This is a genomic window from Microtetraspora niveoalba (genome assembly GCF_001570405.1).
In the GTDB taxonomy this organism is placed as follows: Bacteria; Actinomycetota; Actinomycetes; order Streptosporangiales; family Streptosporangiaceae; genus Microtetraspora; species Microtetraspora niveoalba.
This window is the reverse complement of the sequence record NZ_BBYM01000017.1, coordinates 1-57,553: the sequence shown is the minus strand read 5'-3', so window position 1 is coordinate 57,553 and position 57,553 is coordinate 1. Positions and strand designations below refer to the sequence as shown.

50 protein-coding genes (1 of these 50 cut by a window edge) are annotated in these 57,553 nt (G+C 72.6%); 18 read left to right on the top strand and 32 right to left on the bottom strand.

What is annotated here, in order from left to right:
• The 18 genes from pyk to AWQ70_RS16750 all read right to left on the bottom strand — a co-directional run.
• Positions 1–1,270 carry the 5' portion of a pyruvate kinase gene (gene pyk / locus AWQ70_RS16840; protein WP_067177014.1) on the bottom strand. It extends 161 nt beyond the left edge of the window, so 1,270 of the gene's 1,431 nt are visible here — the first part of the coding sequence; the start codon lies at positions 1,268–1,270; its stop codon lies off the left edge, out of view.
• Positions 1,271–1,466: 196 nt separating this feature from the next.
• Positions 1,467–3,335 carry a S8 family peptidase gene (locus tag AWQ70_RS16835; RefSeq protein ID WP_245646998.1) on the bottom strand — a complete coding sequence of 623 codons (1,869 nt, stop codon included), beginning with the start codon at positions 3,333–3,335 and terminating at the stop codon, positions 1,467–1,469.
• A 197-nt stretch (positions 3,336–3,532) separates the two neighbouring features.
• Positions 3,533–4,999 carry a glutamate synthase subunit beta gene (locus AWQ70_RS16825; RefSeq protein ID WP_067177008.1) on the bottom strand — a complete coding sequence of 489 codons (1,467 nt, stop codon included), beginning with the start codon at positions 4,997–4,999 and terminating at the stop codon, positions 3,533–3,535.
• A gap of 69 nt (positions 5,000–5,068) precedes the next feature.
• On the bottom strand, positions 5,069–9,595 hold the full coding sequence (gene gltB / locus AWQ70_RS16820; protein WP_084517222.1) for a glutamate synthase large subunit: 4,527 nt from the start codon (positions 9,593–9,595) through the stop codon (positions 5,069–5,071).
• Positions 9,596–10,064: 469 nt separating this feature from the next.
• Entirely contained in the window at positions 10,065–10,982 is a 918-nt protein-coding gene (locus AWQ70_RS16815; protein WP_067177003.1) for a hypothetical protein, read from the bottom strand.
• Positions 10,979–11,698 carry a VIT1/CCC1 transporter family protein gene (locus AWQ70_RS16810; protein WP_067177001.1) on the bottom strand — a complete coding sequence of 240 codons (720 nt, stop codon included), beginning with the start codon at positions 11,696–11,698 and terminating at the stop codon, positions 10,979–10,981. The genes AWQ70_RS16815 and AWQ70_RS16810 overlap by 4 nt, the downstream gene beginning before the upstream one ends.
• Positions 11,695–12,687: a prolipoprotein diacylglyceryl transferase gene (gene lgt, locus AWQ70_RS16805; RefSeq protein ID WP_067176999.1), complete on the bottom strand. Its 993-nt coding sequence runs from the start codon at positions 12,685–12,687 to the stop codon at positions 11,695–11,697. Before lgt ends, AWQ70_RS16810 begins: the two co-directional genes overlap by 4 nt.
• A gap of 83 nt (positions 12,688–12,770) precedes the next feature.
• Positions 12,771–13,523 (bottom strand): DsbA family protein, encoded by a 753-nt coding sequence (locus AWQ70_RS16800; RefSeq protein ID WP_067176998.1) that lies wholly within the window; start codon positions 13,521–13,523, stop codon positions 12,771–12,773.
• Between the two features lie 10 nt (positions 13,524–13,533).
• A complete protein-coding gene (locus AWQ70_RS16795; RefSeq protein WP_245646997.1) occupies positions 13,534–14,037 on the bottom strand; it encodes a MauE/DoxX family redox-associated membrane protein in 504 nt (167 codons plus the stop codon).
• 256 nt (positions 14,038–14,293) lie between these two features.
• Positions 14,294–15,088: a tryptophan synthase subunit alpha gene (trpA, locus tag AWQ70_RS16790; protein ID WP_067176995.1), complete on the bottom strand. Its 795-nt coding sequence runs from the start codon at positions 15,086–15,088 to the stop codon at positions 14,294–14,296.
• A gap of 125 nt (positions 15,089–15,213) precedes the next feature.
• Positions 15,214–16,404 (bottom strand): tryptophan synthase subunit beta, encoded by a 1,191-nt coding sequence (trpB, locus tag AWQ70_RS16785; protein ID WP_218004569.1) that lies wholly within the window; start codon positions 16,402–16,404, stop codon positions 15,214–15,216.
• A gap of 50 nt (positions 16,405–16,454) precedes the next feature.
• Entirely contained in the window at positions 16,455–17,267 is an 813-nt protein-coding gene (gene trpC / locus AWQ70_RS16780; RefSeq protein WP_067176993.1) for an indole-3-glycerol phosphate synthase TrpC, read from the bottom strand.
• 168 nt (positions 17,268–17,435) lie between these two features.
• Complete coding sequence (locus AWQ70_RS16775) at positions 17,436–17,867, bottom strand: DUF2752 domain-containing protein (protein WP_067176990.1); 432 nt, start codon at positions 17,865–17,867, stop codon at positions 17,436–17,438.
• A gap of 5 nt (positions 17,868–17,872) precedes the next feature.
• Entirely contained in the window at positions 17,873–18,280 is a 408-nt protein-coding gene (locus AWQ70_RS16770; RefSeq protein ID WP_218004554.1) for a CD225/dispanin family protein, read from the bottom strand.
• A 142-nt stretch (positions 18,281–18,422) separates the two neighbouring features.
• The gene (locus tag AWQ70_RS16765; protein ID WP_067176988.1) at positions 18,423–19,100 is read right to left on the bottom strand and encodes a Trp biosynthesis-associated membrane protein; all 678 of its coding nucleotides are present in this window, start codon (positions 19,098–19,100) and stop codon (positions 18,423–18,425) included.
• Positions 19,097–19,507: a phosphoribosyl-AMP cyclohydrolase gene (gene hisI, locus AWQ70_RS16760; protein ID WP_067176986.1), complete on the bottom strand. Its 411-nt coding sequence runs from the start codon at positions 19,505–19,507 to the stop codon at positions 19,097–19,099. The genes AWQ70_RS16765 and hisI overlap by 4 nt, the downstream gene beginning before the upstream one ends.
• Before the next feature lie 30 nt (positions 19,508–19,537).
• Positions 19,538–20,386, bottom strand: a complete 849-nt coding sequence (locus AWQ70_RS16755; protein WP_084517218.1) for a cache domain-containing protein — start codon at positions 20,384–20,386, stop codon at positions 19,538–19,540.
• 4 nt (positions 20,387–20,390) lie between these two features.
• Complete coding sequence (locus AWQ70_RS16750; protein WP_218004553.1) at positions 20,391–21,110, bottom strand: FadR/GntR family transcriptional regulator; 720 nt, start codon at positions 21,108–21,110, stop codon at positions 20,391–20,393.
• Between the two features lie 163 nt (positions 21,111–21,273).
• Between AWQ70_RS16750 and AWQ70_RS16745 the strand changes: the two genes are divergently transcribed.
• The 4 genes from AWQ70_RS16745 to AWQ70_RS16730 all read left to right on the top strand — a co-directional run bounded on the left by AWQ70_RS16745 (position 21,274) and on the right by AWQ70_RS16730 (position 25,611).
• Positions 21,274–22,341 carry an ABC transporter ATP-binding protein gene (locus tag AWQ70_RS16745; protein WP_157530112.1) on the top strand — a complete coding sequence of 356 codons (1,068 nt, stop codon included), beginning with the start codon at positions 21,274–21,276 and terminating at the stop codon, positions 22,339–22,341.
• 247 nt (positions 22,342–22,588) lie between these two features.
• A complete protein-coding gene (locus tag AWQ70_RS16740; protein WP_084517216.1) occupies positions 22,589–23,821 on the top strand; it encodes an ABC transporter substrate-binding protein in 1,233 nt (410 codons plus the stop codon).
• Between the two features lie 70 nt (positions 23,822–23,891).
• A complete protein-coding gene (locus AWQ70_RS16735) occupies positions 23,892–24,758 on the top strand; it encodes an ABC transporter permease (protein WP_067176977.1) in 867 nt (288 codons plus the stop codon).
• A 52-nt stretch (positions 24,759–24,810) separates the two neighbouring features.
• Positions 24,811–25,611 (top strand): ABC transporter permease, encoded by an 801-nt coding sequence (locus AWQ70_RS16730; RefSeq protein WP_067176973.1) that lies wholly within the window; start codon positions 24,811–24,813, stop codon positions 25,609–25,611.
• Positions 25,612–25,628: 17 nt separating this feature from the next.
• Here AWQ70_RS16730 and AWQ70_RS16725 read toward each other — a convergent pair whose 3' ends face one another.
• Together AWQ70_RS16725 and AWQ70_RS16720 are read right to left on the bottom strand one after the other, a co-directional pair.
• Complete coding sequence (locus tag AWQ70_RS16725; protein WP_373282343.1) at positions 25,629–27,443, bottom strand: ABC transporter ATP-binding protein; 1,815 nt, start codon at positions 27,441–27,443, stop codon at positions 25,629–25,631.
• A 5-nt stretch (positions 27,444–27,448) separates the two neighbouring features.
• Positions 27,449–29,227 (bottom strand): ABC transporter ATP-binding protein, encoded by a 1,779-nt coding sequence (locus AWQ70_RS16720; protein WP_067176967.1) that lies wholly within the window; start codon positions 29,225–29,227, stop codon positions 27,449–27,451.
• 272 nt (positions 29,228–29,499) lie between these two features.
• On the opposite strand from AWQ70_RS16720, the gene AWQ70_RS16715 reads away from it, so the two are divergent.
• From AWQ70_RS16715 to AWQ70_RS16705, 5 genes are all read left to right on the top strand, one after another.
• Positions 29,500–30,150 (top strand): TIGR03085 family metal-binding protein, encoded by a 651-nt coding sequence (locus AWQ70_RS16715; RefSeq protein WP_067176963.1) that lies wholly within the window; start codon positions 29,500–29,502, stop codon positions 30,148–30,150.
• Between the two features lie 204 nt (positions 30,151–30,354).
• The gene (locus AWQ70_RS39890; protein ID WP_169808685.1) at positions 30,355–30,513 is read left to right on the top strand and encodes a hypothetical protein; all 159 of its coding nucleotides are present in this window, start codon (positions 30,355–30,357) and stop codon (positions 30,511–30,513) included.
• 103 nt (positions 30,514–30,616) lie between these two features.
• Complete coding sequence (locus AWQ70_RS39885) at positions 30,617–30,778, top strand: hypothetical protein (protein WP_169808687.1); 162 nt, start codon at positions 30,617–30,619, stop codon at positions 30,776–30,778.
• A 139-nt stretch (positions 30,779–30,917) separates the two neighbouring features.
• Positions 30,918–31,925, top strand: a complete 1,008-nt coding sequence (locus AWQ70_RS16710) for a LacI family DNA-binding transcriptional regulator (RefSeq protein ID WP_067176959.1) — start codon at positions 30,918–30,920, stop codon at positions 31,923–31,925.
• Positions 31,926–31,955: 30 nt separating this feature from the next.
• Positions 31,956–32,804 (top strand): SDR family oxidoreductase, encoded by an 849-nt coding sequence (locus tag AWQ70_RS16705; RefSeq protein ID WP_067176956.1) that lies wholly within the window; start codon positions 31,956–31,958, stop codon positions 32,802–32,804.
• A gap of 30 nt (positions 32,805–32,834) precedes the next feature.
• Here AWQ70_RS16705 and hisF read toward each other — a convergent pair whose 3' ends face one another.
• From hisF to hisD, 8 genes are all read right to left on the bottom strand, one after another.
• The gene (gene hisF, locus AWQ70_RS16700) at positions 32,835–33,605 is read right to left on the bottom strand and encodes an imidazole glycerol phosphate synthase subunit HisF (RefSeq protein ID WP_067176953.1); all 771 of its coding nucleotides are present in this window, start codon (positions 33,603–33,605) and stop codon (positions 32,835–32,837) included.
• The gene (locus AWQ70_RS16695; protein ID WP_067176951.1) at positions 33,602–34,018 is read right to left on the bottom strand and encodes a RidA family protein; all 417 of its coding nucleotides are present in this window, start codon (positions 34,016–34,018) and stop codon (positions 33,602–33,604) included. The genes hisF and AWQ70_RS16695 overlap by 4 nt, the downstream gene beginning before the upstream one ends.
• Positions 34,015–34,740 carry a bifunctional 1-(5-phosphoribosyl)-5-((5-phosphoribosylamino)methylideneamino)imidazole-4-carboxamide isomerase/phosphoribosylanthranilate isomerase PriA gene (priA, locus tag AWQ70_RS16690; protein WP_067176947.1) on the bottom strand — a complete coding sequence of 242 codons (726 nt, stop codon included), beginning with the start codon at positions 34,738–34,740 and terminating at the stop codon, positions 34,015–34,017. The genes AWQ70_RS16695 and priA overlap by 4 nt, the downstream gene beginning before the upstream one ends.
• Positions 34,741–34,878: 138 nt before the next feature.
• Positions 34,879–35,517 (bottom strand): imidazole glycerol phosphate synthase subunit HisH, encoded by a 639-nt coding sequence (hisH, locus tag AWQ70_RS16685; protein WP_067177486.1) that lies wholly within the window; start codon positions 35,515–35,517, stop codon positions 34,879–34,881.
• Positions 35,508–35,660, bottom strand: a complete 153-nt coding sequence (locus AWQ70_RS39880; protein WP_169808686.1) for a CG2302 family histidine operon protein — start codon at positions 35,658–35,660, stop codon at positions 35,508–35,510. The genes hisH and AWQ70_RS39880 overlap by 10 nt, the downstream gene beginning before the upstream one ends.
• Positions 35,657–36,274 (bottom strand): imidazoleglycerol-phosphate dehydratase HisB, encoded by a 618-nt coding sequence (gene hisB / locus AWQ70_RS16680; RefSeq protein ID WP_067176944.1) that lies wholly within the window; start codon positions 36,272–36,274, stop codon positions 35,657–35,659. Before hisB ends, AWQ70_RS39880 begins: the two co-directional genes overlap by 4 nt.
• The gene (locus tag AWQ70_RS16675; protein ID WP_067177488.1) at positions 36,271–37,347 is read right to left on the bottom strand and encodes a histidinol-phosphate transaminase; all 1,077 of its coding nucleotides are present in this window, start codon (positions 37,345–37,347) and stop codon (positions 36,271–36,273) included. The genes hisB and AWQ70_RS16675 overlap by 4 nt, the downstream gene beginning before the upstream one ends.
• 17 nt (positions 37,348–37,364) lie before the next feature.
• On the bottom strand, positions 37,365–38,672 hold the full coding sequence (gene hisD / locus AWQ70_RS16670) for a histidinol dehydrogenase (protein ID WP_067177484.1): 1,308 nt from the start codon (positions 38,670–38,672) through the stop codon (positions 37,365–37,367).
• A gap of 143 nt (positions 38,673–38,815) precedes the next feature.
• On the opposite strand from hisD, the gene AWQ70_RS16665 reads away from it, so the two are divergent.
• From AWQ70_RS16665 to AWQ70_RS16645, 5 genes are all read left to right on the top strand, one after another.
• Complete coding sequence (locus tag AWQ70_RS16665; RefSeq protein ID WP_245646996.1) at positions 38,816–39,589, top strand: DeoR/GlpR family DNA-binding transcription regulator; 774 nt, start codon at positions 38,816–38,818, stop codon at positions 39,587–39,589.
• A 70-nt stretch (positions 39,590–39,659) separates the two neighbouring features.
• Complete coding sequence (locus AWQ70_RS16660; RefSeq protein ID WP_067176938.1) at positions 39,660–41,153, top strand: amino acid permease; 1,494 nt, start codon at positions 39,660–39,662, stop codon at positions 41,151–41,153.
• Positions 41,150–42,604, top strand: a complete 1,455-nt coding sequence (locus tag AWQ70_RS16655; RefSeq protein WP_067176934.1) for an FGGY family carbohydrate kinase — start codon at positions 41,150–41,152, stop codon at positions 42,602–42,604. The genes AWQ70_RS16660 and AWQ70_RS16655 overlap by 4 nt, the downstream gene beginning before the upstream one ends.
• Entirely contained in the window at positions 42,601–44,064 is a 1,464-nt protein-coding gene (locus AWQ70_RS16650; protein ID WP_245646995.1) for an NAD(P)/FAD-dependent oxidoreductase, read from the top strand. Before AWQ70_RS16655 ends, AWQ70_RS16650 begins: the two co-directional genes overlap by 4 nt.
• Positions 44,061–45,329, top strand: coding sequence for an NAD(P)/FAD-dependent oxidoreductase (locus AWQ70_RS16645; protein WP_067176930.1), 1,269 nt, complete (start codon positions 44,061–44,063; stop codon positions 45,327–45,329). Before AWQ70_RS16650 ends, AWQ70_RS16645 begins: the two co-directional genes overlap by 4 nt.
• Before the next feature lie 203 nt (positions 45,330–45,532).
• Here AWQ70_RS16645 and AWQ70_RS16640 read toward each other — a convergent pair whose 3' ends face one another.
• A complete protein-coding gene (locus AWQ70_RS16640; protein WP_218004552.1) occupies positions 45,533–47,038 on the bottom strand; it encodes an MFS transporter in 1,506 nt (501 codons plus the stop codon).
• A gap of 109 nt (positions 47,039–47,147) precedes the next feature.
• Here AWQ70_RS16640 and ybaK point away from each other — a divergent pair, with 109 nt between their 5' ends.
• Together ybaK and AWQ70_RS16630 are read left to right on the top strand one after the other, a co-directional pair.
• Entirely contained in the window at positions 47,148–47,648 is a 501-nt protein-coding gene (gene ybaK, locus AWQ70_RS16635) for a Cys-tRNA(Pro) deacylase (RefSeq protein WP_067176927.1), read from the top strand.
• 92 nt (positions 47,649–47,740) lie between these two features.
• The gene (locus AWQ70_RS16630) at positions 47,741–49,132 is read left to right on the top strand and encodes an amidase (protein WP_067176924.1); all 1,392 of its coding nucleotides are present in this window, start codon (positions 47,741–47,743) and stop codon (positions 49,130–49,132) included.
• Positions 49,133–49,136: 4 nt separating this feature from the next.
• Here AWQ70_RS16630 and AWQ70_RS16625 read toward each other — a convergent pair whose 3' ends face one another.
• The gene (locus AWQ70_RS16625) at positions 49,137–49,652 is read right to left on the bottom strand and encodes a hypothetical protein (RefSeq protein ID WP_157530111.1); all 516 of its coding nucleotides are present in this window, start codon (positions 49,650–49,652) and stop codon (positions 49,137–49,139) included.
• A 53-nt stretch (positions 49,653–49,705) separates the two neighbouring features.
• Here AWQ70_RS16625 and murA point away from each other — a divergent pair, with 53 nt between their 5' ends.
• Both murA and AWQ70_RS16615 read left to right on the top strand, forming a co-directional pair.
• On the top strand, positions 49,706–51,010 hold the full coding sequence (gene murA, locus AWQ70_RS16620) for a UDP-N-acetylglucosamine 1-carboxyvinyltransferase (RefSeq protein ID WP_067176918.1): 1,305 nt from the start codon (positions 49,706–49,708) through the stop codon (positions 51,008–51,010).
• A gap of 97 nt (positions 51,011–51,107) precedes the next feature.
• Positions 51,108–53,441 carry a transglycosylase domain-containing protein gene (locus AWQ70_RS16615; protein ID WP_067176914.1) on the top strand — a complete coding sequence of 778 codons (2,334 nt, stop codon included), beginning with the start codon at positions 51,108–51,110 and terminating at the stop codon, positions 53,439–53,441.
• 67 nt (positions 53,442–53,508) lie between these two features.
• On the opposite strand, the gene dnaE is transcribed toward AWQ70_RS16615, so the two are convergent.
• Positions 53,509–57,030: a DNA polymerase III subunit alpha gene (gene dnaE / locus AWQ70_RS16610; protein ID WP_067176911.1), complete on the bottom strand. Its 3,522-nt coding sequence runs from the start codon at positions 57,028–57,030 to the stop codon at positions 53,509–53,511.
• A gap of 135 nt (positions 57,031–57,165) precedes the next feature.
• Positions 57,166–57,553: chorismate mutase (locus AWQ70_RS16605; protein ID WP_373282334.1), on the bottom strand; the 388-nt coding region annotated here is incomplete at its 5' end.

Sequence of the window (57,553 nt, the reverse complement as noted above, 5' to 3'; positions counted from 1 at the left end):
CGGTGTGGTGCACGAAGGGCACCTCGAAGGTCTCGACGCCCCAGGTCACCGCGAGCTGGCCGCGGACCTGCGGGTTGGAGGTGAAGGCGAGCAGCGGGATCGGCGAGCGGTAGCGCGCCAGCCGCCGCGCGGTCTCGCCCGACATGGTGAACGCGACCAGGGCCTTGGCGCCGACGATCGCGCCGACCTCGGCCGCGGCGCGCGCGATGGCGCCGCCCGTGGTCTCGGGCAGCCGCTCCAGGGTGTGCGTGGCGTGCAGGGTGGCGCTCTCGGCGGCCGTCGCGATGCGGGCCATCGTGGAGACCGACTCGACGGGATAGCTGCCGACCGACGTCTCGCCGGACAGCATGACCGCGTCGGCCCCGTCCATGACGGCGTACGCGACGTCGGACGCCTCGGCGCGGGTCGGCCGGGGGGCGCTCATCATGGAGTCGAGCATCTGGGTGGCGACGATGACCGGGTGAGCCTTGTCGCGGCACAGCTCGATGATGCGGCGCTGGACGATCGGCACCTGCTCGAGCGGCAGCTCGACGCCGAGGTCGCCGCGGGCGACCATGATGCCGTCGAACGCGTCGACGATCTCCTCCAGGCAGGCGACGGCCTGCGGCTTCTCGATCTTGGCGAGCAGCGGGAGGTGGACGCCCTCCTCCTCCATGATCCCGCGCACGATGTCGGCGTCGAGGGGCGAGCGCACGAAGGACAGCGCGATCATGTCGAAGCCGGTGCGCAGCGCCCAGCGCAGGTCGGTCTCGTCCTTCTCGGTGAGGGCCGGCGCGCTGACCGCGACGCCGGGCAGGTTGAGGCCCTTGTTGTCGGAGATCATGCCGCCGATGACGACGCGGGTGACCACGCGGGGGCCGTCGACGGCGGTCACCTCCAGGTGGAGGCGCCCGTCGTCCACCAGGACGGTGTCGCCCGGCCGCACGTCGCCGGGCAGCCCGGCGTACGTGGTGGAGACGATGTCGCGGTCGCCGGGAACATCCTCGGTGGTGATCGTGAACACGTCTCCGAAGCCGAGCCGCACCGGACCGGACGCGAACCGGCCGACCCGGATCTTGGGTCCCTGGAGGTCGGCGAGCACGCCTACGGCACGTCCGACCTCCTCGGCGGCGGCCCTGACGCGGTCGAACACCTCCTTGTGCAGCTCGTGGCTGCCGTGCGAGAGGTTGAATCTGGCCACGTCCATGCCGGCGGCGATCAGCTCGCGCAACCGCTCGGGCGACGACGTCGCGGGGCCAAGGGTACAGACGATCTTTGCTCGACGACTCACGGTCCTAGCCTAATTGGTACAGACCACTTGATAGTGACGGCGCATGGAGCTGTGGCCAAATTGTCAATGACGTTCGCGCGCTCACCGGGTGTCCCCTACCCCGCCGTACGGGGTCGTCGCGGGGCCGGTCGCCCGCCGTCACGGCGTCGCGCCTGCACAGGCTACCCAATCCCCGGGACCGCCACGGGGGATTCGGTCAGCGCGTGAACGTCGCGGCGCGGGCCGCGCTGACCACGCCGTGGCCGTAGAAGCCGTTGTGCGCCGGGTCCCCCTCGCAGGTCTGCACGTTGTTCTCGCCGTACTTGTACGCCCGGGGCTCCGGGCACGACCGGGGCACGGCGGTGGCGTACAGGATGCGTTCGACCTCGGCGGGGTCCATCCGCAGGCCGTTCTTCCCCGGCGTGCCGAAGCGGCCGACGATGATCGCGGCGACGCCGGCGGCGTGCGGCGAGGCCATGGAGGTGCCCTCCAGGTACTGGTAGTAGGAGCAGGAGCCGTTCCGGCACTCCCGGATCACGGACGGGTCCTGGGGCACACCGCGCTCGTCGATGAGGCCCTTGCGGCGCAGCGGGCGGGTGGGCGCCGCGCCGAGGATCTCCCTGCGCACGCCCTTGAGCCGCGTGTCCTTGGCGAACAGGTCGCCGCCGGGCGCGGCGAGGTCGGTCTGCTCGATGCCGTAGTCGGAGTAGGGCGCCTTGCGATCGGTGGGGCCGACCGCGGAGACCGAGATGACGCCCTCCAGCTCCGCCGGGACGTTGAGGCAGGTGTTGTCGACCTTGCGCTCGTGCTCGGCGCCCAGGGGGTAGTCGGGGCTCGCGGTGTCGGTCACCGGGTGGCCGAGGTCGGTGCCGCTGTTGCCGATGGCGGTGATCAGGGTCACGCCGTGCCCGCGCGCGTAGCCGACCGCGCGGCGCATCCCCTCGATGATGCCGCGCTGTTCGAGCCGCTGCGCGGGCGTGTCCTGGGGGTTGTTCGTGCAGTTGAACGTCCAGGGGTCCACGTAGAAGCTCATGTTGACGACCGCGACGCCGATGTCGGCGGCGTACGTCAGGGCGTCCATCGTGGGCTTGAGGAAGAAGAAGCCGGAGTCGCTGCCGGCGCGGATGTTGACCAGCGACACCTCGGGCGCGACACCGGCGATGCCGATGCCGTTGAGCGGGGAGCCGATCGTGCTGGCGACGTGCGTGCCGTGGCCGTCGTCGTCCACGTCCACGGGGTCCTTGCAGTTCTTGTACTCGCAGGGGCCGTCGAACGTCTTGCCGTTCGGGTCCTTGGGCCGGTCGGTGACGAAGTTGCGGCTCAGTTCGCGGTTGAAGTTGGGCGCGACGTCGGGATGCTTGCCGTCGATGCCGGTGTCGATGACGCCGACGAGCACGCGGGCGCCGCGCGCCGACGGGTCCGCGTACGTGCCGGTGGCGGTGGCGCCGATCATCTTCATGTCCCACTGGCGTCCCGAGAGCGGGTCCGCCGGCGGCGCCGCCCCCGAGGCCGGAGGGGAGGCCGCGGGCGACCCCGTGACGGGGGGCGTCCCCGTGGAGACCGGCGGCGTGGGCGTCCCTGGGGAGACCGGCGGCGTGGGCGTCCCTGGGGAGACCGGCGGCGTGGGCGTCCCTGGGGAGACCGGCGGCGTGGGCGTCCCTGGGGAAGCCGGCGGCGTGGCCGTCCCCGCGGAAGGGGGCGGCGTGGGCACGCGCGCCGCCTCGCCGATCATGCGGTCGGGGGTGACGCCGACGACCGCGGGCGTGCCGCCCAGCTTCTCGGGCGCGGAGAGCTCGGCCACGAGGTAGCCGAGCCGCGGCTCCTCTCCGGTGACGACGCCGCCGCTGTCCGCGACCGCGCGGGCCGCCGCGTCCCTGCCGCCCTCGGTGTAGAAGACGAGGTACTCCCCCGTCGCCCCCGAGGGACGCGGGGTGGCCGCGGGCGTCCTCGCCGCGGGTGTCCTCGTCGCGGGCCGCGCGTCGCCGGAGTCCCGGCCCGCCGCCGGACCGCCCTGCCCCGCGGAGCACGCCGTACCGGCCACGGCCAGCGCGAGGGCCGCCGCGGCGACACGTCCCCGTACGTTCAACGACCCCTCCTCGTTTCGGCCCGCCCGCCCCGGGAGGAGCCTGACAGCGCGAGCACGCCACCGACCACACAGGGGTTATTCCCGTTTTGTCGGGTTTTCGCCTCGGCGGGCCAGAGCGGCTCCGGCCCACAACGATAAACGTGCTCACGCGACCGGCGGTCGCGTGAGCACGTCTGTGTGTATCGCGCCTACGGACGTCAGACCAGCGGCCGCGCCGTCGGCGGGACGGCGACCGGCAGGGCCGTGCGGCCGGAGAGGTACTCGTCGACGGCGGCGGCGGCCGAGCGGCCCTCCGCGATCGCCCACACGATCAGCGACTGACCGCGCCCCATGTCACCGGCGGCGAAGACGCCCTCCACCGCCGTCGCGTACGAGGAGTCGCGGGCCACGTTGCCCCGGGCGTCGAAGAAGTCGCGCGAGGCGAGCGCCGCCAGGTCGGTGAGCAGCGGCCCCTTCTCCGGCCCGACGAAGCCCATCGCCAGCGTGACCAGCTCGGCGGGGATCTCCCGCTCGCTGCCCGGGATCGGCCGGAAGCCGGAGGCCGGCCCCTCGACGTCGACCAGGCGCAGCGCCCGGACGTTGCCGTCCTCGTCCGAGAGGAACTCGGTGGTGGAGGCGGCGTAGACCCGGGCCCCGCCGCCCGCCTCCAGCTCCTCGTGCGCGCTCTCCATCTTGAACAGCATCGGGTACGTCGGCCACGGCTGGGAGCCGGGACGGGACGCCGGCGGCCTGGGCATGATCTCGAGCTGGGTGACCGAGGCGGCCCCCTGCCGGATCGCGGTGCCGATGCAGTCCGCGCCGGTGTCGCCGCCGCCGATCACGACCACGTGCCTGCCCTCCGCCGAGATCGGCGACGCGGCGAGGTCGCGGTTCGCGGGCGGCAGGTACTCCATGGCCTGGTGGACGCCGCCCAGCTCGCGGCCGGGCACGGACAGGTCGCGCCAGGCGGTGGCCCCGCCCGCGAGCACCACGGCGTCGAACTCCTCGCGGAGCCGCGCCGCCGTGACGTCCATGCCGACGTTCACGCCGGTGCGGAACTCGGTGCCCTCGGCCTCCATCTGCGCCAGGCGGCGGTCGAGGTGGTGCTTCTCCATCTTGAACTCGGGGATGCCGTACCGGAGCAGGCCGCCGGCCTTGTCCGCCCGCTCGAACACGACGACGTCGTGCCCGGCGCGGGTGAGCTGCTGGGCGGCGGCCAGCCCCGCCGGGCCGGAGCCGACCACGGCCACGCGCTTGCCGGTCTTCGTCTCCGGCGGCCGCGGCGTGACCCAGCCCTCGGCGAAGGCGCGGTCGATGATCTCGACCTCGACCCGCTTGATCGAGACCGGGTCGGAGTTGATGCCGAGGACGCAGGCCGACTCGCAGGGGGCCGGGCACAGCCGTCCGGTGAACTCCGGGAAGTTGTTCGTCGCGTGCAGCCGCTCGACCGCCTCGCGCCAGTCGTCCCGGTACACGAGGTCGTTCCACTCGGGGATGAGGTTCCCGAGCGGGCAGCCGTTGTGGCAGAACGGGATGCCGCAGTCCATGCAGCGGGCGGCCTGCTTGGCCAGGGCGGGCCGGGGGAAGTCCTCGTAGACCTCCCGCCAGTCGCGGATGCGCACGTCGACCGGGCGGCGCGCCGGCAGCTCGCGGTCGTGGGTCAGGAAACCCTTCGGGTCAGCCATCGGTGTACCCCCCTTATCGGTGTGCGTGGGTCGAGCGGTGAACGGCGAAGCGGACGTCGGTCATCGGCGTCACCCGTGCGCCGCGGCCATGACGGCCTCGTCGATGTCGCGGCCTTCGAGCCTGGCGGCCTCCGCCGCCTGGAGCACCCGCTTGTAGTCGGTCGGCATGACCTTGCCGAACCGCGCGAGCGCGGCGTCCCAGTCGGCGAGCAGCGCCTTGGCGACGGTGGAGCCGGTCTCGGCCAGGTGCCGCTCCACGATCTCCCGGAGGAACTCGGCGTCCTCGTCCGTCAGCGGCTCGATCTCGACCATCTCGCGGTTGACCCGCTCGGCGTTCAGGTCGAGCGCGTACGCGATGCCGCCGGACATGCCGGCCGCGAAGTTGCGGCCGGTCGGCCCGAGGACGACGGCCCGGCCGCCGGTCATGTACTCGCAGCCGTGGTCGCCGACGCCCTCGACGACGGCGGTCGCGCCCGAGTTGCGCACGCAGAACCGCTCGCCGACGACGCCCCGGACGAACACCTCGCCCGAGGTGGCCCCGTACAGGCCGACGTTGCCGGCGACGACCTGGGTCTCGGCCGCGAACGGCGCGTCCGCGTGCGGGCGGACGACGAGCCGGCCGCCGGACAGGCCCTTGCCGAGGTAGTCGTTGGCGTCGCCGTGCAGCCGCAGCGTGACGCCGCGCGGGACGAACGCGCCGAACGAGTTGCCGGCCGAGCCGGTGAAGGTCACGTCGATGGTGCCGTCGGGCAGCCCGGCGCCGCCGTACCGCCTGGTCACCTCGTGGCCGAGCATCGTGCCGACCGTGCGGTTGACGTTGCGGATGGGCAGTTCCAGCGTGACCCGGTCGCCGTACTCCAGCGCGCCCTCGGCGAGCTGGATGAGCGTGTTGTCCAGGGCGCGGTCGAGGCCGTGGTCCTGCTCGGCGAGCCGGCGCAGCGGGGTGCCCTCGGGCAGCTCCGGCCGGTGCAGGACCGGCGACAGGTCCAGCCCCTCGGCCTTCCAGTGGTCGACGGCCCGGGTGACGTCCAGCATCTCGGCGTGGCCGACCGCCTCGTCGAGCGTGCGGAAGCCGAGCTGGGCCAGGTACTCGCGGACCTCCTGCGCGATGAACTCGAAGAAGTTCACCACGAACTCGGGCTTGCCGCCGAACCGCTTGCGCAGTTCCGGATTCTGCGTGGCCACGCCGACCGGGCAGGTGTCCAGGTGGCAGACCCGCATCATGACGCAGCCGGAGACGACGAGCGGCGCGGTGGCGAAGCCGAACTCCTCGGCTCCGAGCAGCGCCGCCACGACCACGTCGCGGCCGGTCTTGAGCTGCCCGTCCGCCTGGACGACGATCCGGTCGCGCAGACCGTTGAGCAGCAGCGTCTGCTGGGTCTCGGCCAGGCCGAGCTCCCACGGCGTGCCGGCGTGCTTGAGCGACGTCAGCGGCGATGCGCCGGTGCCGCCGTCGTGGCCGGAGATCAGCACCACGTCGGCGTGCGCCTTGGACACACCCGCGGCGACGGTGCCGACGCCGACCTCGGACACCAGCTTCACGTGCACGCGGGCCCGCGGGTTGGCGTTCTTGAGGTCGTGGATGAGCTGGGCCAGGTCCTCGATCGAGTAGATGTCGTGGTGCGGCGGCGGCGAGATCAGGCCGACGCCCGGCGTGGAGTGCCGGGTCTTGGCGATCCACGGGTACACCTTGTGCCCCGGAAGCTGGCCGCCCTCGCCGGGCTTGGCGCCCTGCGCCATCTTGATCTGCAGGTCGTCGGCGTTCACCAGGTACTCGCTGGTCACGCCGAAGCGGCCGGAGGCCACCTGCTTGATCGCGCTGCGCCGCTCCGGGTCGTACAGGCGCTCGGGGTCCTCGCCGCCCTCGCCGGTGTTGGACTTGCCGCCCAGCCGGTTCATGGCGATGGCGAGGGTCTCGTGCGCCTCCATGGAGATCGAGCCGTACGACATGGCGCCGGTGGAGAACCGCTTCACGATCGACTCGACCGGCTCGACCTCCTCGATCGGCACCGGCGTGCCGGGACGCAGCCGGAACAGGCCGCGCAGCGTCATCAGCCGCTCGGCCTGGTCGTCGACCAGGGAGGTGTACTCCTTGAAGATCTCGTACCGGCGGGTGCGGGTGGCGTGCTGGAGCTTGAAGACCGTCGTCGGGTTGAACAGGTGCGGCTCGCCCTCGCGGCGCCACTGGTACTCGCCGCCGACTTCGAGGCGCCGGTGCGCGTTCTCGGCGCGCGGGTAGGCGCGCAGGTGTCGCTCGAACGCCTCGCGGGCGAGCACGTCGAAGCCGACGCCGCCCAGGCGGGAGGTGGTCCCGGTGAAGCACTCGTCGACGACCTCGGCGCCGAGGCCGAGCGCCTCGAAGATCTGCGCCCCGGTGTACGACGCGACCGTGGACACGCCCATCTTCGACATGACCTTCAGGACGCCCTTGCCGTACGCCTTGATGAGGTTGCGCACGGCCGCGCGCGGCTCGATCCCGGCCAGCGCGCCGGTCTCGATCATGTCCTCGGCGGTCTCGAGCGCGAGGTACGGGTTGACCGCGCTGGCGCCGTACCCGATGAGGAGCGCCATGTGGTGGCACTCGCGGGCCTCTCCGGTCTCGATGACCAGGCCCACGCGGGTGCGCGTCTTCTCACGGATGAGGTGGTGGTGCACCGCGCCGGTGAGCAGCAGCGACGGGATCGGCGCCTTCTCGCGCGAGGAGCCGCGGTCGGACAGCACGATGATCCGCGCGCCGTCCTCGATGGCCCGCGAGACCTCCTCGCGGATCTCCCGCAGCCGCCGCAGCAGCGCGTCGCCGCCCCCGCCCACGTGGAACAGGCCCGAGACGACGTACGGCTGGAAGCCGGGCAACGCGCCCTCGTCGTTGATGTGGACGATCTTGGCGAGCTCGTCGTTGTCGATCACGGGGTACGGCAGCACGAGCCGGCGGCAGGACGCCGCGCCCGGGTCGAGCAGGTTGCCCTCGGGACCGATGGTCGACTGCAGCGAGGTGACGAGCTCCTCGCGGATGGCGTCCAGCGGCGGGTTCGTGACCTGGGCGAAGAGCTGGCTGAAGTAGTCGAAGAGCAGGCGCGGCTTCTCGCTCAGCACGGCGACGGGCGTGTCGGTGCCCATCGACCCGATCGGCTCGTAGCCGCTGCGCGCCATCGGCGCGAGGATGACCCGCAGCTCCTCCTCGGTGTAGCCGAAGGTCTGCTGCCGCTTGACGAGCGCCTCGTGCGTCGGGTGCTCGTGCTCGCGCGCGGGCAGCTCCTCGAACCGGACCAGGCCCGCGTGCAGCCAGTCGGCGTACGGCTCCGCCGCGGCCAGCTCGGCCTTGATCTCGTCGTCCTCGATGATCTTGCCGCGGGCGGTGTCGACGAGGAACATCCTGCCGGGCTGGAGGCGGCCCTTGCGGACGACCTTCTCCTGCGGGATGTCGGCCAGGACACCCGCCTCGGAGGCCAGCACCACGAGGCCGTCGTCGGTCACCCAGAACCGGCCCGGACGCAGGCCGTTGCGGTCGAGCACCGCGCCGACGAGCGTGCCGTCGGAGAAGGTGATCGACGCCGGCCCGTCCCACGCCTCCATGAGCGTGGAGTGGAACTCGTAGAAGGCCCGCCGCGCGGGGTCCATCTCGGTGTGGTTCTCCCACGCCTCCGGGATCATCATGAGCACGGCGTGCGGGAGCGACCGGCCGCCCAGGTGGAGCAGTTCGAGGACCTCGTCGAACGACGCGGTGTCGGAGCCGTCCGGGTCGCAGATCGGGAACAGCCGCTCCAGGTCGCCCGGGATCAGACCGCTCGCCAGCATCGTCTCGCGGGCGCGCATCCAGTTCCGGTTGCCCTTGACGGTGTTGATCTCGCCGTTGTGCGCGACGTACCGGTAGGGGTGGGCGAGCGGCCACGACGGGAACGTGTTCGTGGAGAAGCGCGAGTGGACGAGCGCGATCGCCGTGGCGTACCGCTCGTCGGACAGGTCGGGGAAGAACGGCTCGACCTGCAGCGAGGTCAGCATCCCCTTGTAGACGAGGGTGCGGCTGGACAGCGAGGCGAAGTAGACGTCGGCCTCGTGCTCGGCCCGCTTGCGGAAGGCGAAGGCCAGCCGGTCGAGGGCGACGCCGGTCTCGCCGTTCGGCGAACCGACGAAGAGCTGCGTGAAGTACGGCATGACCGCGCGGGCGCTCGCGCCGGGGAGCGCCGCGTCCACGGGGACGTCACGCCAGCCCAGGACGGTGACGCCCTCCTCGGCGGCGATCTCCTCGATCAGGCCGACGGTCACGCCGCGCGCCTGCTCGTCGCGCGGGAGGAACGCCAGGCCCGCGGCGTACGCGCCCTCCGGGGGCAGCGGGAAGTCGACGACCCCGCGGAAGAAGGCGTCGGGGATCTGCGTCAGGATGCCGGCTCCGTCGCCGGTGTCCGGCTCGCTGCCGCTCGCCCCCCGGTGATCCAGGTTGCGCAGCGCGGTCAGAGCCTTCGCGACGATGTCATAGCTGCGGCGGCCGGCGACGTCCGCCACCATGGCGACGCCACAGGCGTCGTGTTCGTTCGCGGGGTCGTACAGGCCCTGAGGCTCGGGGAAGCCCCCGGCACGGCCGAGGCGGGCAGCAGGCATGAATCCCTCCCGTCGTCATCTTCTGCTCGAAACAGAGGGACGACGTTGGCCCTGCTGCGGTGATAGGTGCGTCAAACATTACCGCATCCTGCCCGATTAGTCCCAACCAGGGGTGCTTCGCGAATCTTCACGAGCCGAACCCTGGCGGAAATGAGGGGCGGGAAGCGAGGCGCATCACCTGCCGGGAGGCCGCCTCGTCGCGGCCGTCCGTGGGCGCCCACCGTGTCGCTCATCCTTGAGCACGGCGATCGGTCGCCCTATATCCCGGCTGATCCCGGCATTTAACCTACAACACCTTGATTCAAGCCGACATTTCGGTATCCAGTGCGGAGGGCAAACCTTGCGGCTGCTCCCCCGGCCCGCCCTCGCGGCCACTGAGCTGCGGGGCCGGCCGCCCCGGGGTATGACGGGAGCGGCCGGACCCGGCGGACCTGGGAACGGATCCGAGTCGAGGTGCGGCGGCAGCGCCTTACTGCGCGGCGGGCGACGGTGTGGGTGAGGCCGGGGGCGGCGTCGCCGCCCCGGACCCGGGATCCGTGGGCGCCGGCTCGGCCGGCTGGGCCGTCTCCTCGCCGGGCGACGGCTTGACCGTGATCGAGGGGACGCCCGCGACCGCGACGACGCGCCGGTAGACCGCCCGCTCCACCTCACGTACGGCGAGACCGAGCGTCACGAAGTCGTCGCCCGCGACCGGGTCGGCGCCGTCGGCCCGGCCGATCCAGACCAGGCCCACGTAGTGGCCCATCGCGTGGCCGCTGGCCTCCGTGTAACCGCCGAACCTGGCCTTGGGCGAGTCGATCGGCAGCACCCAGCCGCCCAGGTAGAGCGACTTCAGGCTTTCGACCAGCCCGTCGGCCGCCTTGACGTCGGCCAGGTTGAGCATGGCGTACTGGGCGACGTAGACGCCGTCGGCGCTGGTGTAGAGCCCGCGCGCGATCTGCGTGCAGCCCGCGTCGGCGAGCTGCTGGACCAGGTCGGCGCCCCAGGCGGACTGGCGGCAGCCGGTGTCGAGGTGGACGCCGACCCGCCTGAGGGTGGTCTTGCCCGCCTGCACGGTGCGCGCTCCGAAGAGCTCCTTCAGGGTCAGGGGCGCGGCGTCGGCCTTGCGGTCCGCGATGGGGGCGAACTGCTTGAACGACGGCCAGGCGCGGTAGTCGCCGGGCCGGGCCCCGCCGAGCGAGCCGGAGCCGGCCTGCGCCGGGGGGACGTCACCGTTCCCGATCATGTTGATCACGAAGGTCAGGACGAGGGCGGAGGCGATGACCGCCACCGCGGATCCGACGCCGATGACGAGCCGCTGCTGAAGGACGCTCAGCCCGAACTCGGCCAGGGTGTCGCTGGTCCAGCGCTCCGACGGCGCTGAGGACCGGCGCTTGCGTTTCGTCACAGACCGCTTGCTCCGACCGCCGTGCCGAGGCCCCAGGTGAGCGCCGCCGCGAGCGCGCCGACCAGGAGCTGGCGCAACCCGCTGAACCACCAGGTGCGCGCGGTCACCCGCGACACCACGGCGCCGGCGGCGAACAGCGCCACCGACGACGCGATCACCGACACCCACAGCCCCCGCACACCCAGCAGGTACGGCAGGAGCGGGATCAGGGCGCCCACGCTGAACGACAGGAACGAGGAGACCGCGGCGAGCACGGGCGAGGGCAGGTCATGCGGATCGACGCCGAGCTCGGCCTGCGCGTGCACCGCGAGCGCGCTCTCGGGGTTCCTGGAGATCTGCCGGGCGACCTCCCTGGCCGTCTCCGGATCGACCCCTCGCCCCACGTAGAGCTGCGCGAGCTCGTCCTCCTCCGCCTGCGGGTTGCGTTCGAGCTCGCGGCGCTCCACGTCGATCTCCGCCTGGGCCATCTCGCTCTGGCTGGCGACCGAGACGTACTCGCCGCCCGCCATGGAGAAGGCCCCGGCCGCGAGCCCGGCCACTCCGGCGAGCGCGATGACCTTGGTGTCGGCCGTGCCGCCGGCGACGCCCGCGATGAGGGCGAAGTTGGAGACGAGGCCGTCCATCGCGCCGAACACGGCGGGACGCAGCCAGCCTCCGTTCACGTCCCGGTGCTGGTGGTGGATCTCGGCGCGGACCCCCGAATCGGCGCCGGTCATCGACGGCCCCCTCCCTGCTCCGGTGAGGCGACCGCCTCGCCGGTGGGGTCGGCGGGTCCGCCCTGCTCGCCGGGATCCGCCTGGTCCCGGGTGTGCGCCGGGTCGGCCTGGTCGCCGGGATCCGCCTGGTCCCGGGCGTGCGCCGGGTCGGCCTGGTCGCCGGGCCGGTCCTCACCGCCGAGGGGCTCCTCGCCCGTCCTGTTCCTGGAGACCCAGAAGTAGGCGAGCGCCAGCAGGAAGATCACCAGCGCGGTCCACTGGTTCAGCCGCAGACCGAGGATGTGATGGGCCGGATCGACGCGCAGGCCCTCGATCCAGAACCGGCCGAGCGTGTATCCCGCGACGTAGAGCGCGAACAGCCGGCCGTGCCGGAGGGCGAAGCGCCTGCCGAGGAGCACGAGCACGCCCGCGAGGGCGAGATTCCACAACGACTCGTAGAGGAAGGTCGGGTGGTAGGTGTCGAAGCCGGGCACGGTGCCGGGGCGGCCCGGCTCGATCTCCAGCCCCCACGGCAACGTGGTCGGGCCGCCGAACAGCTCCTGGTTGAAGTAGTTGCCCCAGCGGCCGATGGCCTGGGCCACGGCGATGGCCGGGGCGAGCGTGTCGGCGACCGCCGAGAACGAGATGCCGCGTCGGCGGCAGCCGATCCACACCCCGAGCCCGCCCAGCGCGATGGCCCCCCAGATGCCGAGGCCGCCCTTCCAGATGAACAGGGTGTCGATCGGCCGGTTGGGGGCTTCGGACCCGAAGTAGAGCTGCCAGTCGGTGATGACGTGGTACAGCCTGCCGCCGACGAGGCCGAACGGGACGGCCCAGACGGCGAGGTCGGTGATCGCTCCCGGGGCGCCGCCACGGGCGCGCCAGCGGCGCTCCCCTATCCAGACGGCGACGATGACGCCGAGCACGATGCACAGCGCGTACGCCCGGATGGGGAGCGGTCCGAGGTTCCAGACCCCTTGTGACGGGCTGGGAATCGAGGCGAGGGGCATATCAATGGACGTTACCGTAGACGGACCCGGCCTCGCGCAATGCTGTGGAGAACGGGCCGCGGGGACCCGCGGCCCGTGCCGGGCTACTTGCCGGCATTGACGATCTCCTGGCGCAGCGCGCTGGGCACGAAGATCGTGTTGTTGTCGATCTGCCGGCCGTTCAGCTTGAGCGTCGGCGTGCCCTCCAGCTTCTGGTCCGCCATCGTCTTGGCGGAGGTCTGCTCGTGGGCCGCCCGCTGCTTCTGGTCCTTGACGCAGCTCTCGAAGCCGGGCGCGGTGACGCCGACCTCGTCGCCCCACTTCACCAGGTCGTCGGTCTTGAAGCCCTCGACGGTCTCGCTCGGCTGTCCCTTGAAGAGCCTGTCGTGGAAGGCGAGCCACTGCTTGCCGTCGGTCACGCAGCGCAGCGCGGAGGCGGCGCGCAGCGAGTTCGACCGGGTCGGCTCCTGCGAGAAGATCGTGAGCGGGTGGTAGACGACCTTGACCTTGCCCTCGGCGGCGAGGTTCTTGATCGTCGGCCCGCTGATCTCCTCAAGCTGCTTGCAGACGGGGCACTGCGGGTCCTCGTAGATGTCCAGCACCGGGGAGGTGACCCCGGCCTTGGCCATCACGGCGGTGCCGTCGCTCTGCACGGTCACGGGAGCGAGTCCCCCGGCGATCTCCTCGGATTTGCTCTGCTCCGCGGCGTACCACCAGCCGCCGCCGATCACGGCCAGCACGACGACCGCGACAGTGATGATGGTGGCCAGGCGCCTGCGCTGCTCCTGCTTGCGCTCGGCTTCCCGTTGCGCCGCGATGCGCGCGCGCACCGAGGCATCCCTCGCCGCCTTGCTCATGGGTCTCTCCCTATGCGTCGGGCTGTTCGCCCTGGAATATGTCGCCTTCCGGCTGGTACGGCTCACGCCTCCCGGACAGGCCGAGCGCGGAGTCCATCGCGAGGCGCCCCGGCGGCCGGATGAAGATCCAGGCGGCCACGATCACCAGGCCGAAGTCACGGAGGATCTCCCAGAGGTAGTTGGGGTCCTGCCCCGCGGCCAGCTCACCGCCTCCGCCGAAGCACCCGCAGTCGATGCGCAGCCCGCGCGCCCACGCCGAGGCGATGCCGACGACGAACGCCAGCATGAGCAGCCCGGCGACCACGGCCGAGACCCTGGTCAGCAGGCCGACCGCCAGCAGCACGCCGATGACGATCTCGATGATGGGCAGGCCGTATCCGATGGCGGTTGCCAGCGAGTCCGGGAGGAGCTGGTACGCCTTGACCGCCTGCACCGAGAGCGCCGGCGCGCCGATCTTGAGGCCGCCCGCCACGATGAGCACCGCCGCGAGGACCAGTCGGGCCGCGGTCGTCACCCACGGTAACGCGGGATGTTCGGTTCGCGGTCGATCAGGTGCGGCCTTCTGATAAGTCAACACCATCGTCTCCTCGCGGGTTGGCATCGCTGCCGTCACGATGTCCGGCCGCCACTCGGAAGTGGCGGCCGTGTCCTTCGCACATTACTTGGAGCCCACCACATCATGGACGGTATAAGCGCCGGTTAAGCACGCGCCCCCCGTTCACCCGGCCCCTCGCGGGGCCCGGGACGGTCGCCGCAGGTCGCGGCAGCCCTCAGCGGCGCACTCCCGCGGCGAGCTCGGCCCCGAGCTCGCGCACCGACGCGAGCCCGGACGCCTCGTCCGGGGCGTCGAGGAGGCGCCGGATGAACGCGGAGCCGACGATCACGCCGTCGGCGTAGGCGGCCACCTCGGCGGCCTGCGCGCCGGTGCCCACGCCGAGCCCGACGCAGACGGGCAGCGAGGTGTGCCGTCTGGTGCGGGCGACCAGGCCCTCGGCGGCGGAGCCGACCGACTCGCGCGCGCCCGTGACGCCCATCAGGGAGGCCGCGTAGACGAACCCGGTGCAGATCTTGGCCACCTTGCCGATGCGGTCCTCGGTGGAGCTGGGCGCGACCAGGAACACGGTGTCGATGCCCGCGTCCTTGCTCTCCTGGAGCCAGACCGCGGACTCCTCGGGGGTGAGGTCGGGGGTGATCGTCCCGACGCCGCCCGCGTTGGCCAGGTCACGCGCGAAGCGGCCCGCGCCGTACCGGTCGATCGGGTTCCAGTACGTCATGACGAGGGTCGCGGCGCCGGTCGCGGCGACGCCCTCGACGGTGCGCATGACGTCGGCGATGCGGGTGCCGTTCGAAAGGGAGCGGTGGACGGCGTCCTGGATGGTGGGACCGTCCATCAGCGGGTCGGAGTACGGCAGGCCGATCTCGATCACGTCGCACCCGGCCTCCACCATGGCGGTGGCGGCGGCGACGGCCCCCTCCTTGGTGGGGAAACCGGCCGGCAGGTAGCCGACGAGGGCGGCGCGGTTCTCGGCGCGCGCCTTCGAGAAGACCGTCTGAAGTGTCGTCATCGGATTTCCGTTCGTCTGGGTCGGATCCACCTCGCCCGGGTGGGGCCGCCGTTCACCGCTCCACCGTCGCCGGCCCGGCTCCCCTGTCCGGTCGGAAGATCGGCGTGGATCGGCTTGGCTTCGGCTTAGAGGTCGAAGTACTTCATCGCGGTGCCCATGTCCTTGTCGCCGCGACCGGAGAGGTTCACCAGGATGGTGGCCTCCGGGCCGAGCTCGCGACCGAGTCTCAGGGCGCCGGCGAGGGCGTGCGAGGACTCGATCGCCGGGATGATGCCCTCGGTGCGGGCGAGCAGGGCGAACGCCTCCATCGCCTCGGCGTCGCTGACGCCTTCGTAGACGGCCCGGCCGGAGTCCTTCAGCCACGCGTGCTCGGGGCCCACGCCGGGGTAGTCGAGGCCGGCCGAGATCGAGTGGGACTCGATGGTCTGGCCCTCCTCGTCCTGCAGGACGTAGGTGCGGGCGCCGTGCAGCACGCCGACGCTCCCCGCGGTGAGGGTGAGCGCGTGCTCTCCCGTCTCCAGGCCGCGTCCGGCGGCCTCGTAGCCGTGGAGCCGGACCCCCTCGTCGCCGATGAATGCGTGGAAGATCCCGATGGCGTTGGAACCGCCGCCGACCGCCGCGCAGACCGCGTCGGGCAGCCGGCCGGTCAGCTCGACGATCTGGCGCCGGGCCTCGACGCCGATGATCCGGGCGAAGTCGCGGACGATCTCCGGGAACGGGTGCGGCCCGGCCACGGTGCCGAAGAGGTAGTGGGTGCGGTCGACGTTCGTGACCCAGTCGCGGAACGCCTCGTTGATCGCGTCCTTGAGCGTCTGGCTGCCGTTGGTGACCGGCACGACCGTCGCGCCGAGGAGCTTCATCCGCGCGACGTTGAGCGCCTGGCGCTCGCAGTCCACGGCCCCCATGTAGATGACGCACTCCAGGCCGAGCAGGGCGGCGGCGGTCGCGGTGGCGACGCCGTGCTGGCCCGCGCCGGTCTCGGCGATCACCCGGGTCTTGCCCAGCCGCCGGGTCAGCAGGGCCTGCCCCAGCACGTTGTTGATCTTGTGCGCGCCGGTGTGGGTGAGGTCCTCGCGCTTGAGGACGATCCGGGCGCCGCCCGCGTGCGCCGCGAACCTCGGCACCTCGGTGAGCGTGGTCGGCCGGCCCGCGTACGTGCGCAGCAGGTGGTCGAACTCGCGGAGGAACTCCTCGTCGTTCTTGGCCTTCTCGTACTCGGCGGCCACCTCGTCGAGCGCCGGGATCAGGGCCTCGGGCACGAACCGCCCGCCGAAGACGCCGAACTTGCCGTGGCCGTCCGGGTCGTCGCCGTACACGCCGTTGCCGGCGAGGTCCGCCGCGGTGAGGATGGGTCCTTCTGTCAGGCTCACGACTGCCTCTCCTGCCGTGACGATGGGTGGGCGCCGGCGGTCACCAGATCGTTCACGGCGGCCCTGGGGTCCTTGCCGGTGACCAGGCTCTCGCCCACCAGCACCGCGTCCGCGCCGGCCCGCGCGTACGCGAGCAGGTCGTGCGGACCGCGCACACCCGACTCGGCGATCTTGATGACGCCGTCGGGGATCTTGGGTGCGATCTTGGCGAAGACGTCCCGGTCGACTTCCAGGGTCTTGAGGTTGCGCGCGTTGACGCCGATGATCCTGGCTCCGGCGGCGAGGGCGCGGTCCAGCTCCTCCTCGGTGTGCACCTCGACCAGCGGGGCGAGGCCGATCGACTCGGCCCGCTCGATGAGCGAGACGAGCGCGTTCTGCTCCAGGGCGGCCACGATGAGCAGCGCCAGGTCCGCGCCGTACGCCCGGGCCTCCCAGAGCTGGTAGGAGGTGACGATGAAGTCCTTGCGCAGGATGGGGATGTCCACGGCGGACCGGACCGAGGCCAGGTCCTCGAGAGTGCCGCCGAACCTGCGCCGCTCGGTCAGCACGCTGATCACGTGCGCGCCGCCGGCCTCGTAGTCCGCGGCGAGGGCGGCGGGGTCGGCGATGGCGGCCAGTGCGCCCTTGGACGGGCTCGACCGCTTCACCTCGGCGATCACCGACACCTTGTCGCCGCCGAGTGCGGCGTAGGCGTCCTTCGTCGCGGGCGCCCGCCCGGCGCGCTCCTTGAGAAGCTCGATCGGCACGGCCTTCTGCCGGGCCTCCAGGTCCTCGCGGACGCCGGTGATGATCTCGTCGAGAACGCTCATGAGCCCTCCTCGCCATCGGCTCGGAGCCCGCATGAGTGAACACTGCCGCGCAAACCTGTTCGCTCGCTACGCTCGCTCACGAGAAGCGGTCCCTCCGGTCGCTGCTGTCGCTACCTTGCCCTGCCGATGCTATCGGCCTCACCGGGGCCGCTCGGCCATCGGGTCTCGTCAGGGGGCCAGGACGTGACCGAATGGGAGGTTTCGCACGACCCAATAGACGATCACGAGGGCGAGGAAGGCCCACAGATAGGCGGGCCGGGCGAGGGTCGTGCGGGCGGGCCGGCCCTGCCAGGAACGCAGCGCCCAGCGCCCCCACCAGAACAGCAGGAACGGGATGACGGCCACCGCGAGCGGGTTCAGCCCGAGCGCCGCGAGAGGGTCGGCGTGGGCGAGCGCGTGCATGGCGCGCAGGGTGCCGCAGCCGGGACAGTAGAGCCCGGTCAGGAAGAGGAAGGGGCACGTCGGGTAGTGCCCCGGCTGGTTGGGGTCCACGGCGCCCACGAACGCGAAGGCCGCGCCGGTGACCGCCGCGACACCGAGCGGCGCGAGCACCGACCGGAGCCGGTCCGCGCCGCGCCGCTCATGGGTCGTCGCCGTCATGACCCTCAGTATGACGAGGTGCTCACGCTGGCGCTGAACACGCCGAGCACGACGACGAGGATGATGTACAGCACGAAGAGGACGGCGGCCGTGATCAGGGACGCGAGCCACCACTTCTTGGCCGACTCCGAGGCGGCCTGGGCGCCCTGGTAGTCGCCCATCGCCCACTTAGAGTTCACCTGGGTGGCGTACACGATCGACACGACGCCGAGGGGGAGACAGCACAGGACCGTGGTGATGATGGCCATCACGAGGTGGTTGTTCGGGGGGGTCGGCGCGGCACCGTACCCGCCGGGCGGCGGATAGCCACCGGGCGGCGGGTAGCCCCCGTCGCCGGGAGGCGGGCCGTATCCGCCACCGGGCGGCTGGGCCCCGTAGCCCCCCATGTCGCCCGGCTGGTTTCCGTAGCTCATTTAATGACTCCTATATGGTCATGAGTTGCGGCACCGGAGCTTAGCGACATATGACGCGCCTGTTGGTCAGGTATCCACTTCGTGGACGATTTGTGATGATGTCGCAAAGGTGGAAATCACCACTTCATGTGCGGTTTCCTCACTATTTGCTGTCATTTCCAGAATGATCATCTGAATCGACCGTCGGGTCGGCGCCTTCGTCGATCGCGTCCCACAACGCCCGGTCCCCGCTGACCCGGGACGTCTTCCGGCCGCCCGCGCCGGAACGGCGCTCGTACTTGCCGGACATGCCGGGCCAGGCGCCGCCGACCAGAACGGCCGCCACGCCGCAGGCGGCGAGCAGGACACCCCCGGCGACCGCGGCCCACGGCCACGCCGACGTCGTCACGTGCGCCGCCTGTCCCGACAACGAGCGCGTGGTCTCGGCGACCTCCACCGCCCGCGCGCTCAGCCGGGACGGCCAGGCCAGCGCCGCGATGCCGGCGCCGCAGCCCGCGAGCACCACGCCGACCAGCCGCCGCCACGGGCCCCTGGTCGCGAAGACCGCGAGGACCGCCGCCAGGGCGGCCAGCGCGAGGGGCGTGAGTGCGGGAACGGCGTCGCCGCCGTCGACGGCGATCGGCCCTCCGGTCGCGCCTTCGTAGTTCACGGCGGCCCACTCGCGGCCCCCGGCGAGCAGCACCAGGCCCGCGCCGGCCGCGCAGCCCACCAGCCAGGCCGTCAGCGAGCGCCGCGCCGAGCTCCGCCGGGGAGCGGGCGGGGACGCCGCGGCCCCCGGCGTCCCGGCGGCCGGGCCTCCCGCGCCCCCTGGCGACGTCATGACCGCTCGCCGTCCGTGTCGCCGCCCGTGCCGCCGTCGGTGTCCCCGTCCGTGCCGCCGTCGCCCTGGGCGACGTCGAGGAAGCCCGCGTCGAAGCAGGTGCGGTCACCGGTGTGGCAGGCGGCGCCCACCTGGTCGACCTTCAGCAGGATCGTGTCGCCGTCGCAGTCGAGGCTGGCCGACCTCACCCACTGGACGTTGCCCGACGTGTCGCCCTTGACCCAGTACTCCCCCCGGCTGCGGGACCAGTACGTGGCACGGCCCGTGGTGAGCGTGCGGTGCAGCGCCTCGTCGTCCATCCAGGCGAGCATCAGCACCTCGCCGGTGTCGTACTGCTGGACGACGGCGGGCACCAGCCCGTCGGTGGTGCGCTTCAGCCGCGCGGCGATCTTCGGGTCGAGGGACATGCGCCAATTCTGCCGCAGGCGGGAGCCGGCCTAGCGGCCGGTGCCCTCGACGAGCGCCAGCGGCAGGCCCGGCACCGGGCGGACCGCGAAGCCCTCGGCCCCCCGGTACACGGACCCGGCGACCCAGCGGGCGGTGTTGGACGCGACCACCCGGCCCTGGGCGTTGACCAGGAACGCCGGAACGGGGACCTCCCTGAGCGCGGGCAGCACGGCCGCCTGGAAGCGGCGCACGAACACGTCGGCCGCGGCCACTCCGAGGAACACGCCGTCCAGGGTCACCGGCACCGACAGGGTGAGGCTGTACTCGTCGGTGCACAGATAGTCGACGTACGGCCCGCAGACGGTGCGCTCCGCGCCCGACTCGGGGCCGGTGTACCAGTCCCAGTGCGTGTAGTCGTAGAAGGCGCTGCTCGACGGGTCGAGGTCGCGCAGGAGCTGCACGGGCGGCCCCGCCGGGCTCTCCTGCCACCACTCCAGGTACCAGGGCGCGTCGGCGAGCAGCCCGGGCGCGGCGATGAACCCGATGCCGGCGATGATCGTGCCGAGCCGGCCGAACAGCAGGGGGCGCAGCGCGGCGAGGTCGGCGCTGACCAGCGCGCGCCCGCCCCGCCGTACGGCACGGGCCCGGCCGGCGGTGGCGGCGCGCACGTCGGCGAGGGCCGCGAAGACCTCCTCCGCGGTGTCGCGCACGCGCGCCAGGACGGCCGCCTCGTCCGGGGCCGTGACGGCCGGTACGGCAGGAGGCGGGGCCGGGACCGCGGCGGCCGACGTGGCCCGCGAAGCGGCCCGCAAAGTGGCCCGCGGGGTGGCGGGGCCGGGGCCCGGCGGCGCGTCCGATCTCGCGGCGTCCGGCCGCGCCGTGTCCGACCGTGTGGTCATCGTCTTACTCCCGGAGCCGCAGCCGAAGCTCGATCAGGTGGTCCGTGGCGTCGAGCACGTGCCGCTCGGCGAGGTCGCGCGCCAGGTCGGCGTCGCCCGCGCCGATCGCCTCGGCGATGGCGCGATGCTGTGCCGCCGTCTCATCGTGCCCGCCCAGGTCCTCGTGCGAAAGCCACAGCAACGGTCCGATGTCGGCCTGTAACCGGATCTCCTCCCGGGTGAGCCGCGCGGACTGGGAGGCGGCCGCCACCTCGATGTGGAAGCGGCCGTCCAGCCGGCGAAGCTGCGCGCTCGACTCGGCGGCGGCCATCTCGTCGAGCGAGCGCCACAGCGGGGTGACGTCCGAGGGCAGGGAGCGCTGAGCGGCGAGCCGCGCGGCGGCCCCGGCGATGGCCGCGTAGTGGTCGCCGATGTCGCGCAGCTCGTCCACGGCCAGGTCGGCGAGCCGCTCGCTCACGTCCGGTTCCAGGGGGGCGCGGGCGAAGCTGCCGCCGCCCCTGCCTCGCCTGGTCTCGACGAGTCCCCGCTGCCGCAGCGCCATGAGGGCCTCGCGTACGGTCACGGTCGAGACGCCGAGACGGCCGGCCAGCTCGGCCTCGCTGGGGAGCTGCTCGCCGTCGGCGAGCAGGCCGAGGGCGATGGCGTCGCCGAGGCGCCGGACGACGACGTCCACCCGGGCGGTGTTGTCGACGGGCGAGAAGACCGCGAGGCGCGCGACACTCACGGCCACGCCCAGTCGGTCACTCGCCCGCCGCATCCGATCCTTCGCGCCGCCGTCATGCTGATCTGCCCGCTTTCCCGTCTTCGATCACTTTCGCCGGATAGTTAACACAGTGATACCGGATCGGGGCTTTACCGGAAACCTTTAACCCCATATGTTTCCGGTCATGCCACAACAAGCAGTGACACACGTCACCATCCCGGCATCCGACCGCGCGGTCAGCCTGCGCGGGTTGCGCAAGAGCTTCGGGAGCGTCGTGGCGGTCGCGGGCGTGGACCTCGACGTCGCCGACGGCGAGTTCTTCGCGATGCTCGGGCCGTCCGGCTCCGGGAAGACCACCGTCCTCCGGATGATCGCCGGGTTCGAGTCCCCCACGGGCGGAACCGTCGAACTGGGCGGCCGGGACGTCACCCGGCTCGCGCCGTTCGAGCGGGACGTGAACACGGTCTTCCAGGACTACGCGCTGTTCCCGCACATGAGCGTGCTGGAGAACGTCGAGTACGGCCTGCGGGTGAAGAAGGTCCCGAGGGCGGAGCGGCGCGCCCGCGCGCTGGAGGCGCTGAAGTCGGTCCGGCTCGACGGCTTCGAGAAGCGCCGCCCGGCCCAGCTCTCCGGCGGCCAGCGCCAGCGGGTCGCCCTCGCCCGCGCCCTGGTGAACCGGCCGCGCGTCCTGCTGCTCGACGAGCCGCTCGGCGCCCTCGACCTCAAGCTCCGCGAGGAGATGCAGGTCGAGCTGAAGGCCATCCAGCGCGAGGTCGGCATCACGTTCCTGTTCGTCACCCACGACCAGGAGGAGGCGCTGACCATGAGCGACCGGGTGGCGGTGTTCAACGCGGGCGCGATCGAGCAGGTCGGCACCCCGGCCGAGATATACGAACGGCCCGCCACGGCCTTCGTGGCCGGATTCGTCGGCACCTCCAACCTCATCTCGGGGGCGACCGCGCGGGCCGTGCTCGGCAGGGACGGCACGTTCAGCGTCCGGCCGGAGAAGCTGCGCGTCGTCCTCGGCGACGCCGTCCCTCCGGGCTCCGACGAGCACAGCGCCGAGGGCACCGTCTCGGAGGTCGTCTACGCGGGCCCGGCGACCCGGTTCGTCGTGGATCTCGACACCGGCTCACGGCTCATCGCGCTGCAGCAGAACCAGGAGGTCTCCTCGATGGACGTCATGGGCCTGCGCGGCCGGCGGGTGCGCCTCGTCTGGCAGCGCCGCCACGAGTTCGCCATCACCTCCTGACCCCCTCACCGCTCCGGTCCCCGCCACCCGCTCCCCGCGGGCCCCGCGGCCCGGCGCCCCCCGATCCCCCGCTCCGACCATCCGCGCTCCCCCTCCCCGTGTCGTCCCGCCTCCGGCGGCGGCCGCGCCCGCGCCCCGCCCGTCACCCGGAGCGACGACCTCACCCACAGTCCGTCACACCCGACCGCCACACAAGATCGTCAGACAAGACGGCCGCGCAGGCCGTCGCACAGCAAGGAGAGACAGCATGCGGTCCACCTCCCACCGGCCCGTGCTCCTGACGCGCGGCCTCGCCGTCACGGCCGCGCTGGCCCTGGCCGCCCTGACCGCCTGCGGCGGCGCCTCGACAGACGGCGGCGCCGCGGCCGCCCCGGGGCAGAGCGGTTTCAACCCGCCCGCGCTGAAGGCCGCCACGTCCGTCGGCGCGGGCGAGGGCCAGGTCAACCTGGTCGCCTGGGCGGGATACGCCGAGGACGGCTCCAACGACCCGAAGGTCGACTGGGTCCACCCGTTCGAGAAGGCGACCGGGTGCAAGGTCAACACCAAGGTCGCCGGGACCTCCGACGAGATGGTCAACCTGATGAAGACCGGCGAGTACGACGCGGTGTCCGCCTCCGGCGACGCCTCGCTGCGGCTGATCGCCTCCGGGGCGGCCGCGCCGGTCAACACCGACCTCGTCCCCAACTACAAGGACGTCTTCGACGGCCTCAAGCTCAAGCCGTGGAACTCCGTCAACGGAGTCGCGTACGGCGTGCCGCACGGCCGCGGGGCCAACCTCCTCATGTGGCGCACCGACGCGGTGACGCCCGCGCCCGACTCGTGGGGCGTCGTCTTCGACCCGGCCTCGCCGTACAAGGGGAAGGTGACCGCGTACGACTCGCCGATCTACATCGCGGACGCCGCGCTCTACCTGATGTCGGCCAAGCCGGAGCTCGGCATCAAGAACCCGTACGCGCTGGACGACGCGCAGTTCCAGGCCGCGGTGGACCTGCTCAAGGAGCAGCGGCAGATCGTCGGCGAGTACTGGTCCGACTACACCAAGGAGATCCAGGCGTTCAAGGGAGGCGACACCGTCGTCGGCACCACCTGGCAGGTGATCGCCAACCTGGCCAAGGCGGAGAAGGCGCCGGTCGAGGTGACCCTGCCCAAGGAGGGCTCGACCGGCTGGTCGGACACCTGGATGGTCGCGGCGGACGCCAAGCACCCGAACTGCGCGTACAAGTGGCTCGACTGGATCATCTCCCCGACGGCGAACGCGCAGGTCGCGGAGTGGTTCGGCGAGGCTCCGGCCAACGCGAAGGCGTGTGAGAAGACGTCGGACCCCTCGTTCTGCGACACCTTCCACGCCACCGACGAGGAGTACTTCTCCAAGGTGCGCTTCTGGACCACCCCGATCGCCCAGTGCCTCGACGGGCGCGCGGACGTGAAGTGCAAGGACTATTCCGAATGGACCCGCGCCTGGACCGAGATCAAGGGCTGACCTTCCCCCGGCGTCCCCGCTCCCGGCGCGGCCCCGTGCCGGCCGGGAGCGGGATCTTTGGAGAGATCACATGACTACTTCGGCCGCCGTCGGCCGTACCGGTCCGCGCGCCCGGGTGGCCGCCTTCCTGCACCGCCACGCGCGGGTACGGCTGTCGCTGCTGCTCTCGGCGCCGCTGGCGTGGCTGGGGCTCGCCTACCTGGGCGCGCTCGCCGCGCTCTTCGTGACCGCGTTCTGGTCGACCGACACGTTCACCGGCGACCTGGTCAGGACGTTCACCTGGGCGAACTTCCACGACCTGGTGACCGGCGACGTGTACCGGACCATCGCGCTGCGGTCGCTGGGCGTCGCGGTCGCGGTCACGCTCATCGACCTGATCATCGCGTTCCCGATGGCGTTCGCCATGGCCAAGCTCGCCTCGCCGCGGGCCCAGCGCTGGCTGGTGATCCTGGTGCTCACCCCGCTGTGGGCGTCCTACCTGGTCAAGGCGTACGCCTGGCGGGTGATGTTGTCGTCGGAGGGCCTGCTCGGCTGGGGGTACGGGCTGGGCGCGACGATCGCCACGCTGTCGTACCTGTGGCTGCCGTACATGATCCTGCCGATCTACGCGGGGCTGGAGCGCCTGCCGAACTCGCTGCTCGACGCGGCGGGGGACCTGGGGGCGCGCGGCTGGCGCACGTTCCGGACCGTGGTGTGGCCGCTCAGCTTCCCCGCCGTCGTCGCCGGCTCGATCTTCACCTTCTCGCTGTCGCTGGGCGACTACATCACCGTGAAGATCGTGGGCGGGAAGTCGCAGCTCATCGGCAACGTCGTCTACGACAACATCGGCGCGGCGAACAACCTGCCCTTCGCCGCGGCCGTCGCGACCGTACCCGTCGTGATCATGCTGGCGTACCTGGCGGCGGTCCGCCGCACCGGAGCCCTGGAGAACCTGTGAGAGACCGAAGCGAGCCCGCCGGGGGCCTCCCGCGGGCGGAGGAGGAGACGCGGTGAACCTCTCGCGTACGGCGCGGGCGGCGTTGTGGACGGCGCTGGCCCTCGGGCTCGGCGTCGTCTACGTGCCGCTGGGCGTGGTGGTGCTGAACTCCTTCAACTCCGACCGGACGTTCGGATGGCCTCCCCAGGGGTTCACGCTCCAGTGGTGGGGCGCGGCCTGGCGGTCCACCGGCGTGCGCGACGCCCTGTGGACGTCGGTCCAGGCGGGACTGGGCGCCACCGTGATCGCGCTGGTGCTGGGCACGATGGCGGCCTTCGCCGTGCAGCGCTACCGGTTCTTCGGCCGTGACACGGTGTCGCTGCTGATCGTGCTGCCGATCGCGCTGCCCGGCATCGTGTCGGGCATCGCGCTGAGCAACACGTTCCACTCGGTGTTCGGCGTCCCCCTCGGGTTGTTCACCGTGATCGTCGGGCACGCCACGTTCTGCGTGGTGACGGTCTACAACAACGTGCTGGCGCGGCTGCGGCGCATGGGCCTGAACGTGGAGGAGGCGTCGGCCGACCTGGGCGCGGACACGTTCACCACGTTCCGCCTGGTCACGTTCCCGATGATGCGCTCGGCGCTGCTGGCGGGCGGCCTGCTGGCGTTCGCGCTGTCGTTCGACGAGATCATCGTGACCACGTTCACCGCGGGCGCCGGGGTCAGGACGTTGCCGATCTGGATCTTCGAGAACCTGTTCCGGCCCAACCAGGCCCCGGTGGTGAACGTCGTCGCCGCCGCGCTGGTGATCGTCTCGGTGGTGCCGATCTATCTCGCCCAGCGGCTGTCCGGCGGCGAGCCCCAGACCCGCTGACCCACCGCCCGCGCTTCCTAGGAGCGGGTCGCCGAGGCCCAGGAGGCGTACAGGTCGGCGTACACGCCGGGCTCCTCCACCAGCTCGGCGTGGGGGCCGCGCTGGACGATCCGGCCGTGCTGGAAGACGAGCACCTCGTCGGCGGCCTCGGCCGTCGAGAGGCGGTGCGCGATCGACACGGCCGTACGGCCCCGGGTGATGCCGTCGAGGGCCCGCGCCAGCCGCACCTCGGTGGCCGGGTCCACGGCGGAGGTCGCCTCGTCGAGGAGCAGCAGGTCGGGGTCGGCGAGGTAGGCGCGGGCGAGCGCGACGAGCTGGCGCTCCCCCGCCGACAGGGACTCCCCGCGCTGCCCGACCGGGGTGTCCAGGCCGGCGGGCAGCCCGTCCAGCCAGTCGGCGAGCCCGAGCTCGGTCAGCGCCAGCCGGATCTCCTCGGTGGTCGCGGACGGCCGGCCGAAGCGGATGTTCTCCTCCAGGGTGGCGTCGAAGAGGAAGCCATCCTGGGGGACCATGACGATCCGCTCGCGCAGCGAGGAGAACCGCACGTCCCGCAGGTCGATACCGTCCACGACGACCCGGCCGGACACGGGGTCCATCAGGCGGGTGAGCAGCTTGGCGAACGTGGTCTTGCCCGACCCGGTCTCGCCCACCACGGCCACACGGGTGCGCGGCGGGATGTCGACCGACACGTCGTGCAGGACGGGGGCGCCGCCCGGGTAGGAGAAGCCCACGCCCTCGAACGAGACGGAGATCGGCCCGCGCGGCAGCGTGACGCCGTCCTCCGGGTCGGCCACGTCGGCCGGGGAGTCGAGCACGCCGAGGATGCGCCGCCATCCGGCGATGGCGTTCTGCGCCTCGTTCAGCACCTCGGTGGCGGTCTGCAGCGGGCTGATGAACAGCGTGATCAGGAACAGGAAGGCGACCAGCCGCCCGGCGCTGATCGCGCCGTGCAGGCCGAGCTCGACGCCGAGCAGCACCACCCCGGCCAGGGCGACCGAGGCGACCAGCTCGGTGATCGGGAATGTCAGGCCGACCACCTTCTGCGCCCGGGTCTGCGCGTCGCGCTGGCCGTCCACCGCCGTGTCGATGCGCGCCGCGGTCCGGTCCTCGGAGCCGTACGCCCTGATCACCGCGCTGCCGACGACCGACTCGCTGACGGCGGCGAGCACGTCGCCGGTGCGCTCGCGGACGGCGGTGTAGCGCCGGGCCACCAGCCGCTGGAAGCGCGGCAGCAGGAACACCAGCGGCAGGAAGCACGCCCACACCAGGAGCGTGAGCTGCCAGGAGTAGACGGCCATGACAACGGTCGCGATCACGAGCTGCCCGCCCGCGACCACGATCATCAGCCCGCCCCACTGCATGAAGGTGCTGATCTGGTCCACGTCGCCGGTCACCCGGGAGACCATGGAGCCGCGCCGCTCGCTGTTCTGGGTGAGCACGGACAGGTCGTGGACGTGCCGGAAGCCCTTGGTCCGCAGCGTCGCCAGGCCCGACTCGGTGGCCCGGTAGAGCCGGACGTTCATCAGATATCCGGCCAGCGCGGTCAGCAGCACGGCCAGCGCGCACAGCACGACCGCGTTCCTGATGAACGACACGTCGGGTGCGCCGCCGCGCAGACCGCGGTCGATGACCTGCTGCACCGCGATCGGCACGATGACCTTGCCGAGGGTGGCGAGCACCGCGAGCACCACGGTGCCGCCGAGGCCGCGGCGGAACTCCGGCGACAACCGCAGGCCGTGCCGCAGGGTCTCCAGGGCCGACCGTTCGGCGGCCCGTATGCCGGCGCCGGGCTCCGGAGCCTCCCGCTCCTCGCGCTCCCGCTCGGGTGTCACGGTGGTCACGCCACGACCTCCTCGTCGCTGTCGATCGCGGCCCGCTCGGCCTCTTCCTTCTCGTACGCGGTGACGAGGACGCGGTAGCCCTCGCAGCGGCCGAGCAGCTCCTCGTGGGCGCCCTGGTCGGTCACCGCCCCGTGCTCCAGGTAGACGACCTCGTCGGCCAGGGCGATGGTCGCCATCCGGTACGCCACGACGATCACCGTGGAGCGGGCCGACCCCTCGCGCAGACCGTGCAGGATGCGCTTCTCGACCTGGGGGTCCACGCTGGAGGTGGCGTCGTCGAGGATGAGCAGGCGCGGCTCGCGGACCAGCGCGCGGGCGAGGGCGATCCGCTGCCGCTGCCCGCCCGACAGCGTCGCGCCGCGCTCGCCGACGTGCGTGTCCAGGCCCCCGGGCAGCGCGGCGACGAAGCCGTCCGCCTGGGCGAGCCGCAGCGCCGCCCACACCCGCTCGTCCGGGACGTCGCGGCCGAGCGTGATGTTGCCGCGCACGCTGTCGTCGAAGAGGAACGTCTGCTGGGGGACGAGCGCGACCGACTCGCTCACCTCGCCGCGCGCGGCCTCGCGCAGGTCGGTCCCGTCGATGCGCACCGTGCCGAGATCGGGGTCGATCAGGCGGGCGAGGAGCTGGGTGAGCGTGGACTTGCCCGCCCCCGTGGGGCCGACGAGGGCGACGGTCCTGCCCGGCGCCACGCCGAAGCCGACCTCGCGCAGCACCGGCGCCTCGGGGTCGTAGCCGTAGCCGACGCCGCTCACCTCGATCTCGGCCGGGCCGCGGCCGTCCAGCCGGGCCGCGCCGTACTCCATGGAACCGGAGGCGTCGAGCACGTCCTGGACGCGGTTCCAGCCGACGACGCTGCGCGGCAGCTCGGCGAGCACCCAGCCGAGCGCGCGGATCGGGAAGGCGAGCAGCGTGAAAAGGTACGCGACCTCGATCAGCTCGCCCGCGGCCATGCCGCCGCTCTGCAGCCGCACCGAGCCGACGAGGAGCACGGCGAGCACGCCGAGAGTGGGCAGGGCCTCGAGCAGGGGGTCGAACAGGCCGCGCACCTTGCCGACGGCGATGTTCGCGTCGCGCAGTTCGTCGGCCTTGGCGCGGAACCTGACGGTCTCGGCGTCCTCGCGGCCGAGGGTCTTGACGACGAGCGCGCCGTCGAAGCTCTCGTGCGCGATCTCGCTGACCTCGGCGCGGAGCTGTTGGGCCCGGGTCGCCAGCGGCGACAACTTGCGCTGGTAGACCAGGTTGAGCAGCGCGATGGCCGGAAAAATCAGGAAACCGACGATGGCGAGGACCGGGTCCGTCACGAGGATCGCCACGGCCGCCGTCACCAGCATCACGACGACGCCGACGGCCATGGGCAGCGGCGCGAGCGGCCCCCACGCGGCCTCGGCGTCGGAGCTGGCGTTGGAGAGCAGCTGCCCTGTCGGGTGGCGGTGGTGCCAGGCGAGCGGGAGCCGCAGGTACTGCCGGGTGACCGCGCGCCGCGACGCGGCCTGCATCCGGTACTGCATGACGCCGGCCAGGATGCGCCGCCCCATGACCCCGAGCGCCTTGAGCACGGCGACCCCGACGATCAGCAGCGCCGCGGCCGCCATCGCGCCCGCGCTCGTGCGGCCCTCGCGGAACGCGGGGAGCACGACCTGCTCGGTGGCCCGGCCGAGCGCCCAGGAGGAGGCGACCGTCATCACGCCGTACAGGGCGCTGGAGAGCACGGCGGCGGTGAAGACGCGCGGCTCCGCCCTGATGGCGACACCGATGACCTTGAGACCCTGACGCATGACGGCGGTTGACACCTGAGACGGCACGCGTGGGTCCTCTCGATCTGGCGGCGCGGTCCGACCGGCTCGCTTCCTCTTGTCTCCGGCCTGAACCGGCGTTCCGGACAGGCATCCGCGACGTTACCCGCCCGCGCGGCGCCCCGTATCCGTCCCCGGACCGACACCTTCCCAGGTATTTGGTCCTAGATACTCCTTATCAACCTGATCAACCGGAATATTCCGGCCGGGGCGGATGATCCGTCCCGTCCGCCGGGGTCCGTTAGGCTCGGGCCGTGACCCACTCCCGCTCCGAGCGCGCCGCGCTCTGCGCCCTGCTGGACGACCTCGGGCCCGGCGCCCCGACGCTCTGCGCGGGCTGGACGACCTCCGACCTCGCCGCCCACCTCGCGGTCCGCGAGCGCCGCCCCGACGCGCTGCCCGGCATCGCGGTCGGGGCGCTCGCGCCGTACACGGCGTCCGTGCAGGAGCGGCTCAAGGCCCGGCTCCCCTACCCCGAGCTGGTCGATCTCGTACGGCAGGGCCCGCCGAGGTGGTCGCCGTACGGGCTGGTCCCGGGGGTCGACGAGCTGGTCAACACGGTGGAGCTGTTCGTCCACCACGAGGACGTCCGCAGGGCGCGGCCGGCCTGGGAGCCCAGGGAGCTGCCCGCCGCCCTGGACGACCTGCTGTGGCGGCGGCTGCGAACGATGGCCCGGCTGTTCTTCCGCCGGTCCCCCGTCGGCGTGGTGCTGCGCCGTACGAGCGGGGAGCGTACGACCGGGGAGAAGGCCGCGGGCCGCATGGCCGAGCCGGCCGTGGTGGCGACCGGCGACGCGCAGGAGCTGCTTCTGCTGGCCTTCGGCCGCCAGGCGCACGCCCGGGTGAGCTACGAGGGCGACGCCGGCGCGGTGGCCCGGCTGCGCGAGGCGCCCCTCGGCATGTGAGGCGGTCCCCCGGCCGGGCCCGTGTGCGACCGCACGGCGCGTGTGAGGCGCTCCCGGCCCGTTTCTCCCCCGATGTCCGACACTCCGCGGAAACCCCCACATGTCACGACGTGATGCGGCAGCATGAGGGCCAGCGATCGGAAAAGAAGGGAGGGCGGCGCCTCCTCCCCCTCCACGGCGAGGGCCGCCACAACTCTTATGAACGTGAAGAAGCTGCTGACCTACGCCGCTGTCGCTTTCGTGGTCTTCTACCTGTTCACCCAGCCCACGGGGGCGGCCGCCGCGGTACGGGGTGTGTTCGACGGCATCGGCACCGGCGCCGAGCGGCTGTCGGCGTTCTTCACGTCTCTGTTTTCTGGCTGAAGAGTTAGGCCCCGGAAGGGCCTCATGGCCTCCCGGCTAGTTATGATCATTCGCGTCGCTGGGTATGTGTACCGCCGGGAAACTGACTGCAGGAGGCCCCCCAATGCAGGTCAAGAAGGTTCTTACGTACGCGGCCATCGCGTTCGTGGTCTTCTACCTCTACAGCCAGCCCGCCGCCGCCGCCGGCGCCGTGAAGGGCGTGTTCGAGACGGTGAACACGGGCGCCAGCCGATTGGCCACATTCTTCACGACAGTTCTGGGGTGAGGCGGGGCGCCGCGGCTACGCCCGGCCCCGACGACGCGGCCGGGACGGCGCGGCCGCGTCGGGGTTCTCCTCCCATCGAGCGCGCCGCCCGGGACACGGGGTGGCGCGCGTCGACGCCGTTGCGTTTCAATCAGGGGCCATGACCACGGTCAGCATCAAGGAGGTCGCGGCGCGTGCCGCCGTCTCCCCCGGCACGGTGTCCAACGTGCTCAACCGGCCCGAGAAGGTCGCCGCCGCGACACGGGCCCGGGTCGAGGCGGCGATCCGCGATCTGGGCTTCGTCCGGCACGCCTCGGCCTCCTCGCTGCGCGCCGGGCACAGCCGCACGATCGGGCTGTCGGTCATCGACATCTCCAACCCGTTCTTCACCGACGTCGCCGCCGGGGTCGAGGACGTGGCGAGCGACCTCGGCTACGCCGTGATCCTCGGCAACTCGGCCGGCGACTCCCTCAAGGAGGAGCGCAACCTCCGCGTCCTGGCGGAGCAGCGGGTCCGGGGCGTGCTGATCACCCCGTCCACCGACGAACCGCGCCGCCTCGACCACATCCTCGACCTCGGCATCAACGTGGTCCTGGTGGACCATCCGGCGCACCGGCCCGACCTGTGCTCCGTCGCCGTGAACGACGTGGCCGGCGGCTCGCTCGCCGTCGCCCACCTGCTCGCCGCGGGCGCCCGGCGGATCACGTACGTCAGCGGGCCGCTGTCCATCCGGCAGTGCGGGGACCGGCTCGAGGGCGCCCGCCGCGCCGTACGGCAGGCGGGGCCGGCCCCCGGCGCGACGCTGTCCGAGCTGCCCATGCCGGGCATGAACGCCAGGTACGGCCAGCAGGCGGCGGAGAAGCTGCTCTCCTCGGGGCCGCTGCCGGACGCGGTGTTCTGCGCGAACGACCTGCTGGCCGTCGGCCTGCTACGCGGCCTGCTGCAGGGCGGCGTGCGCGTCCCCGGCGACGTCTCGATCATCGGGTACGACGACATCGACTTCGCCGCCGCGTCCGCGGTGTCGCTGAGCTCGGTCCGGCAGCCGACGCACCGGCTCGGCCGGCTCGCCACCGAGCTGCTCCTCGACGAGTGCGACAACCCGGAGGGGCACGCCCACCAGCAGATCATGTTCCAGCCGGAGCTGGTGGTCCGCGAGTCCACCCGGTAGCCGCCGGGCGCCCGGTGTGACACTGGACGAATGACCTCTGATCTCATCGCTGTGACCGGGGCGACCGGTCAGCTCGGGCGGCGCGTGGCGCACCGCCTCGCCGAGGCCGGGGTGGACCAGCGCCTCGTCGTCCGCGACACGTCCCGCGCGCCGGACCTTCCCGGCGCCCACGCGGTCGCCGCGGCGTACGAGGACACGGACGCGCTCCGGGCCGCGCTCGACGAGGTGCAGACGCTGCTGCTGGTCTCCGCCACCGAGACGGCGGGCCGGGTGGCGCTGCACACCTCCGCCGTGGACGCGGCGCTCGACGCGGGCGTGTCCAGGATCGTGTACGTGTCGTTCCTCGGCGCCGCCCCGGACGCGACCTTCACGTTCGCCCGCGACCACTGGCACACCGAGCAGCACATCCGCGAGAGCGGCGTCAAGTTCACGTTCCTGCGCAACAGCCTGTACATGGACCTGGTGCCGTACTTCGCGGGCGAGGACGGCGTCATCCGGGGCCCGGCCGGGCAGGGGCGGGTCGGCCTGGTGGCGCGGGACGACATCGCCGACGTCGCCGCCGCGGTCCTGCGCGAGCACGGCCACGACGGCATGACGTACGACGTGACCGGGCCGCGGGCGCTCACGCTCGGGGAGGCCGCGGAGGCGATCACCCGCGTGACCGGGAAGCCGGTCCGCTACCACGCCGAGACGATCGAGGAGGCGTACGCCTCCCGGGCCCGCTTCGGCGCGCCCGAGTGGGAGGTGGCGGGCTGGGTCACGTCCTACGCCGCCATCGCCGCCGGGGAGCTGGACGTGGTCACGGACACCGTGGAGAAGGTCGCCGGCCATCGGCCGATGACCTTCGCGGACTATCTGCGCGCGACCTCGGCCGCCTGACGGGCCGAGGTCGCGCGGGGCGGGCGCCGGTCAGCGCACGGGGTGCCCGGCGGCGCGGAGGGCGTCCTTCACGTCCGCGATCTTCAGGTCGCCGAAGTGGAAGACGCTCGCCGCGAGCACGGCGTCGGCGCCCGCCTCGATCGCGGGCGGGAAGTGCTCCAGCCTTCCCGCACCGCCCGAGGCGATCACCGGAACGGTGACGGCGGCGCGCACGGCCCGGAGCATCTCCAGGTCGTAGCCGTCCTTGGTGCCGTCGCCGTCCATGGAGTTGAGCAGGATCTCCCCCACGCCGAGCTCCTGCCCGCGACGCGCCCACTCGACCGCGTCGATGCCGGTGCCCCGGCGTCCTCCGTGCGTGGTCACCTCGAAGCCGGAGGGGGTGGGCGGCCCGTCCACGACCCGGCGGGCGTCCACCGAGAGCACGACGCACTGGGCGCCGAACCGCTGGGACGCCTCGGTCAGCAGCTCGGGGCGGGCGATGGCGGCGGTGTTGACGCCCACCTTGTCCGCGCCCGCGCGCAGCAGCCGGTCCACGTCCTCGACCGTCCGCACGCCGCCGCCGACGGTCAGCGGGATGAAGACCTGCTCGGCGGTGCGGCGCACCACGTCGAGCATGGTGTCGCGACCGCCGGACGAGGCGGTGATGTCGAGGAAGGTCAGCTCGTCGGCGCCCTCGGCGTCGTAGCGGCGGGCCAGCTCGACCGGGTCGCCGGCGTCGCGCAGGTTCTCGAAGTTGACGCCCTTGACCACCCGCCCGGCGTCCACGTCCAGGCAGGGGATGACGCGTACCGCGACCGTCACGGGGCCTCGCCTCCCGCGTCGTCGCGCGTGCCGTCGCCCAGGTACGCCTCGACCTCGACCTCGACCAGCATCCGGGGGTCGACGAGCCCGGCCACCTGGATGCTGGTGCAGGCGGGCCGGACCGTGCCGAAGACCTCGCCGTGCGCGCGGCCGGCGGCGTCGAAGTCGTCCACCTTTACAAGGTAGATCCGCGTGCGGACGACGTCCCGCAGGCTGCCGCCGGCCTTCTCGATCGCGTCGAGCGCGATGGAGATCGCGGTGAGCGTCTGCCGGTAGGCGTCGCCGGCGTGGCGCACCTCGCCGTCCACGGTGGCGGTGCAGCCCGACACCCACACGTGCGGGCCGGCGACGACGGCGCGGGCGTAGCCGTACCGGTCCTCCCACGGGCCGCCGGAGAAGATCCTGGTGCTCATCGGCCGCTCACCGCCGCCAGGGCCTCCTCCAGCGTGAACGCCTGGGCGTACAGCGCCTTGCCGACGATGGCGCCCTCGACTCCCTCGGGGACGAGGCCGGACAGGGCACGCAGGTCGTCCAGCGACGACACGCCGCCGCTGGCGATCACGGGCCGGTCGGTACGGCGGCAGACCTCGCGGAGCAGGTCGAGGTTGGGGCCGCGCAGCGTGCCGTCCTTGGTCACGTCGGTGACGACGTAGCGGGGGCAGCCCTCCGACTCCAGCCGGTCGAGCACCTCCCACAGGTCGCCGCCCTCCTGGGTCCAGCCGCGCGCCGCCAGGGTGGTGCCCCGGACGTCGAGCCCGACCGCGATGCGGTCCCCGTGCTCGGCGATGATCTTGGCGCACCAGGCGGGGTCCTCGAGGGCGGCGGTGCCGATGTTGACCCGGCGGCAGCCGGTGGCAAGGGCGGCGTCGAGCGAGGCGTCGTCACGGATGCCGCCGGACAGTTCGACGTTCACGTCCAGGGCGCCGACCACCGACGCCAGCAGCTCGCGGTTGCCGCCCCGGCCGAACGCCGCGTCCAGGTCCACGAGATGGATCCACTCCGCGCCGGCCTCCTGCCAGGCGAGCGCCGCGGCGAGCGGGTCGCCGTACGAGGTCTCCGTGCCCGCCTCACCCTGCACCAGGCGAACCGCCTGGCCGTCGGCGACATCCACGGCGGGAAGCAAAACGAGCGACATCAGTCAGGACCTCCGGTCAAGTACGACGGTGACGGGCACCGGGATCAGCAGTATCGACGGCACGAGGGCGGGGGCCGGACGGTCGGCCCGGCCCCCGCGGCGGCCTCCCCGCCGCGGGGGCCGGGGAGGCCCCGCGGTTCACAGCGTGCTCAGCCAGTTGGAGAGGAGGACGGCTCCGGCGTCGCCGGACTTCTCGGGGTGGAACTGGGTGGCCGTGAGCGGCCCGTTCTCGACGGCCGCGACGAACGGCACACCGTGCTCGGCCCAGGTGACCAGCGGCTCGGCGAAGCCGGGGCCGGGCGTGAGCTCCCACTCGCGCACCCCGTACGAGTGGACGAAGTAGAACCGGGTCCCGGCGTCGAGCCCGCGGAAGAGGACGCTGCCCTCCGGGGCGGTCACGGTGTTCCAGCCCATGTGGGGCAGGACGGGGGCGTCCAGGCGCCGGACGACGCCGGGCCACTCCCCGCAGCCCTCGGTGTGGACGCCGTGCTCGACGCCCTTCTCGAAGAGGATCTGCATGCCGACGCAGATGCCGAGGACCGGGCGCGCCGCGGCGAGCCTGCGCCCGATGACGCGCTCGCCCGCGATGCTCCTGAGCCCCGCCATGCAGGCGGCGAACGCGCCGACCCCCGGGACGACCAGGCCGTCCGCCTCCAGGGCCGCGCCGTGGTCGGCGGTCACCGTCACGTCGGCGCCCGCGCGGGCGAGCGCCCGTTCGGCCGAGCGCAGGTTGCCCGAGCCGTAGTCGAGGATGACGACCCGCTTCGCTACTGCCACCACAACACCCCCGCTGTCAGCGCGAGCACGGCACCCGCGCCGGTGACGATGGCGAGCCCCTTCAGCCCCTGGCGTACGGCGGAGATGACCCCGCCGATCAGGAAGAGCCCCACGAAGATCATGCCGACGGACGCGAAGGTCATAGCACGCCCTTGGTGCTCGGCACGCCGGTGGCGCGCGGGTCCCGCTCCGACGCCTCGCGCAGCGCGCGGGCGAGGGCCTTGAACTGCGCCTCCACGATGTGGTGCGCGTTGCGCCCGTACGGCACGTGGACGTGCAGGCAGACCGCGGCCTGCGCGACGAACGACTCCAGGATGTGCCGGGTCATGGTGGTGTCGTAGTCGGGGCCGATCATCGGCGCCATGCCCTCGGGCTCGGTGTGCACCAGGTACGGCCGGCCGGACAGGTCCACCGTGACCTGGGCGAGCGACTCGTCCAGGGGGCACGCCGCGGTGCCGTACCGCCGGATGCCCGACTTGTCGCCCAGGGCCTCGCGGAACGCGGCGCCGAGCGCGAGCGAGGTGTCCTCGATCGTGTGGTGGGAGTCGATGTGCAGGTCGCCCTGCGTCTTGACGGTCAGGTCGAACAGGCCGTGCTTGCCGAGCTGCGCCAGCATGTGGTCGAAGAACCCGACGCCGGTCGCGACGTCCACGACGCCGGTGCCGTCGAGGTTGACCTCGACCAGCACGGACGTCTCCTTGGTAGCGCGCTCGACCCGGCCGACACGGCCCGCGCCCGTAACACGCGCGTCACTCATCCGAGGACCCCCTCCAGAGCGGCCCGGAAGGCCGCCATCTCTTCACCGGTCCCGATCGAAACCCGCAGCCAGCCGTCCGGACCGGTTTCCCTGATCAGCACGCCGCGTTCGAGCACGCCCTCCCAAACGGCGTGCCGATCCGGAAACTTACCGAATAGCACGAAATTGGCGTCGGAGTCTGCGACGGCGAGGCCACGTTGCCGTAGCCAGGCCACCGTCGCGTCCCGCTCGGCGCGCAGCGCGTCCACGGTGCCGAGCAGCTCCGCCCGGTGCGCGAGCGCGACCCGGGCCGCCGCCTGCGTCAGCGTGGACAGGTGGTACGGCAGGCGGACCAGCAGCAGAGCGTCGATGACGGCGGGGTCGGCGGCGAGGTAGCCGAGGCGGGTGCCCGCCATGGCGAACGCCTTGGACATGGTGCGCGTGACGATCAGGCGCGGGTTGCCGGGGAGCAGCGTCAGCGCCGACGGGGTGCCGGCCCGCGCGAACTCGGCGTACGCCTCGTCGACGACGACCATGCCGGGCGCGGCGGCGAGGATCCGCTCGATGACGCGCGGCGGCAGCGCCGTGCCGGTGGGGTTGTTCGGCGAGGTGAGGAACACCACGTCGGGGCGGTGCTCCTCGATCGCGCGGACGGCCCGCTCCTCGTCGATCGCGAAGTCCTCCTCGCGCGCGCCGTCGATCCAGCGGGTGGCGGTCACGCCCGCGATGATCGGGTGCATGGAGTAGGACGGCTCGAAGCCCAGCGCGCGGCGTCCGGGGCCGCCGAACGCCTGGAGGATCTGCTGGATGACCTCGTTGGAGCCGTTGGCCGCCCACACCTGCCGGGCGGTGAGGCCGTGGCCGAGGTGGTCGGCGAGGTCCTTGCGCAGGTCGAGCGCGTCCCGGTCGGGATAGCGGTTGAGCGTCGCCGCACTCTGCCGTACGGCGCGGGCCAGGTCGTCGACCAGGCCGGGCGAGGGCGGGTAGGGGTTCTCGTTGGTGTTGAGCCGGACCGGCACGTCGAGCTGCGGGGCGCCGTAGGCGGTCCTGCCCCGCAGGTCGTCCCGGATGGGCAGGTCGTCGAGCGTCGTCACGTTCTCTCGCTGTTCGGTCACGAGGGGATCCCCCAGTCGAACCGGGCGCGGATCGCCGCGCCGTGGGCGGGGAGGTCCTCGGCGTCGGCGAGCACGCAGACGTGCGGCGCGGCGCCGGCGAGGGCCTCGCGGCTGTACTCGACGACGTGGATGCCGCGCAGGAAGGTCTGCACGGACAGGCCGGAGGAGTGGCAGGCGCAGCCACCGGTCGGCAGCACGTGGTTGGAGCCGGCCATGTAGTCGCCGAGGGACACCGGGGAGTGGGCCCCGACGAAGATCGCGCCTGCGTTGCGCACACGGGCGGCCACCTCGGCCGCGTCCGCGGTCTGGATCTCCAGGTGCTCGGCGGCGTAGGCGTCGACGACGCGCAGGCCGTCCTCGATCGAGGAGACGAGGACGATGCCGGACTGGCGGCCGGAGAGCGCCTCGGTGATCCGCTCGGTGTGGCGGGTGGCGGCGACCTGGCCGGGGAGCTCCTTCTCGACCGCGTCGGCCAGCTCGGTGCTGGTGGTGACGAGCACGGAGGCGGCGATCACGTCGTGCTCGGCCTGGCTGATCAGGTCGGCGGCGACGTGGACGGGGTCGGCGGTCTCGTCGGCGAGGATCGCGATCTCGGTGGGGCCCGCCTCGGAGTCGATGCCGATGCGGCCCTTGAGCAGCCGTTTGGCCGCGGCGACCCAGATGTTGCCGGGGCCGGTGACCATGGTGGCCGGCGCGCACTCCTCGGTGCCGTAGGCGAACATCGCCACGGCCTGGGCGCCGCCCACGGCGTAGACCTCGTCGACGCCGAGCAGGGCGCAGGCGGCGAGGATCGTGGGGTGCGGGAGCCCGCCGAACTCCTTCTGGGCGGGCGAGGTGACGGCGAGGGAGCCGACCCCGGCCTCCTGGGCGGGCACGACGTTCATGACCACGCTGGAGGGGTAGACGGCCCGGCCGCCCGGCACGTAGAGGCCGACGCGCTCCACGGGGACCCACCGCTCGGTGACCGTGCCGCCGGGCACGACCTGGGTGACGGTGTCGGTGCGGCGCTGGTCGCGGTGGACCAGGCGGGCCCGCCTGATCGACTCCTCCAGCGCGGCGCGCACGGCCGGGTCGAGGCTCTCCAGGGCGCGGCCGAGCTCCTCCACCGGAACCCGGGTGGACTCCAGCTCGACGCCGTCGAATCTCGCGGTCAGCTCCCGTACGGCTGCCGCGCCGCGATGGCGCACGTCCTCACATATGGGCCGCACCTTCTCCAGGGCGGCCTCGACGTCGAGCTCGGCGCGGGGCAGCACATCGCGCAGGTCACCGGGCAGGGAACCGCGCAGATCGATACGGGAAATCACCCTCATAGTCTACGGACGGCGAGGGGCCGGTCCCGTTCCGTCCAGCATGCGGACGGCGCGTTGCGCGTGAGTGACCGACTATTGACATCTTCCGGGCAATAATCCACACTTTCGGGCAATCGTAGTCAATTTCGGTCATGTGGATGGTGTCCATGCTCCCGGCCCAGCGCCACCAGCGCATCGTCGAGGCACTGTCGCGGGCCGGCACGCTGCGCACCGAGGATCTGGCCGAGTTGCTCGAGGTCTCGCACGAGACCGTCCGGCGCGACCTGGCGACCCTCGAACGGCGCGGCCTGCTGGCACGGGTGCACGGCGGGGCCACCGCGGTCACCTCCGGCACCGGCGAGGAGTCCTCCTACCTGGAGCGGTCGACCGCTCAGGCCGAGGCCAAGGCGGTCATCGGCGCGCTGGCGGCGCAGGTGCTCCGGCCGGGCCAGACGGTGGTCATCGACGTCGGCACGACCGCCGTGCAGGCGGCGCGCGCGATCCCGCCCGGGTTCCGCGGGGTCGTGGCGACGTGCTCGCTGCTGGTCGCCGCGGAGCTGGCCGGGCGGCCGGGGGTCGAGGTGCTGGTCGCGGGCGGCCGGGTCAGGCAGGGCGACCTCGCGGTCTCGAACGCGCAGACCGTGGCGTTCTTCCAGGACCTGCGGGCCGACGTGGCCCTCCTCGGCTCCGGCGGCGTCACGGCGCGCGCCGGGCTGACCGACTACTACCTCGACGAGGTGGCGACGAAGCGGGTCATCCTCGCGAACACGGCGCGCACCTACGTGCTGGCCGACAGCACGAAACACGGCAGGGTCGCCGCCTACCGGGTGTGCGGCCTGGACGGATTCTCCGGTCTCATCACGGACCGGGAACCGCCCCCCGAACTCACGTCCGCCCTGGTCAGGGCGGGTGTGGAGGTAATCACGCCGTAAGCTCGGCCCGGCGGCGCGGCCACGCCGCCGGGCCCGGACCGCTCACTTCATTCGCAGCAGGAGACGATCCATGTCCCATAGTTCCACGCCCGCACCAGGGGTCACGACCGGAGGCGACAGCGCCGCCGACGAGGCGATCTCGCACGCGGGATATTCCCAGCAGTTCAAGCGCAGCCTGAAGTCGTTCGAGTCCTTCGCGGTGGCGTTCTCCTTCATCTCGATCACCACCGGCCTGTTCTCGACGTACGGCACGGTGCTGGGCTCCGGCGGCCCGGCGGGCATCTGGACCTGGCCCATCGTGGGTGCGGGCACCGTGATGGTCGCGCTGGTCTACGGCATGCTCGCGAGCCGGATCCCGCTGTCCGGCTACAGCTACCAGTGGGCGAGCCGGCTGGCCTCGCCGGTGCTCGGCTGGTGGTTCGGCTGGGTGTCGTTCGCGTTCCTCGCGATCGTCGCCGTGGCCGTCGACTACGGCCTGGCCCAGACCGCGCTGTTCCCGCTGTTCGGCTGGACCTACACCCCGCTCAGCGGCGCGCTGGTCACCCTGGTCGTGCTGCTGGTGCAGATGGTGCTCATCATCTGGTCCACGCCCATCACCACCAAGATCAACAACTTGGCGGTGAGCGCCGAGGTCGTCGCGATGATCGGGCTCACCCTGCTCATCGCCGGTTTCGCGATCTTCGGCGGGCACGCCGAGTGGTCCAACCTGACCTCCACCGGCACCGTCTCCTCCGACGGTTACTTCGGCTGGCTCGGGCCGTTCATGCTCTCGGCCCTGCTGGGCGCGTTCACCCTGGTCGGCTGGGAGTCGGCGGCGAACCTCGCCGAGGAGACCATCAACCCCAAGAAGGTCGTCCCCCGCGCCATGGTCCGCGCGATCCTGCTCAGCGTGGTCATCGGCATGGTGTTCCTGATCGTGGTGACCGCCGCGCTCGGCACGGACGTCGCCGGCATCAGCGCCTCCTCCGCCCCCGTCGCCCAGGTCGTCGAGAACGTGGTCGGCGCCGGCGTGGCCCGCGCGTTCCTCGTCGTGGTGAGCCTGGCCATCTTCGCCTGCGGCCTGGTCATCATGGTGAGCTGCAGCCGCCTGGTCCACGCCATGGCCCGCGACGGCCGGGTGCCGTTCTCCGGCGCCCTGAGCCGGGTGCCGCGCGCCACCGGCGGCCCCACCTGGGCCACCGTCGTCGCCGCCGGCGCCTCGATCCTGATCGTCCTCGCCTTCTCCGGCAACGCCGACGCCCTGTCCCAGCTCCTCGGCGCGGGCACGCTCATGCCGGCCATCCTGTACGCCGGGACCGTCGCGCTCTACCTCGGCACCCGGCGCAAGTACCGCCCGCAGCCGGACGACTTCCGGCTCGGGAAGTGGGAGAAGCCCGTCGTCGCGGGTGCCGTCGTCTGGCTGATCATCGAGCTGAGCATCTTCATGATCCCGTCCGACTTCCGCATGGCCCAGCTCTACGCCCTCGGCTCGCTGGTGCTCGGCGCCGTCGTGTTCGCCGTCGTCTGGGTCACCCGCCGGGACCGGCTGACCGCGGAGCCCGGCACGGGGGTGGACGCGCTGTGACGACCGTACTGGCCATCGACCAGGGGACGTCCGGCACCAAGGCCGTCGTCGTCGGACCGGACGGCGCCGTCCTGGCGCTCGCCGAGGTGCCCGTACGGCCGGCGTACCTTCCCGGGGGCCGGGTCGAGCAGGACCCGCGGGAACTGCTCGACTCGGTGCTCGCCGCGGGCCGCCAGGCGGTCGCCCAGGCGGGCCGGCCGATCGACGCGGTGACCCTGGCCAACCAGGGCGAGACCGTGCTCGCCTGGGACCCGGACACCGGGCGGCCGCTGACGACCGCGCTGGTCTGGCAGGACCGCCGCGCCGAGGACGTCTGCGCCGGCCTCGCCGACCAGGCGGGCAGGGTCGCGGAGCTGACCGGGCTCGTGCTCGACCCGTACTTCTCCGCGCCCAAGATGGCGTGGATCCGGCGCGAGCTCACCACCGAGGGGGTGGTGACCACCAGCGACACCTGGCTGGTGCACCACCTGACCGGCGAGTTCGTGACCGACGCGTCCACCGCGAGCCGCTCGCTGCTGCTCGACCTGGACGCCGTGGACTGGAGTCCCGAGCTGCTGCGCCTGTTCAAGCTGGACGGTGAGCGGCTGCCGCGGATCGCCGCCTGCGACGAGGTCGTCGGCACCACCCGGGCGTTCGGCGGGGAGATCCCCGTCGGCGGGCTCATCGTCGACCAGCAGGCCGCCCTCCTCGCCGAGGGCTGCCTGCGGCCCGGCGAGGCCAAGTGCACGTACGGCACCGGCGCGTTCCTGCTGGCCAACACCGGCGGGCACGCGGTGCGGTCCGGCTCCGGCCTGACCACGTCGGTGGCGTGGCGGGCCAGGGGCGGCACGTCGTACTGCGTGGACGGGCAGGTCTACACGGCCGCGTCGGCGGTGCGCTGGCTCGGCGACCTCGGCTTCATCGGCGGCGCCGCCGACCTGGACACGCTCGCCGCGCCGGACAGCCAGGGCGCGCTGTTCGTCCCGGCGCTCGCCGGGCTGGCCGCGCCCTGGTGGCGGCCGGACGCGACCGCGTCGTTCCTCGGCATGACGCTGGCCACCCGGCCGGGGCACCTGGTGCGCGCCGTGCTCGAAGGCGTGGCCGCGCAGGTCGCCGACCTCGCCCGGGTCGTGGCCGGCGACCTCGGCTCGCCGCTGACCCGGCTGCGGGTGGACGGCGGTCTCACCCGGTCGGCGACGCTGATGCAGGCCCAGGCCGACCTCGCGCAGATGCCGGTGGACGTCTACCCGTCGCCGCACGCGACCGCGCTCGGGGCCGCCGCCATGGCCCGGCTCGCGGTCGATCCCGCGCTCGGCCTGGAGGAGGCGGTGCCCCCGTGGACGCCGTCCACGACGTACGAGCCGCGCTGGTCGGGGGACCGGGCCGCCGAGTTCCTGGCCCGATGGCGCCGGGGAGTGGACACGGCCATGGACAGGGCGGACGGCGCGGGCGACACGGGGAGCGAGGCATGAACACGCGGCAGATGAGGTACGGCCCGCTGCCGGTCGAGAACGTGGACGTGGCGGTGATCGGCGGCGGCGTCGTCGGCGCGGCCGTGGCCCGGGCGTTGTCGGCGTACGAGCTGTCGGTCGCCCTGGTCGAGGCGCGCGCCGACGTCGGCGACGGCACGAGCAAGGCCAACACCGCCATCCTGCACACCGGGTTCGACGCCAAGCCCGGCACGCTGGAGTCCCGGCTGGTACGGCGCGGCTGCGAGCTGCTGGCCGGCTACGCGGCCGAGACCGGCATCCCGGTCGAGCGCACCGGGGCGGTGCTGGTCGCCTGGACCGAGGAGGAGCTGGCCGCGCTGCCGGGGCTGGCCGCCAAGGCGGCCGAGAACGGCTACGAGCGGTGCGAGATCGTCGGCTCCGAGGAGGTCTACCGGCAGGTCCCGGCCCTCGCGCCGGGCGCGCTCGGCGGGCTGACCGTGCCCGACGAGTCGATCATCTGCCCGTGGACCACCACGCTGGCGTTCGCCACCGAGGCCCTGTCCCGCGGGGCGCGCCTGCTGTTCAACACCCGGGTCGAGGGCGTCGAGAACGCCGGCGGGGACGGCGGCACCGTGCTGCGGACCAGCCGGGGGACGCTGCGCGCCGGGTGGGTGGTCAACGCCGCCGGACTCGGCTCCGACGTGATCGACGGCCTCTTCGGGCACCGCCGGTTCACGGTCACCCCGCGCAGGGGCGAGCTGTTCGTGTTCGACAAGCTCGCCCGGCCGATGGTGAACCGGATCGTGCTGCCGGTGCCCAGCTCGCGCGGCAAGGGCGTGCTGGTCAGCCCGACGATCTACGGCAACGTCATGCTGGGCCCGACCGCCGAGGACCGCGACGACCGCACCGACACCTCCACCTCGGAGGACGGCTTCGCGTTCCTGCTGGAGAAGGGCAGGAAGCTGATGCCCGCCCTGCTCGAGGAGGAGGTCACCGCCTCCTACGCCGGCCTGCGGGCCGCGACCGAGCACGGCGACTACCAGGTGTTCATGGACGCCGGGCGGCGCTACCTCGTGCTCGGCGGCATCCGCTCGACCGGCCTGACGTCGGCCATGGCGGTGGCGGAGCACGCGCTCGGCCTGCTGGGCGAGGCCGGGCTGCGGCTCGACGCCAAGGCGACGCTGCCCGCGCCGCCGCGGATGCCCAACATCGGCGAGGCGTTCCCGCGCCCCTACCAGCGCGCGGACCTCATCGCCGGGGACCCGGCGTACGGCACGGCCGTGTGCTTCTGCGAGCGCGTCACCGAGGGGGAGATCAGGGACGCGCTCGCCTCGCCCATCCCGCCCGCCGACATCGACGGGCTGCGCCGCCGTACGCGCGCGCTGATGGGCCGCTGCCAGGGCTTCTTCTGCGGAGCCGAGGTGGAGGGGCGCCTGCGCGCGGGGATCGCGCGGGAGAGCGGGGAGAACGGGGACACCGACCAGACGGGGGAAGCGCAGTGAGCGGCACGAACGGCGTCACACCGGACGTCACGACCGAGACCCCGGACGTCGCCGTCGTGGGCGCCGGTCCGTCCGGCCTGACCGCGGCACGGGAGCTCGCGGCCCTCGGGCTCGACGTGCTGGTGCTCGACCGGGAGCGGCAGGCCGGAGGCATCCCCCGGCACAGCGACCACACCGGGTACGGCCTGCGCGACCTGCGCCGGGTCATGAACGGCCCGGCGTACGCGCGGCTGCTCGTGGACCGCGCGGCCGAGGCGGGCGCCCGCGTGCGGACGTCGGCGATGGTCACGGGCTGGGCCGGGGAGCGCTCGCTCGACGTCACGACGCCGGAGGGCCGGATCCGGGTGGACGCCCGGGCCGTCGTGCTGGCCACCGGCGCCCGGGAGCGGCCGCGTACGGCACGGCTCGTGCCGGGCGACCGGCCGCCCGGGGTGATGAACACCGGCCAGCTCCAGAACCTGGTCCACCTGCACCACCGCGAGGTCGGCACGCGGGCCGTGATCGTCGGCGCCGAGCTGGTGAGCTGGTCGGCGGCGCTGACGTTGCGCGAGGCCGGTTGCCGCACGGTGCTGATGACGACGGCGCACCCGCACGCCGAGTCCTACGCGGCGTTCAGCGTGCCCGGCCGGGCGGTGCTGCGGGTGCCGGTCGCGACGCGGACCCGGGTGGTCCGGATCGTCGGGCACCACGCGGTGGAGGCGGTCGAGGTCGAGGACCTGGCGACGGGGGCGCGGCGGACGGTCCCGTGCGACACGGTGATCTTCACGGGCGACTGGATCCCCGACCACGAGCTGGCCCGCGCGGCCGGTCTCGACCTGGATCCGGGCAGCAAGGGGCCGCTGGTCGACAACGCGCTGCGCACCAGCCGTCCGGGCGTCTTCGCGGTGGGCAACCTGATCCACCCCGTGGACACCGCGGACATCGCGGCGCTCGACGGGCGGCACGTGGCGCGGCACGTCCGCGACTATCTGGCCGGCGTCCTGCCGCAGGGGGCGGGCATCCCGCTGCGGGCGGAGGCGCCGTTCACCTGGGTGTCCCCCGGCCTGGTACGGCCGGGGGCGGGGACGCCGCCGCGCGAGCGGATCCTGCTCTGGTCGGCGGAGTCCCGCCCGGTCGCCCGGGTGACGGTGACCCAGGACGGGCGGCGGATCGCCCGCCGCACGCTGCCCTGGCCGGTCTCCCCCGGCCGCGTCTTCCGCGTGCCGTCGTCGATGTTGTCGGCCGCCGACCCGCGGGGCGGCCCGATCACGATCGCGCTCGCCTGAGGGACTCGGGCCCCGCTCCCGCGCGGCGGGAGCGGGGCCTCGTCATGCGGTGCCTCGCCATGCCGGCGCCATGCGGTGCCTCGCCATGCCGGCGCCATGCGGGACCTCGTCGAACGAGCGTCATGCGAGCGTCAGCCGGGGCCTCGTCATGCGGGTGCCTCGCCATGCGGGTGTCAGGCGGGCCTCGTCCTGCCCGGGGCGGCTCAGCCCCGGGACCTCCCCGCGCGGGCGGTGAGGCAGCCGACCAGCGCGATGACCGCGAACCCGCCCAGCAGATAGTGCGCCGAGCGCACGGTCGAGGGTTCGCCCAGGTTGACCAGCACGCCGGCGAGCGCGGAGCCGAAGGCGCTGGCGATGAGCTGCACGGTGTTGATCGCCGTGGTCGCCCGGCCCGCCTCCTCCTGGTCCTGGGTGCTGCCCATCACCGCGGTGGCCAGGTGCGGGAACGCCATGCCGATCCCCGCGCCGGCGACCATGTACGTGACGACCCACAGGACCATGGTGAGACCGCCCGCGTCCTCCCGCTGGAGGAGCGCGGTGAGCGCCAGCCCGGCGGCGAGCACGGCGGGACCGGCGACGCGGATCCGCCGTACGGTCGCCTGACGTACCGCGTTGGCGCTGACGAACTGGGCGGTGGACCAGCCGAGTGACAGCGCGGCGCCGAGGAACCCCGCCGCCAGCGGCGCGAGGCCGCCGAGCCGCTGCCCGAACAGGGGGATGAAGGTCTCGGCGGTGGAGCCGATCGCGAGGGCGACGATCGTGAGATAGATCCACTTCAGCGGCGAGCCGGCCGAGAACGTCAGCGCGGGCAGCACCCGGACGGAGGCCCGGCGCTCGTGGACGAGGAACAGCGCGACCAGGACGAGCGCGCCCGCGACGGCGACGGCGGTGAGCGCGCCGCGCGGCAGCACGCCGGCCACGCTGACCAGCGCCGCCGCGCCGGTGAGCAGGCCCAGCGACGTCACGGGGACGGCGGCGACGGTTCCGCCGCCCTCGCCGCGCGGCAGCGCGCGGGGCACGAGGAACGCGATCACGACCGCCAGGAGGGCCAGGGCCCCGAACGCGAGCCGCCAGGAGCCCATCTGGGCGAAGAGCCCGCCGATCGCGGGCCCCGCGAACGCGCCGATGCCCCACATCGCCGACACGAGGGCCGCGCCCCTGGTCCACAGGTGCGGCGGGAGCGCGAATCGGATCACGGCGAGCCCCAGCCCGGCGAGCAGGCCGCCGCCGAGGCCCTGGACGGCCCGCCCGACCAGCAGCAGCTCCATCACCGGGCTGACCGCGCACACGACGGTGCCCGCGGTGAAGAGCGCGAACGCCACCAGGTACGCGCCGACGGGCCCGCGGGCGGCCAGCGTCCTGCCGACGAGCATCGAGGAGATCACGGAGGCGATGAGGAAGAACGTCGCGTTCCACGCGTAGAAGCGCTCGCCGCCGATGTCGCGCACGGCGGTCGGCAGCAGGCTGGTGGTCACGTACACGTTGACGGCGTAGAGGGCGACGCCTCCGGCGAGGACGAGGGCGGTGCCGAGGCGCCCGGGCCCCAGCAGCTCCCTCCAGGTCCCGACCCCGGCCTCGCCGCCCTCCCCGTCCCCTGCCGTCATGTCATCGGTCTTCGTGTCGGCGGTCCTCGTGTCAGCGGTCTTCATTCGGTCGGCCCCGGCGGCCGCGGTGCCGCCGGCCGTGCCGTCGTCGTCGAGCAAAGTCACACCCCGCACCGTAGGAGCTCGACCGCACATGACGTCAAACCGGGCAGCCCGCTCCTGACCGGACGACCGCTCCCCCTGCCCCGGCGGCGCATGCCCTACGCTTCGACGGGTGGGCAAGACCAAGGGCAAGGGCGGACAGGGCACCCCGGCGACGCTGGCTCTGACCAAGGCGGAGGCCGACTTCACGCTGCACCCCTACGAGCACGACGCCTCCTCGCAGGCGTACGGCGAGGAGGCGGCGGACGCGCTCGGCCTGCCGTACGAGCGGATCTTCAAGACGCTGGTGGCCGAGACCGAGGGCGGGCTCGCGGTGGCGGTCGTCCCGGTGTCCGGCAAGCTGGACCTCAAGGCGTTCGCCGCCGCGCTGAAGGGCAAGCGGGCGGCGATGGCGGACGCGGCCAAGGTGGAGCGGGTCACCGGATACGTCGTCGGCGGCATCAGCCCGCTCGGGCAGCGCAAGCGGCTGCCCACCGTGGTGGACGAGTCGGCGCTGGGCTTCGAGACGATCTTCTTCTCCGCCGGGCGGCGCGGCCTGCAGATCGAGACAGCGCCGGCGAACCTGATCACGCTGACCGGGGCCGTCACCGCCCCGATCGGCAAAACCGGCTGACCCGCCTCGGCGAACCTTGCCATCGCGGTCCCGGGGGCGGCTCCGCGAGACTCGGAGGGCCAGCCGCACGACCGATCATGGGGGCAGCGACGATGACCGACCCGCACTACCTGTCCGCGACCGAGATGTCGGAGCTCCTGCTGTCGAAGCAGGTCAGCGCGGTCGAACTGACCGAGGCGCATCTGCGCCGGATCGAGGAGGTCGACGGCCGGGTCAACGCGATCGTCACGCCGACCCCCGACCTGGCGCTCGACCTGGCGCGCCGGGCCGACGCCGCGCTGGCCCGGGGCGAGGTCCTCGGCCCGCTGCACGGGCTGCCGGTCGCGCACAAGGACCTGGTCGACACCGCCGGGGTCAGGACCACCTACGGCTCCCGCCTGTACGCCGACCACGTCCCCACGGAGGACGACCTCCTGGTCCGGCGGGTCCGGGCCGCGGGCGGCGTCATGATCGGCAAGACGAACACGCCGGAGTTCGGCACCGGCTCCCACACCGTCAACGAGGTGTTCGGCGTCACCCGCAACCCGTACGACCTGTCCAGGAGCGCGGGCGGCAGCAGCGGGGGCGCCACCGCCGCGCTGGCGTCCGGCATGGTCCCGCTCGCCGACGGCTCCGACATGGGCGGGTCGCTGCGCAACCCCGCCTCGTTCTGCAACGTCGCCGGGCTGCGCCCGACCCCCGGCCGGGTGCCGTCCCGGTCGGAGCACGCCGCCTGGTTCACGCTCGGCGTTCCCGGGCCGATGGCGCGGACCGTCGCCGACCTCGCGCTGTTCATGCGCGCGATCGCCGGGTTCGCCCCCTGCTCCCCGTACGCGGTGCGCGAGGGCGGCGAGGTGTTCGGCGCGAGCCTGGAGATGGACGTCAGGCAGGTCAGGATCGCCTACAGCCCCGACCTGGGCGGCCTTCCGGTGGACGGCGAGACCGCGCGGGTGACCGCGGAGGGGGCCGGGACGCTGTCCGAGATGGGGGCGCGGGTGGAGCTGGTCGACCTCGACCTGTCCGACGCCGAGGACGCCTTCCGCATCCAGCGGGCGTGGTTCTACGCGCTCAGCTACGGCGGCCTGACCGGCGTCGGACCCAACGTGGCGTGGAACGTCGAGGAGGGCCGCAAGGTCACCGGTGAGGACCTCGCCCGCGCCGAGCGGCTCCGCACGGGGCTCTACCACCGGATGAACGCCTTCTTCGACGAGTACGACTTCCTGATCGCCCCGGTCAGCCAGGTGCCGCCGTTCCCGGCGGACGACCCGTACGTCAGGGAGGTCGCCGGGCGGCCGATGCCGGACTATCTCGCGTGGATGCGGTCCTGCTACTGGATCAGCGTGCTGTCCGCCCCCGCGATGTCGGTCCCGTGCGGGTTCACCTCCGGGGGGCTGCCGGTCGGCCTGCAGATCGTGGGCCGCCCGTGGGCCGATCTGGACGTGCTGCGCCTGGGCCTGGCGTTCGAGCGGGCCACCCGCTGCGGCGAGCGCCGCCCGCCGCTCTGAGCGCCTATCGCGGATGGGCGTCGGCGTCGGCGGCGGCGCCCTCGCGGTAACTCAGCACGAACTCCAGCACCCAGAAGATCCCGGCGGCGAGGAGCGCCCAGATCAGCAGCACCCCGTGCGCGGTGAGGCCGAGCGAGACGCTGGTCCGCAGCCCGCCGGGCGGGGCCGCCTGGATCGCGGTGCCCGCCGCCGTCGAGCCGACCTGGTAGGCGACGTACGCGCCGAGCAGCCCGCCCCCGGCGAGCCCGAGCACGGCTCCGACGGGGGCGCGCCCGCGCGTCAAAAAGTATGCGACCGCCCCCGAGACCAGGCCGAGGACGCCGGTGACGACGGCGAACCAGCCGTCGGCGGCGATGAGCGTCTGCGACTCGGCGTCGGCGAGGTGCGGGCCCGAGTCGGTCAGGACGAACCGGGACACGGGAGCGAGCGCCGACCACGCGAACCCTGCCGCCACGCCGAGTGCCGCCAGCGCCAGCACAGTCACCGCAAACGTGGTCAGTTCGACTCTGAGATGCCGCACCGTCCCGATGCTACCTACGCGGGACGGGGGCGGAACGCCGTTAGTCTTGCCACGTGAACGAAGAGGTGTGGCAGATCGAACCGTCCGGACCGCTGCGCGGCGACGTCGAGGTGCGAGGATCCAAGAACGCCGTCTCCAAGCACATGGTCGCGGCCATGCTCGGGACCGGTCCGAGCACGTTGCACAACGCGCCCGAGGTCGGCGAGGTCGGTCTCACGGCGGCCATGCTGGAGGCCCTGGGCATCCACGTGGAGATCACTCCGGGTGAGATCAAGATCGAGCGGGGCGCGGAGATCCGGCCCCGCGTCCCCGAGGAGTACACCGGGCTCAACCGCATCCCGATCCTGATGCTCGGGCCGCTGCTGCACCTGGCGGGCGAGGCGTTCGTGCCGCTCGTCGGCGGCGACCCGATCGGGCGGCGGCCGGTCAACTACCACGTCGAGGCGCTGCGGCTCATGGGTGCCGAGATCGAGGTCGGGGAGACCGGCATCACCGCGAAGGCGACGCGGCTGCGCGGCAACCGGATCACGCTGCCCTATCCCAGCGTCGGCGCCACCGAGACGATCCTGATGAGCGCCGTCCTCGCCGAGGGCAAGACGGTGATCAAGGGCGCGGCGATGGAGCCCGAGGTGGTCGAGCTGGCGCTGTTCCTCCAGCGCATGGGCGCGATGATCGAGCTCAGCCCCGACCGGCGCATCGTGATCGAGGGCGTCGAGCGGCTGCGCGGCGCCTCCACCTGGCTCGCCGGCGACCGCATCGAGGCGTTCTCCTACCTGGTGGCCGGCCTGGTCACGGGCGGCGAGGTCCGGGTGCACGGCTGCCCGCAGGACCGGCTGGTCACCGCGATCACCACGCTGGCGCGCATGGGCGCGCGGTTCGACATCACCGACGAGTGGCTGACCGCCTCCGCCCCCGGCGGGCTGCGCGCGGCGGCGGTGCAGACGGACACGCACCCGGGGTTCATGACCGACTGGCAGACCCCGCTGATGGTGTTGTTCACCCGCGCCGACGGCATGTCCGTGCTGCACGAGACCGTCTTCGAGAACCGGCTCGTGTACGTCCCCGCCCTGCAGAAGATGGGCTGCGAGATCGAGGTGTTCGCGCAGTGCCTGGGCGGCCCGGCCTGCCGCTACCACGACAGCAACGCCAAGCACTCGGCCGTCGTCCGGGGCGTCTCCAAGCTGCGCGGGGCCGACGTCACGCTGCCCGACATCCGCGCCGGCTTCTCGGCGGTGCTGGCGGCGGCGGTCGCGGAGGACACCTCGACGCTGCGCGGGGTGAACCACATCGAGCGCGGCTACCACCGGCCGTTCGAGCAGTTCACCTCGCTCGGTTTGAAGATCCGCAGGGGCGTGTGACCTCCGCGCGGGCCGGAGCCGAGGCTTTGCACGGAATTCGGTAAAAGCTCCGCGCGCCCTCGTTTCGCGAGCGGCGCGCGGTCGTAGTCATTACCTCGTGACCATTCGACTCGCGTACGTCGGCGCGCTCGGAACGGCCGGCGCGCTCGGCGGCGTCCTGGTCGCCACCATGGCCCTCCCGCTGGTGGGCGGCGCCGGGCTCGGCGCGAAGGAGGCCGCGAGCACCTTCACCGACCAGTTGCCCGCCCCGCCCGAGGACCCGCTGCCGGAGATGACCCGGGTGCTCGACCGGAACGGCAAGCAGATCGCCCAGTTCTACACGCAGAACCGGGAGTCGGTGCCGATCCGCCGGATCGCCCCGGCGATGCGGCAGGCGATCGTCGCGATCGAGGACGCCCGCTTCTACGAGCACGGCGCCCTCGACGTGCGGGGCACCTTCCGGGCGCTGGTGACGAACGCCCAGGCGGGCGGCATCCGGCAGGGAGGATCCTCCCTCACCCAGCAGCTCGTGAAGAACCTCCTGGTCAACCACGCGGAGACCGACCAGGAGCGGCGGCTCGCCCAGGTGCAGAACATCGACCGCAAGATAACCGAGCTGCGCTACGCGCTGGCCCTGGAGCGCAAGTACACCAAGGACCAGATCCTCGAGCGCTATCTCAACATCGCGTACTTCGGGGCGGGCGCGTTCGGCGTCCAGGCGGCGGCGCAGCGGTTCTTCGGGGTGAACGCGTCGCGCCTGACGCTCACCCAGGCGGCGACGCTGGCCGGCGCGGTGCGCACGCCGTACAGCACCGACCCCTCGCTGGGGGCGCGGCAGCGGCGGGCGCTGCGCGAGCGGCGCGATCTGGTGCTCGACCGGATGCGGGAGCTCGGGATGATCCGCCCGGCCGCCGCGCGGGCGGCCGCGTCGAAGCCGCTGGGCCTGGACATGCGGTCGGCCGGGGGCGGCTGCGGCCAGAGCCGGTATCCGTACTTCTGCCTGTACGTCCAGCACGAGATCCTGACGAACCCGGCGTTCGGGTACACGGCGACCGACCGGGAGCGGACCCTGCGGCGCGGCGGGCTCGTCCTGCGCACCACCCTCGACCCGGTGGCGCAGCGGTCCGCGGAGCGGGCGATCGCGGCGCGGGTCGCCCCCTCGGACAACGAGGTGGCGGCGGAGGCCATGGTCGAGCCGGGCACCGGCCGGATCCGCGCGCTCGCGGCGAGCAAGCACTACGGACGCAACCCGGGCGACCGCAAGAACGGGCCGAACACCACCTACAACCTGCCCGCCGACCAGGCGCACGGCGGCGGGCTCGGCTTCCAGGCGGGCTCCACGTTCAAGGCGTTCACGCTGGCGACCGCGCTGTCGCAGGGCTGGCGGTTCGGCCAGGGCTTCCAGACGCCGGGCCGGTTCGTCCCGCGCGAGGGGTTCGTCGACTGCTCCGGCAAGCCGGTGAACGACCCGCGCACCCGGATCTACAACGCGGGCGGCGAGGGCACCGGCGGCCCGTACAGCCTGGAGCTGGGCACGTGGAAGTCGGTGAACATCTTCTTCATGAAGCTGGAGCGGCGGGTCGGCCTGTGCAACGTCGTCAGGACGGCCCGCAAGCTCGGCATCGAGCGGGCCGACGGCACGGCGCTGAGGGAGGTGCCCACCTTCACCCTCGGCGTGAACGAGATGGACCCGACGACCGTGGCCGGCGCGTTCGCCGCGTTCGCCGCGCGCGGCCGCTACTGCCGGCCCGTCGCCATCACGGAGATCGTCGAGCGTGACGGCACCCGCGTCCCGGTCCCGCCGAGCTGCTCGCGGGCGCTCGAGCCGGAGGTCGCCGACGCGGTCAACCACGTGCTCCAGGGTGTGTTCACCCGGGGCACGATGCGCGGGCAGTCGATCGAACGGCCGGCCGCGGGCAAGACCGGGACGAACAACGGCTACACGTCGGCGTGGTTCGCCGGGTACACGCCGGACCTCGCCGCCGCCGTCAGCGTCGGCGACATGCGCGGCTCGTACCGGTACCCGCTGACGGGGGTGACGATCGGCGGGCAGTACTACGGATCCGTCCAGGGGGCCTCGCTCCCCGGCCCCATCTGGGTGCAGTCCATGACGGGCGCGCTGCGCGACACCCCGCCGAGCACGTTCGCCCGCCCGGACATGGCACGGTTCGGCGGCGGCTTCACCCCGGGCCTGAAGGAGATGCTGGAGGCCGCGCGCAGGAAGGCGCGCGAGGCCCGGCGCAGGGCGGAGCTGAAGGCGCACCGGCGCGAGCACGGCCGGAACGCCGACCCTGGCGTTCCGGACATCTTCCAGATGCTGCGGGACGCCCAGCAGGCGCTGACCGGCGACCAGGCTCCGGCGGAGGCCGTGCCGGACCCGGCGGCCGAGCTCGGGCAGGCCGGGCAGGCCGGGCAGGCCGCGCCGCCGCAGCGCGTCATCCCGTCCCGGTAGCGGCCCCGGCCCGGCAACCGGAGACGAGACCGGCCGGGGCCGTACCGGCCGGGCCGGGGGCGCGGTGTCAGGCGCCGAGGCAGGCGGGGCCGAGCAGTTGCTTGAGGTCGCCCATGAGCGCGGGCGACGGGGTGACCCGGAGCCGGTCGTCGAGCCGCATGACCGTGGTGCGCGGCCCGTTGTGCACCTGCAGGTGGACCTCGGTGGTGCCCGGGTGCGTGGTCAGCACCTCCTTGAGGCGGCCCACGACCGGGGGGATGCACCGGGCGACCGGCATGCTCACCACGAGCGGCCCGCCCGCCTCGACGGTGAGGTCCGGCGCGGTGACCTCCATCGCGATGATCTTGGCGACGTCCTCGCGCTTGTCGACCCGGCCCTTGACGAAGACGATCGCGTCCTCGGCCAGGATCGTGGCGCAGAGCTGGTACGCCGACGGGAAGATCATCACCTCGATGGCGCCCTCCAGGTCCTCCAGCTGGGTGAGGACCCAGGTGTCGCCCTTCTTGGTCACCTTGCGCTGCAACCCGGACAGGATGCCGCCGACCGTGACGATCTGGCCGTCGGGGCGGCTCTCGTCCTGCAGGGACGCGATCGAGCAGTCGGCGCCGGACGCGAGGATGTGCTCGACGCCGAGCAGCGGGTGGTCGGAGACGTACAGGCCGAGCATCTCCCGCTCGAACTGCAGCACTGTCGTCTTGTCCCACTCCCCCGGCGGGATCTGCACGTCGAACGTCTGGTCCTCGGCGCCGTCCACCGAGCCGAACAGGGAGTCCTGCCCGATCGCCTCGTTCTTCTTGATGTCGATGATCGCGTCGACGGCCTGCTCGTGGACCATCACCAGGCCCTTGCGCACGTGGCCGAACGAGTCGAAGGCGCCCGCCTTGATCAGCGACTCGATGACGCGCTTGTTGCAGACGATCGCCGGGACCTTGCGCAGGAAGTCCTTGAAGTCGGCGAAGCGACCCTTCTCCTTGCGCGCGGCGATGACGCCGTCCACGACGTTGCCGCCGACGTTGCGGATGGCCGACAGGCCGAACCGGATGTCGGACCCGCGCGGGGTGAAGTCGAAGTCGGAGTCGTTGACGTCCGGCGGCAGCACCTTGATGCCCATGCGGCGGCACTCGTTGAGGTAGAGCGCCGACTTGTCCTTGTCGTCCTTGACGGACGTGAGCAGCGCCGCCATGTATTCGGCGGGGTGGTTGGCCTTGAGGTAGGCGGTCCAGTAGGAGACCAGCCCGTACGCGGCGCTGTGGGCCTTGTTGAACGCGTAGTCCGAGAAGGGGACGAGGATGTCCCACAGGGTCTTGATGGCCTCGCCGGAGTATCCGTTGGCCTTCATGCCCTTTTCGAAGTTCTCGAACTGCTTGTCCAGCTCGGCCTTCTTCTTCTTGCCCATCGCGCGGCGGAGCAGGTCGGCGGCGCCGAGGGAGAACCCGGCCACCCGCTGCGCGATGGCCATGACCTGCTCCTGGTAGACGATCAGGCCGTACGTCGTGCCGAGGATGTCCTTGAGCGACTCCTCGAACTCGGGGTGGATCGGCGTGATCTCCTGCTGGCCGTTCTTGCGCAGCGCGTAGTTGGTGTGCGAGTTCGCGCCCATCGGGCCGGGGCGGTACAGCGCGCCGACGGCGGAGATGTCCTCGAAGTTGTCCGGCTTCATCAGCCGCAGCAGCGACCGCATGCCGCCGCCGTCGAGCTGGAACACGCCCAGGGTGTCGCCCCGCCCGAGCAGCTCGTACGTCTTGCGGTCGTCGAGGGGGAGCTTGAGCAGGTCGATGGGGTTCCCGGAGTTCGCCTCGATCATCTTGAGGCAGTCGTCGATGATCGTGAGGTTGCGCAGGCCCAGGAAGTCCATCTTGAGCAGGCCGAGCGTCTCGCAGGTCGGGTAGTCGAACTGCGTGATGATCGCGCCGTCGGAGTCCCTGCGCATGATCGGGATATAGTCGGTGAGCACCTCGGCCGACATGATCACGCCCGCGGCGTGGACGCCGGTCTGCCGGATCAGGCCCTCGAGGCCCTTGCCGAGGTCGATCGTGGCCTTGACGTCCACGTCCTCCTCGTACAGCTTCCGCAGCTCGCCGGCCTCGTTGTAGCGGGGGTGCTCGGAGTCGAAGATCCCGGACAGCGGGATGTCCTTGCCCATGACGGCGGGCGGGAACGCCTTGGAGATCCGGTCGCCCAGCGCGTACGGGTAGCCCAGGACGCGGCCCGCGTCCTTGACGGCGGCCTTCGCCTTGATGGTGCCGAAGGTGGCGATCATGGCCACCTTGTCCGCGCCCCACTTCTCCGTGACGTACCGGATGACGTCGGCGCGCCGGCGCTCGTCGAAGTCGATGTCGACGTCGGGCATGGAGACGCGCTCGGGGTTGAGGAACCGCTCGAAGATCAGGCCGTGCGGCAGCGGGTCGAGGTCGGTGATGCCCAGCGCGTACGCGACGAGCGACCCCGCGGCCGAGCCTCGTCCCGGACCGACCCGGATGCCGTTCTTCTTCGCCCACATGATGAAGTCGGCGACCACGAGGAAGTAGGACGGGAACCCCATCTGGAGGATGATCCCGATCTCGTACTCCGCCTGCTTGCGGTGCTCCTCGTCGTAACCCTCGGGCCAGCGGCGGTCCATGCCCGCCCAGACCTGGGCGCGGAAGTGGCCCTCCTCGGTCTCGTCCGCGGGGATCGGATAGCTCGGCATCAGGTTCTTGAAGCCGAACATCCCCGTGGGGTCGACCTTCTCCGCGACCAGCAGCGTGTTGCGGCAGCCCTCCTGCCAGAAGTCGGAGGAGTCCACGGCGCGCATCTCGTCGGCCGTCTTGATGTAGTAGCCGCTGCCGTCGAACCGGAACCGGTCGGGGTCGGAGAGCTGCTTGCCGGTCTGGATGCACAGGAGGGCGTCGTGGCCGGCGGCGTCCGACTCGTACGTGTAGTGGGAGTCGTTCGTGACCAGCGGCGGGATGCCGAGCTCGCGGCTGATCCGGATCAGGCCGTCGCGGACCCGGCGCTCGATGTCGAGGCCGTGGTCCATGACCTCCAGGAAGTAGTGCTCCTTGCCGAAGATCTCCTGGTATCTCGCGGCGGCCTTGAGCGCCTCGTCGTACTGGCCGAGGCGCAGGCGGGTCTGGACCTCTCCCGAGGGGCAGCCGGTGGTCGCCATGAGGCCGTCGGCGTGCTCGGCGAGCAGCTCGGCGTCCATCCGCGCCCACTTGCGGACGAAGCCCTCGGTGTAGGCACGGGACGAGAGCTTCATCAGGTTGCCCAGGCCGGTCTTGTTCCTGGCCCAGATCGTCATGTGGGTGTAGTAGCCGCCGGCGGAGACGTCGTCGCTCTTCTGGTGCGGCTCGCCCCACAGGACCGGCTTCTTGCGCAGCCGCGACTCGGGCGCGACGTACGCCTCGATGCCGATGATGGGCTTCACCCCGGCGCCGGTGGCCTGCTTGTAGAAGTCGTAGGCACCGTGCATGTTGCCGTGGTCGGTGATCGCGATCGCGGGCATGCCCAGCTCGCCCACGAGTTTGAACATCTGCTTCAGGCGGGCCGCACCGTCGAGCATCGAGTACTCGGTGTGGACGTGCAGATGCACAAACGAATCACCCATGTGACCCCCAGCTTCCCGGCTTCTCGCTTCCTGCGCGTCAGAGCCTACGCGCGATTCGCCCCACCGGTTACAGCCGCCGCGTAGATCTCTCGGGCATCATCCGCCCGGCGCCGGGGAGAGCGGGCCGGGGCCCGGTCACACCCGGCCGCGCTCCTCCTCGGCGAGGTGGAGACCGGCCTCGATCACGGCGTTCATGACCGGGGCGAGCCGTTCGGCGCCCAGGCGGGGGGCGCGGTGCGCCATGGCGGCGACCAGCCGGCGCTCCCTCTCCATGTCCCGCCCGGCGAACCCGCCGACCGGCTTGAGCCGCTGCACCGTCCCGGCCAGCGCCGCGCGCCGCTCCAGGAGGGTGGCGAGCGCCGCGTCCACCCGGTCGATGGCCGCCCGCGCCCGCTCGACGCTCTCCGGGGCCTCCCGGCGTACCAGCGCGGCCAGCACGGCGGCGGCCTCGGTCGCGGCGGCGACGGCGTCCAAGGGCGCGTCCGGCGCGAGCAGCAGGCCGTCGGCTCCGGCGGCGACGGCC

Excerpts from the sequence above, each read along its gene's own strand:
- AWQ70_RS16825 (WP_067177008.1), bottom strand. The coding sequence starts at position 4,999 with ATGGCTGACCCGAAGGGTTTCCTGACCCACGACCGCGAGCTGCCGGCG.
- gltB (WP_084517222.1), bottom strand. The coding sequence starts at position 9,595 with ATGCCTGCTGCCCGCCTCGGCCGTGCCGGGGGCTTCCCCGAGCCTCAG.
- AWQ70_RS16810 (WP_067177001.1), bottom strand. The coding sequence starts at position 11,698 with ATGACCGGCGCCGATTCGGGGGTCCGCGCCGAGATCCACCACCAGCAC.
- lgt (WP_067176999.1), bottom strand. The coding sequence starts at position 12,687 with ATGCCCCTCGCCTCGATTCCCAGCCCGTCACAAGGGGTCTGGAACCTC.
- AWQ70_RS16800 (WP_067176998.1), bottom strand. The coding sequence starts at position 13,523 with ATGAGCAAGGCGGCGAGGGATGCCTCGGTGCGCGCGCGCATCGCGGCG.
- trpA (WP_067176995.1), bottom strand. The coding sequence starts at position 15,088 with ATGACGACACTTCAGACGGTCTTCTCGAAGGCGCGCGCCGAGAACCGC.
- trpC (WP_067176993.1), bottom strand. The coding sequence starts at position 17,267 with ATGAGCGTTCTCGACGAGATCATCACCGGCGTCCGCGAGGACCTGGAG.
- AWQ70_RS16775 (WP_067176990.1), bottom strand. The coding sequence starts at position 17,867 with ATGACGGCGACGACCCATGAGCGGCGCGGCGCGGACCGGCTCCGGTCG.
- AWQ70_RS16770 (WP_218004554.1), bottom strand. The coding sequence starts at position 18,280 with ATGAGCTACGGAAACCAGCCGGGCGACATGGGGGGCTACGGGGCCCAG.
- AWQ70_RS16765 (WP_067176988.1), bottom strand. The coding sequence starts at position 19,100 with ATGACGTCGCCAGGGGGCGCGGGAGGCCCGGCCGCCGGGACGCCGGGG.
- hisI (WP_067176986.1), bottom strand. The coding sequence starts at position 19,507 with ATGTCCCTCGACCCGAAGATCGCCGCGCGGCTGAAGCGCACCACCGAC.
- AWQ70_RS16755 (WP_084517218.1), bottom strand. The coding sequence starts at position 20,386 with ATGACCACACGGTCGGACACGGCGCGGCCGGACGCCGCGAGATCGGAC.
- AWQ70_RS16745 (WP_157530112.1), top strand. The coding sequence starts at position 21,274 with ATGCCACAACAAGCAGTGACACACGTCACCATCCCGGCATCCGACCGC.
- AWQ70_RS16740 (WP_084517216.1), top strand. The coding sequence starts at position 22,589 with ATGCGGTCCACCTCCCACCGGCCCGTGCTCCTGACGCGCGGCCTCGCC.
- AWQ70_RS16735 (WP_067176977.1), top strand. The coding sequence starts at position 23,892 with ATGACTACTTCGGCCGCCGTCGGCCGTACCGGTCCGCGCGCCCGGGTG.
- AWQ70_RS16720 (WP_067176967.1), bottom strand. The coding sequence starts at position 29,227 with ATGCGTCAGGGTCTCAAGGTCATCGGTGTCGCCATCAGGGCGGAGCCG.
- AWQ70_RS39885 (WP_169808687.1), top strand. The coding sequence starts at position 30,617 with ATGCAGGTCAAGAAGGTTCTTACGTACGCGGCCATCGCGTTCGTGGTC.
- AWQ70_RS16710 (WP_067176959.1), top strand. The coding sequence starts at position 30,918 with ATGACCACGGTCAGCATCAAGGAGGTCGCGGCGCGTGCCGCCGTCTCC.
- AWQ70_RS16705 (WP_067176956.1), top strand. The coding sequence starts at position 31,956 with ATGACCTCTGATCTCATCGCTGTGACCGGGGCGACCGGTCAGCTCGGG.
- AWQ70_RS16695 (WP_067176951.1), bottom strand. The coding sequence starts at position 34,018 with ATGAGCACCAGGATCTTCTCCGGCGGCCCGTGGGAGGACCGGTACGGC.
- priA (WP_067176947.1), bottom strand. The coding sequence starts at position 34,740 with ATGTCGCTCGTTTTGCTTCCCGCCGTGGATGTCGCCGACGGCCAGGCG.
- AWQ70_RS39880 (WP_169808686.1), bottom strand. The coding sequence starts at position 35,660 with ATGACCTTCGCGTCCGTCGGCATGATCTTCGTGGGGCTCTTCCTGATC.
- hisB (WP_067176944.1), bottom strand. The coding sequence starts at position 36,274 with ATGAGTGACGCGCGTGTTACGGGCGCGGGCCGTGTCGGCCGGGTCGAG.
- AWQ70_RS16665 (WP_245646996.1), top strand. The coding sequence starts at position 38,816 with ATGGTGTCCATGCTCCCGGCCCAGCGCCACCAGCGCATCGTCGAGGCA.
- AWQ70_RS16660 (WP_067176938.1), top strand. The coding sequence starts at position 39,660 with ATGTCCCATAGTTCCACGCCCGCACCAGGGGTCACGACCGGAGGCGAC.
- AWQ70_RS16650 (WP_245646995.1), top strand. The coding sequence starts at position 42,601 with ATGAACACGCGGCAGATGAGGTACGGCCCGCTGCCGGTCGAGAACGTG.
- AWQ70_RS16630 (WP_067176924.1), top strand. The coding sequence starts at position 47,741 with ATGACCGACCCGCACTACCTGTCCGCGACCGAGATGTCGGAGCTCCTG.
- dnaE (WP_067176911.1), bottom strand. The coding sequence starts at position 57,030 with ATGGGTGATTCGTTTGTGCATCTGCACGTCCACACCGAGTACTCGATG.